The organism is Gilliamella sp. B2824, from assembly GCF_026536245.1.
Lineage (GTDB): Bacteria > Pseudomonadota > Gammaproteobacteria > Enterobacterales > Orbaceae > Gilliamella.
This window is the reverse complement of sequence record NZ_JAFNON010000002.1, coordinates 230,686-288,356: the sequence shown is the minus strand read 5'-3', so window position 1 is coordinate 288,356 and position 57,671 is coordinate 230,686. Positions and strand designations below refer to the sequence as shown.

General features: G+C 32.7%; 50 protein-coding genes (2 of these 50 only partly in view). 33 read left to right on the top strand and 17 right to left on the bottom strand.

The features are described 5' to 3' along the window. From nagZ to msbA (J3U56_RS03220), 8 genes are all read left to right on the top strand, one after another. A protein-coding gene (gene nagZ / locus J3U56_RS03255) for a beta-N-acetylhexosaminidase (protein ID WP_267366699.1) crosses the window boundary here: on the top strand, window positions 1-683 show its 3' portion. 361 nt of this gene lie to the left of the window's left edge; only the last 683 of its 1,044 coding nucleotides appear in the window; its start codon lies off the left edge, out of view; it ends in the stop codon at window positions 681-683. Then, window positions 664-1,905: a sigma 54-interacting transcriptional regulator gene (locus J3U56_RS03250; protein ID WP_267333176.1), complete on the top strand. Its 1,242-nt coding sequence runs from the start codon at window positions 664-666 to the stop codon at window positions 1,903-1,905. Before nagZ ends, J3U56_RS03250 begins: the two co-directional genes overlap by 20 nt. A 291-nt stretch (window positions 1,906-2,196) precedes the next feature. Then, on the top strand, window positions 2,197-3,120 hold the full coding sequence (locus tag J3U56_RS03245) for a glycosyltransferase family 2 protein (RefSeq protein ID WP_267366697.1): 924 nt from the start codon (window positions 2,197-2,199) through the stop codon (window positions 3,118-3,120). An 18-nt stretch (window positions 3,121-3,138) separates the two neighbouring features. Further along, entirely contained in the window at window positions 3,139-3,933 is a 795-nt protein-coding gene (locus J3U56_RS03240) for a glycosyltransferase family 32 protein (RefSeq protein WP_267366695.1), read from the top strand. A gap of 15 nt (window positions 3,934-3,948) precedes the next feature. Further along, a complete protein-coding gene (locus tag J3U56_RS03235) occupies window positions 3,949-6,117 on the top strand; it encodes a glycosyltransferase (protein ID WP_267366693.1) in 2,169 nt (722 codons plus the stop codon). Window positions 6,118-6,377: 260 nt separating this feature from the next. Beyond that, entirely contained in the window at window positions 6,378-7,436 is a 1,059-nt protein-coding gene (locus J3U56_RS03230) for a glycosyltransferase family 2 protein (RefSeq protein WP_267366692.1), read from the top strand. A gap of 107 nt (window positions 7,437-7,543) precedes the next feature. Beyond that, window positions 7,544-9,280: a lipid A export permease/ATP-binding protein MsbA gene (msbA, locus tag J3U56_RS03225; protein ID WP_267366690.1), complete on the top strand. Its 1,737-nt coding sequence runs from the start codon at window positions 7,544-7,546 to the stop codon at window positions 9,278-9,280. Window positions 9,281-9,304: 24 nt separating this feature from the next. Further along, window positions 9,305-11,065, top strand: a complete 1,761-nt coding sequence (gene msbA, locus J3U56_RS03220) for a lipid A ABC transporter ATP-binding protein/permease MsbA (RefSeq protein WP_267366688.1) — start codon at window positions 9,305-9,307, stop codon at window positions 11,063-11,065. Window positions 11,066-11,111: 46 nt separating this feature from the next. On the opposite strand, the gene J3U56_RS03215 is transcribed toward msbA (J3U56_RS03220), so the two are convergent. Then, window positions 11,112-12,176 carry a glycosyltransferase gene (locus J3U56_RS03215; RefSeq protein ID WP_267366687.1) on the bottom strand — a complete coding sequence of 355 codons (1,065 nt, stop codon included), beginning with the start codon at window positions 12,174-12,176 and terminating at the stop codon, window positions 11,112-11,114. A gap of 17 nt (window positions 12,177-12,193) precedes the next feature. After that, complete coding sequence (locus J3U56_RS03210) at window positions 12,194-13,171, bottom strand: glycosyltransferase family 8 protein (protein WP_267343785.1); 978 nt, start codon at window positions 13,169-13,171, stop codon at window positions 12,194-12,196. Window positions 13,172-13,345: 174 nt separating this feature from the next. Here J3U56_RS03210 and J3U56_RS03205 point away from each other — a divergent pair, with 174 nt between their 5' ends. After that, window positions 13,346-14,320, top strand: a complete 975-nt coding sequence (locus tag J3U56_RS03205; protein ID WP_267366686.1) for a glycosyltransferase family 8 protein — start codon at window positions 13,346-13,348, stop codon at window positions 14,318-14,320. A 67-nt stretch (window positions 14,321-14,387) separates the two neighbouring features. Here J3U56_RS03205 and J3U56_RS03200 read toward each other — a convergent pair whose 3' ends face one another. Together J3U56_RS03200 and J3U56_RS03195 are read right to left on the bottom strand one after the other, a co-directional pair. Further along, window positions 14,388-15,053, bottom strand: coding sequence for a sulfatase-like hydrolase/transferase (locus J3U56_RS03200; protein WP_267343787.1), 666 nt, complete (start codon window positions 15,051-15,053; stop codon window positions 14,388-14,390). Window positions 15,054-16,016: 963 nt separating this feature from the next. Further along, window positions 16,017-16,958 carry a glycosyltransferase family 8 protein gene (locus J3U56_RS03195; protein WP_267366684.1) on the bottom strand — a complete coding sequence of 314 codons (942 nt, stop codon included), beginning with the start codon at window positions 16,956-16,958 and terminating at the stop codon, window positions 16,017-16,019. A 132-nt stretch (window positions 16,959-17,090) separates the two neighbouring features. Between J3U56_RS03195 and J3U56_RS03190 the strand changes: the two genes are divergently transcribed. The 4 genes from J3U56_RS03190 (at window position 17,091) to tsaB (ending at window position 21,990) form a co-directional block, all read left to right on the top strand. Next, entirely contained in the window at window positions 17,091-18,068 is a 978-nt protein-coding gene (locus J3U56_RS03190; RefSeq protein ID WP_267343790.1) for a glycosyltransferase family 8 protein, read from the top strand. A gap of 11 nt (window positions 18,069-18,079) precedes the next feature. Next, complete coding sequence (locus J3U56_RS03185; RefSeq protein WP_267333161.1) at window positions 18,080-19,051, top strand: glycosyltransferase family 8 protein; 972 nt, start codon at window positions 18,080-18,082, stop codon at window positions 19,049-19,051. A 332-nt stretch (window positions 19,052-19,383) separates the two neighbouring features. Further along, window positions 19,384-21,294: an ATP-dependent DNA helicase gene (locus J3U56_RS03180; protein ID WP_267366682.1), complete on the top strand. Its 1,911-nt coding sequence runs from the start codon at window positions 19,384-19,386 to the stop codon at window positions 21,292-21,294. A 15-nt stretch (window positions 21,295-21,309) separates the two neighbouring features. After that, window positions 21,310-21,990, top strand: coding sequence for a tRNA (adenosine(37)-N6)-threonylcarbamoyltransferase complex dimerization subunit type 1 TsaB (tsaB, locus tag J3U56_RS03175; protein WP_267343793.1), 681 nt, complete (start codon window positions 21,310-21,312; stop codon window positions 21,988-21,990). Between the two features lie 44 nt (window positions 21,991-22,034). Here the strand turns inward: tsaB and J3U56_RS03170 are convergent, their stop codons facing one another. Further along, the gene (locus J3U56_RS03170; RefSeq protein WP_065634979.1) at window positions 22,035-22,301 is read right to left on the bottom strand and encodes a GrxA family glutaredoxin; all 267 of its coding nucleotides are present in this window, start codon (window positions 22,299-22,301) and stop codon (window positions 22,035-22,037) included. A gap of 485 nt (window positions 22,302-22,786) precedes the next feature. Here J3U56_RS03170 and J3U56_RS03165 point away from each other — a divergent pair, with 485 nt between their 5' ends. The 4 genes from J3U56_RS03165 (at window position 22,787) to J3U56_RS03150 (ending at window position 25,700) form a co-directional block, all read left to right on the top strand. Beyond that, window positions 22,787-23,464 (top strand): DUF2884 family protein, encoded by a 678-nt coding sequence (locus tag J3U56_RS03165; RefSeq protein ID WP_267366680.1) that lies wholly within the window; start codon window positions 22,787-22,789, stop codon window positions 23,462-23,464. 80 nt (window positions 23,465-23,544) lie between these two features. After that, window positions 23,545-24,396 (top strand): bifunctional methylenetetrahydrofolate dehydrogenase/methenyltetrahydrofolate cyclohydrolase FolD, encoded by an 852-nt coding sequence (gene folD / locus J3U56_RS03160; protein WP_267333157.1) that lies wholly within the window; start codon window positions 23,545-23,547, stop codon window positions 24,394-24,396. Window positions 24,397-24,463: 67 nt separating this feature from the next. After that, the gene (gene ppiB / locus J3U56_RS03155; RefSeq protein WP_065634976.1) at window positions 24,464-24,955 is read left to right on the top strand and encodes a peptidylprolyl isomerase B; all 492 of its coding nucleotides are present in this window, start codon (window positions 24,464-24,466) and stop codon (window positions 24,953-24,955) included. Then, a complete protein-coding gene (locus J3U56_RS03150; RefSeq protein WP_267333156.1) occupies window positions 24,948-25,700 on the top strand; it encodes a UDP-2,3-diacylglucosamine diphosphatase in 753 nt (250 codons plus the stop codon). The genes ppiB and J3U56_RS03150 overlap by 8 nt, the downstream gene beginning before the upstream one ends. Here the strand turns inward: J3U56_RS03150 and modC are convergent. Genes modC through modA form a run of 3 tightly spaced genes read right to left on the bottom strand, consistent with a single transcriptional unit; the run spans window position 25,679 to window position 27,819 of the window. Further along, entirely contained in the window at window positions 25,679-26,359 is a 681-nt protein-coding gene (gene modC / locus J3U56_RS03145; protein WP_267343797.1) for a molybdenum ABC transporter ATP-binding protein, read from the bottom strand. The genes J3U56_RS03150 and modC overlap by 22 nt on opposite strands. Before the next feature lie 6 nt (window positions 26,360-26,365). Then, window positions 26,366-27,055: a molybdate ABC transporter permease subunit gene (gene modB / locus J3U56_RS03140; protein ID WP_267343798.1), complete on the bottom strand. Its 690-nt coding sequence runs from the start codon at window positions 27,053-27,055 to the stop codon at window positions 26,366-26,368. Between the two features lie 8 nt (window positions 27,056-27,063). Then, complete coding sequence (gene modA, locus J3U56_RS03135; protein ID WP_416380264.1) at window positions 27,064-27,819, bottom strand: molybdate ABC transporter substrate-binding protein; 756 nt, start codon at window positions 27,817-27,819, stop codon at window positions 27,064-27,066. Between the two features lie 379 nt (window positions 27,820-28,198). Between modA and J3U56_RS03130 the strand changes: the two genes are divergently transcribed. The 9 genes from J3U56_RS03130 (at window position 28,199) to amtB (ending at window position 38,593) form a co-directional block, all read left to right on the top strand. Then, the gene (locus J3U56_RS03130) at window positions 28,199-28,978 is read left to right on the top strand and encodes a TOBE domain-containing protein (RefSeq protein WP_267343799.1); all 780 of its coding nucleotides are present in this window, start codon (window positions 28,199-28,201) and stop codon (window positions 28,976-28,978) included. Window positions 28,979-28,990: 12 nt separating this feature from the next. Next, the gene (gene modF, locus J3U56_RS03125) at window positions 28,991-30,451 is read left to right on the top strand and encodes a molybdate ABC transporter ATP-binding protein ModF (protein WP_267366676.1); all 1,461 of its coding nucleotides are present in this window, start codon (window positions 28,991-28,993) and stop codon (window positions 30,449-30,451) included. 394 nt (window positions 30,452-30,845) lie between these two features. Next, window positions 30,846-32,849 carry an excinuclease ABC subunit UvrB gene (uvrB, locus tag J3U56_RS03120; protein ID WP_267366674.1) on the top strand — a complete coding sequence of 668 codons (2,004 nt, stop codon included), beginning with the start codon at window positions 30,846-30,848 and terminating at the stop codon, window positions 32,847-32,849. A gap of 26 nt (window positions 32,850-32,875) precedes the next feature. After that, entirely contained in the window at window positions 32,876-33,226 is a 351-nt protein-coding gene (locus J3U56_RS03115; RefSeq protein ID WP_267343801.1) for a RidA family protein, read from the top strand. A 214-nt stretch (window positions 33,227-33,440) separates the two neighbouring features. Next, window positions 33,441-33,941 carry a 5-(carboxyamino)imidazole ribonucleotide mutase gene (purE, locus tag J3U56_RS03110; protein ID WP_267333148.1) on the top strand — a complete coding sequence of 167 codons (501 nt, stop codon included), beginning with the start codon at window positions 33,441-33,443 and terminating at the stop codon, window positions 33,939-33,941. A 1-nt stretch (window position 33,942) separates the two neighbouring features. After that, the gene (purK, locus tag J3U56_RS03105) at window positions 33,943-35,019 is read left to right on the top strand and encodes a 5-(carboxyamino)imidazole ribonucleotide synthase (protein ID WP_267366672.1); all 1,077 of its coding nucleotides are present in this window, start codon (window positions 33,943-33,945) and stop codon (window positions 35,017-35,019) included. A gap of 29 nt (window positions 35,020-35,048) precedes the next feature. Next, a complete protein-coding gene (dgt, locus tag J3U56_RS03100; RefSeq protein WP_267333146.1) occupies window positions 35,049-36,536 on the top strand; it encodes a dGTPase in 1,488 nt (495 codons plus the stop codon). A 419-nt stretch (window positions 36,537-36,955) separates the two neighbouring features. Beyond that, the gene (glnK, locus tag J3U56_RS03095; RefSeq protein ID WP_065634965.1) at window positions 36,956-37,294 is read left to right on the top strand and encodes a P-II family nitrogen regulator; all 339 of its coding nucleotides are present in this window, start codon (window positions 36,956-36,958) and stop codon (window positions 37,292-37,294) included. Window positions 37,295-37,312: 18 nt separating this feature from the next. Beyond that, complete coding sequence (amtB, locus tag J3U56_RS03090) at window positions 37,313-38,593, top strand: ammonium transporter AmtB (protein ID WP_065798592.1); 1,281 nt, start codon at window positions 37,313-37,315, stop codon at window positions 38,591-38,593. Between the two features lie 96 nt (window positions 38,594-38,689). Here the strand turns inward: amtB and J3U56_RS03085 are convergent, their stop codons facing one another. From J3U56_RS03085 to dsdX, 3 genes are all read right to left on the bottom strand, one after another. Beyond that, window positions 38,690-39,145 (bottom strand): hypothetical protein, encoded by a 456-nt coding sequence (locus J3U56_RS03085; RefSeq protein ID WP_267366670.1) that lies wholly within the window; start codon window positions 39,143-39,145, stop codon window positions 38,690-38,692. Between the two features lie 136 nt (window positions 39,146-39,281). Further along, complete coding sequence (locus J3U56_RS03080) at window positions 39,282-39,776, bottom strand: hypothetical protein (protein WP_267333144.1); 495 nt, start codon at window positions 39,774-39,776, stop codon at window positions 39,282-39,284. Between the two features lie 763 nt (window positions 39,777-40,539). Further along, window positions 40,540-41,877, bottom strand: coding sequence for a D-serine transporter DsdX (dsdX, locus tag J3U56_RS03075; RefSeq protein ID WP_267343805.1), 1,338 nt, complete (start codon window positions 41,875-41,877; stop codon window positions 40,540-40,542). Between the two features lie 218 nt (window positions 41,878-42,095). Between dsdX and dsdC the strand changes: the two genes are divergently transcribed. After that, window positions 42,096-43,025: a DNA-binding transcriptional regulator DsdC gene (dsdC, locus tag J3U56_RS03070; protein WP_267343806.1), complete on the top strand. Its 930-nt coding sequence runs from the start codon at window positions 42,096-42,098 to the stop codon at window positions 43,023-43,025. Window positions 43,026-43,079: 54 nt separating this feature from the next. Here dsdC and J3U56_RS03065 read toward each other — a convergent pair whose 3' ends face one another. The 4 genes from J3U56_RS03065 to fdhD all read right to left on the bottom strand — a co-directional run bounded on the left by J3U56_RS03065 (window position 43,080) and on the right by fdhD (window position 47,527). Beyond that, a complete protein-coding gene (locus J3U56_RS03065) occupies window positions 43,080-43,988 on the bottom strand; it encodes an EamA family transporter (protein ID WP_267366669.1) in 909 nt (302 codons plus the stop codon). 185 nt (window positions 43,989-44,173) lie between these two features. Then, window positions 44,174-45,415 (bottom strand): nucleoside permease, encoded by a 1,242-nt coding sequence (locus J3U56_RS03060; RefSeq protein WP_267366668.1) that lies wholly within the window; start codon window positions 45,413-45,415, stop codon window positions 44,174-44,176. A 52-nt stretch (window positions 45,416-45,467) separates the two neighbouring features. Continuing rightward, window positions 45,468-46,286 (bottom strand): purine-nucleoside phosphorylase, encoded by an 819-nt coding sequence (locus J3U56_RS03055; RefSeq protein ID WP_065632918.1) that lies wholly within the window; start codon window positions 46,284-46,286, stop codon window positions 45,468-45,470. Between the two features lie 431 nt (window positions 46,287-46,717). Beyond that, window positions 46,718-47,527, bottom strand: coding sequence for a formate dehydrogenase accessory sulfurtransferase FdhD (gene fdhD, locus J3U56_RS03050; protein WP_267366666.1), 810 nt, complete (start codon window positions 47,525-47,527; stop codon window positions 46,718-46,720). A gap of 191 nt (window positions 47,528-47,718) precedes the next feature. Here fdhD and J3U56_RS03045 point away from each other — a divergent pair, with 191 nt between their 5' ends. Then, window positions 47,719-48,249 carry a DedA family protein gene (locus J3U56_RS03045; protein ID WP_267343809.1) on the top strand — a complete coding sequence of 177 codons (531 nt, stop codon included), beginning with the start codon at window positions 47,719-47,721 and terminating at the stop codon, window positions 48,247-48,249. Here the strand turns inward: J3U56_RS03045 and mscM are convergent. Further along, window positions 48,246-50,864, bottom strand: a complete 2,619-nt coding sequence (mscM, locus tag J3U56_RS03040) for a miniconductance mechanosensitive channel MscM (RefSeq protein WP_267366664.1) — start codon at window positions 50,862-50,864, stop codon at window positions 48,246-48,248. The two genes, J3U56_RS03045 and mscM, sit on opposite strands and share 4 nt — an antisense overlap. A gap of 4 nt (window positions 50,865-50,868) precedes the next feature. Continuing rightward, entirely contained in the window at window positions 50,869-51,717 is an 849-nt protein-coding gene (gene asd, locus J3U56_RS03035; protein ID WP_267333136.1) for an archaetidylserine decarboxylase, read from the bottom strand. A gap of 208 nt (window positions 51,718-51,925) precedes the next feature. Here asd and rhaB point away from each other — a divergent pair, with 208 nt between their 5' ends. The 5 genes in view from rhaB to fucO are tightly spaced (at most 55 nt apart) and all read left to right on the top strand, a layout consistent with a single transcriptional unit that may run on beyond the window. Further along, complete coding sequence (gene rhaB / locus J3U56_RS03030; protein ID WP_267366662.1) at window positions 51,926-53,332, top strand: rhamnulokinase; 1,407 nt, start codon at window positions 51,926-51,928, stop codon at window positions 53,330-53,332. Window positions 53,333-53,366: 34 nt separating this feature from the next. Continuing rightward, on the top strand, window positions 53,367-54,617 hold the full coding sequence (locus tag J3U56_RS03025; protein WP_267366660.1) for an L-rhamnose isomerase: 1,251 nt from the start codon (window positions 53,367-53,369) through the stop codon (window positions 54,615-54,617). A 12-nt stretch (window positions 54,618-54,629) separates the two neighbouring features. Continuing rightward, window positions 54,630-55,454, top strand: a complete 825-nt coding sequence (rhaD, locus tag J3U56_RS03020) for a rhamnulose-1-phosphate aldolase (protein WP_267366658.1) — start codon at window positions 54,630-54,632, stop codon at window positions 55,452-55,454. A gap of 55 nt (window positions 55,455-55,509) precedes the next feature. Continuing rightward, the gene (gene rhaT / locus J3U56_RS03015) at window positions 55,510-56,544 is read left to right on the top strand and encodes an L-rhamnose/proton symporter RhaT (protein WP_267333132.1); all 1,035 of its coding nucleotides are present in this window, start codon (window positions 55,510-55,512) and stop codon (window positions 56,542-56,544) included. An 18-nt stretch (window positions 56,545-56,562) separates the two neighbouring features. Next, window positions 56,563-57,671, top strand: the 5' portion of a protein-coding gene (gene fucO / locus J3U56_RS03010) for a lactaldehyde reductase (RefSeq protein ID WP_267366656.1). It continues 43 nt past the right edge of the window; only the first 1,109 of its 1,152 coding nucleotides appear in the window; the start codon lies at window positions 56,563-56,565; its stop codon lies off the right edge, out of view.

Sequence of the window (57,671 nt, the reverse complement as noted above, 5' to 3'; positions counted from 1 at the left end):
TAGATTTAGGTCATGATTGCTTAGCAATTGGAACACGCTCATTTCATGAAGATGTCAATATCGCTTATCAAATTGCTTCTGCAATGATTGATGGAATGCACAGTGCTGGTATGAAAACAACTGGCAAGCACTTTCCGGGGCATGGTCATGTGATTGCTGATTCACACAAAGAAACACCAATTGATCACCGTGACAAATCATCAATAGAGCAAGATATGCAGATTTTTGCCAAACTTATTGCCGATAACAAACTTGATGCAATTATGCCAGCACATGTAATTTATCCAGCTTTTGATGATAAACCTGCCAGTGGTTCTCCTTATTGGCTCAAAACAATCCTTCGCCAGCAACTGCATTTTAATGGTGTGATTTTTTCTGATGATTTATCGATGGAAGGTGCGTCCATCTTGGGTAACCATGCGCAGCGTGCTCAAGCAGCATTATTGGCCGGTTGTGATTTACTTTTAGCCTGTAATAATCGTCAAGGAACATTGTCTATTTTAGAGCAATTAGACGTTTTAAATAAAACACAGCCTTTAACTACAAGTAAAGCCAAACTGTTACTGGCTGACAGCAAAATTACTAATAAAGATTTGAAGACAAGCCATGATTGGCAACGTCGTCATGTAAATTTAATGAGACTAAACGAGAAGTGGGCAGATTATGCAAGCCGCCATCATTGAAATTAATCATAACCAGCAACTCATTGCATATAATGACAAGGCAATAGAGCTATTTGGTTCAACGTCGTTAATATTAAATCAACCATTTGATTATCAGATTATTTTTAATCTTAAACATCTCGATGAATTAGAACAACAAGACGACTTAATTATTGTTTTAAATTCTCAGTACTTTTTATTACAAAAAGTCGTGGAATCATCAAAAATCGTCTTTATTGTTCAGTCTATTGAATACTTAAAAAAACACTTGTCAAAAATTAAAGTAGTTAATCATCATGCGTTTGCTATTTTTGCCACTCAAAGTGTTGTAATGCAAAAACTTATTAAACAAGCAAAAGCTTTTTCAATGCAAAGAGAACCGCTTCTCATTTCTGGTGAAACGGGTACCGGAAAGGACCTGCTTGCCAACGCTTGTCACCAGTATAGTGCACGAGGTGATCAAACTTTTCTTGCATTAAACTGTGCAGCGATGCCCGATGAAGTGGTTGAAAGTGAATTGTATGGTCATGCAGCCGGTGCTTATCCAGGCGCAATTGAAAGTAAAAAAGGTTTTTTTGAGCAAGCGAATGGTGGCTCAGTTTTGCTTGATGGCATAGATGAAATGTCATTTCAAATGCAAACTAAATTACTACGTTTTATCAATGATGGCTATTTTCGTCGTGTAGGTGATGATAATGAAGTTTATGTTGATGTCCGTATTATTTGTGCAACAAAAGTAGATTTAGCCGATTTAGTTGAGCAAGGTAAATTTAGAAAAGATTTGTATTACCGGCTCAATGTCCTTTCATTGCACCTACCTTCATTGCAAGAGCGTAAAGAAGATATCGCTCCTTTAACCAAGATTTTTGTCAATGAATTTGCAGACAAGCAAGGAATCAATCCTCCTGAGATTGATAATGAAGTTTTTGATTATTTATCAAGTTACTCATGGCCTGGAAATGTTCGGCAACTCAAAAATATCTTATATTCTGCATTGTCTCAATTAGCGTGCTCTAAATTAACAATAAAAGATATTGAACTACCAATGCAAACTTCATCAAAATTGTCCAATTTCGATAATATCGAGAATAAGACACTCGATGAAATAACCAAACAATTTGAAAAAGAGATCTTATTGAAATTGTATGATCAATATCCAAGCTCAAGAAAATTGGCCAAACGATTAGGCGTATCACATACTGCGATTGCCAATAAGCTTAGGGATTATGGTATAGGGCGGTAGTTATTATAAAAAACATTAAAGTTAGAGCTCTAAATAAATTTTATTTAATTAACTTTTATTTATGCATTAAATTATAATATCATATTACAGTACAAATATTTTCACATAATCAATAATTGATGTATTAAGATACAAATCTTATAAATCTATTTAATTTTTAAGAATCACTTAGCCATTTAGTATTATAGATAATTGAACAGTAAATTTAAAAAATAATAGTTAATCTTATTATGAATTAATTATTTATTAGTTGTTGTCTTTGAATTGAGATAAATTTTATAGAGATCTATTATGACCTTACTTTCTGTTGTTTTACCTATGTACAACTCTGAGAAATATGCTCAGTCTTGTATTAATAATATTCTTAGTCAGACATTTACTGATTATGAATTAATTATTATTGATGATGGAAGTTCCGATGCGACGAAGGATATTTGCAATAAATTTAAATCAGATCCTAGAGTAAAATATTTTTATCAAACTAATAGCGGATCGCATAAAGCTAGAAATACAGGAATTGGAAAAGCAACAGGTAAACTAATCACATTTGTTGATTCTGATGATTCTATTCCTAATAACTATTTTGAAACATTAATTAGTACTTATGATGAAAGTGTTGATTGTGTTTTTTGTGATATTTATCATCAGAAGTATGAAGGATTAATCAAGAGCTTTTTTTTCAAAAAAGAAAAAGTGATATTGAATTCCGAAAGAAAAATTATATCTATGCTAAGTAATGATGCTTTTCCAGCACCATATGCTAAATTGTATAATTTAGATAGAATAAAGGCACTCGATCATAAATTCCTTGAAGATAAAAATTATTATGGATTTGCCGAGGATTTTTATTTTAATTCAATATATTTAATCAATTCCCTAAAAATAGTTTACACAAAGAAAACTTATTATGTTTATAATAAAATGAATCCTAATTCACAATGTAATGATCCCGATATTAAAATTCAGAGAAGAAATAATATAGATAGGGCTTTTGTGATCTATTCTATATTAAAATATATGTATAAACATAATTTAAATATAAATAAGTATAACCCAATATTTTTCATGATTAGAAGACATCTAGAATGGGGGGGAGATTTAACAAAACAAGTTTTACTAAACTTAATAAAACAGTCAAATTTACCAAACTCTTATACGAAAAAAATATTTTCTTTCTCATTAAGTATTTTCTTGATTAGTTATTTCAAAAAATAATGGAGATTTTTATTTATTATGATCCCTAAAATAATTCACTATTGTTGGTTTGGTAAAAATCCTAAATCAAAAAAGGTTTTGGACAATCTTGTAGATTGGAAAAATAAACTTCCAGATTATGAATTTGTTGAATGGAACGACAGTCATCTTACACTAACTAACAATTTATATGTGGCTGAAGCTTATCAAGTAAAAAAATATGCCTTTGTATCAGATTATTTCAGATTATATGCATTATATCATCACGGTGGAATCTATTTAGATACAGATATTACATTAACTCAAACATTTGATGATTTTTTAAATTTAGATTTTTTCTCATGTTATGAAAATTGGCGGGATATAATTCATCCTATTTCAACAGCAACTTTAGGTGCAGTGAAACATAATCGTTTTATTAAAGAAATTTTAGATTCTTATCAACATGATAAATTTCTTATTAATGGTGAACCGGATCTCACAACAAATGTTGAGCGTGTTACAACTATATTAAAACATAAACGTTTGGTTGATGAGCCATTTAATAAATTTGATACTTTATATGTTTCTGACAATGAGATTATTTTCCCATCTCATTATTTTTGTGAAAAGATAGACGGATATAATAATTATTGTGTTCACCAATTTTATGCATCTTGGAAAGATGAAGTTATAGAAAAAGTTATTCCGATTGAAGTTAAAAAAACATTCAAAAGAAAATGTAGAATATATAAAAGATTATATTTTGTAAGATTAAATCAAGAAAAAATATCAAATAAAATTTTGATGTCCTTTTCTCTAAAAAAAAGGAAATATGCTTTTATCATTATTTAAAAAGGATTATTCATTGTGCAACCTAAACTAACTATAATTGTAGCGGTCTATAATACGGAAAAATATTTAAAAAAATGCTTGGATAGTCTTGTTAATCAAACTTTAAAAAATATAGAAATCCTTTGTGTCAATGATGGCTCTGAAGATAATTCAGATGTTATTTTGAATGAATACACAAAGAAAGATTCTAGAATCAAGATTATTAATAAAAAGAATGGTGGGCTTTCTTCAGCAAGAAATATGGGAATAGAATATGCTCGTGGTGAATTTATAACTTTCCTTGATTCCGATGATTACGTTGATAGTAATGCTTATTTACTAGCTTTATCAAGATTTGTAAATGATAATGTTGACCTTGTGCATTTTTCAACTAATATCGTTATGGAAGATAATGAATGTGAGCGTTATAATGAAGAATATTTTCAACACAAATTTTGTGGATTAGTAAAATTAACTAGTTATGTTATTAATTATTTAGATGTTTGTGCATGGAATAAAATATATAAGCTTTCGATAATTAAAAAATATAATATCAGATTTCCTGAGGGTAAACTTTATGAAGACAACCCTTTTTTTTGGTCATATGCGTTAGTATGTGACTATGCCTATTTTATGCCTGAAAAGTTGCACTATTATTTAAGCAGAAAAAATTCAATCATGAATTTAACAATAAAAAAATATAAATCTAAACCTAATGAATTGTATCATGTTTTAGATCGTTTATTGTGTTTTGAAGAACTATTAGATTTTATATTTAAATGGAATTTATATTATAAAGTAGCTTTGTTGTTAGAAAAATATTTTGATAAAATTTTTTGGGATGAAATAAATCATTCCTCTGCAAAAAATATTCCCAAGGTTTTAGAAAAATCAACTAATATCATTGAAAAATTTTCTTTGACCAAATTGTTTCCATACAATCGCTTTATGAAAATTTTGTCGAAAAGAAAATATTATAAAATAAAATCGATTGAATATATAACTAGAAAACAAAGTTTGTTGGGATTTTATCGTTCTCCTAAACATTCAACTTTATGTCTTCTTGGTATCAAAATTAGAATAAAACTTCCTCAAAGTAAATTAAAAAAGGTTATAAAAGACTTCGACAATCAATTTAATTATTTACATGGTCAATTAACAGAATTAAAACACACTATTGCTTTAAATGTAGTAAATGAAAGAAAAGAAGAATTTTCATCAATAAGCAATCAGTTAATCTTTTATAACCAAATAAATCTAAATGATTTCAAATATTATTTTGAAAATATATCTTTTATTGTTAATTTAACTGATAATTTTGATGAGTCAAATTCAGTATTTGCATTTGAAAATCAAAATGTTGATGAAATATTGAAAATTTCTAAAGAAGAAAATAAATTTTTTTATTATGCTTTCACTGGTTTTATTAGCAATGTTATACCACCTTATGAAGCTGCAATGCCTGCGTTCTGTTCAAGTATCTCTTTCATTTTTGATGGCAAAGGTTACTTTAATGATGGAAATGTTTTAACAGATCTTGAAGATCTTCTAAATAAAATATCGGTTACTACTGAACAATTAACTAGAGCTCGAAATGTTATTGAAAAAATTGTAGCAGAAAAAATATCGAAATATAATAACTATGTAAGCAATCCTATTACTTATAGAGAAAATAATAAAAAAAATATACTAGTTGTACAATCTGATTGGGAAATTTATAAAAAATATTGCAAGGTAAATTATAGTTTTGAAGATATGTTAATTGAAGCTATTTGTAATAATCCAAATAGTAATATAATAATTAAATTTTCTCACAAATGTTCTTACAAAGAATTAAAACGCTATAAAAATATCTTATCAAATTTAGGTATTAATATATCAATAAAATATGTTAATGATATGATTAACCCATTTGACTTGATAAGTCAAATTGACGAAATTTATGTCCATAACGACTTGATTGGATTTGAAGCACTTCTATGTGGAAAAGTTGTAAATGTTTATGGGGTTCCATTTTATGCTGGTTGGGGATTAACATGTGACAAGCTTAGCTTCCATAGAAGGAATAAAAAACTCTCTATAGAGGAATTATTTTATATTTCTTATATTGTTTATTGTAAGTATGTTAATCCTAAAACTAAATCAATCTGCGATATAGAAGAGGCTATTGATTACTTAATTAATATTAAAAATTCGATGCATTAATTCCTTTTTTAATTAATGGAAATTTTAGTATTATGCCTATAACTAAGTTAATGCTTTGATTTATTAAAATTTAAGACTTGATGGTAAATAAACGCTAACCACTTTTTTACTGAAAGTTTATAGTATACAAATAGTAAGTATGATTATATTATTGGCAGAGTAATACACTTGATTTAAATTGAAGATAACATCGTATAAATTTATATCTTTTATTACTTATTTCAAACTATGATACCAAAGATTATTTAATAATATAAAATATGTCAAAACCCATTCTTTCTATTATTATTCCTGTTTATAACACAGAAAAATATTTAAATAAGTGTTTAAATAGTATTTTAAATCAAAACCTTGATAAGGTTGAAGTAATTTGTGTTAACGATGGTTCTACAGATAATTCATTAAATATTTTAAATGAGTGTAGTAAAATTAATCCTAGCATAAAAATTATTAGTAAAAAAAATGGTGGTTTGTCTTCTGCTAGAAATGTAGGTATTGATTATGCTCAAGGCGAGTATATTACTTTTATTGATTCTGATGATTTTATTGAACCAAATACTTATAGAAAAGTGTTACCATATTTTAAGATTTCTGAAGTAGATCTTGTATATTTTTCAACACGACTTGTTATTGAATCTGGAGTTAGTCGGATACAAGATGAAAAATATTTTGAGCATAAATATTCAGGTCTAGTTAAATTAACTCATGACGTAATAACAAAAATGGATGTTTGTGTATGGAATAAAATTTATAAGCTTTCATTGATAAAAAAATATAATATTAGATTTCCTGAAGGCCTCTGGTATGAAGATAATCCGTTTTTTTGGTCTTATGCTTTGATTTGTGATTCAACATATTTCGTAAATACTAAATTTTATAATTACCTAATAAGAACACAATCTATTATGGGTCAGTATAATAAGAAATGTAGAACTTTCCATGAACTAGATTCTTTGTTATGCTTTGAATATTTACTTTGTTTCGTTTTTAAATGGAATTTGATCGAGAAATTTAAACCAATTTTAATAGATCAACTGATGCAAAAATTATACGAATCTCTATATCGTTTACCTAAAAAGGAACGGATATATGCTTTAAATAAAGCTACAGAGATTGTTAATAGTTTTAATTTAACTTTTTATATTCCTAATAATAAATATTTAATTTCAATTGCAAATAAAAAATATCATAATATTCCCAAACTTAATCAATTCTTTTTAAGTAAACGCCTAAGATTATTAGGAATTTGGAATGCAGATAAATATTATATTATTTGTTTTCTAGGTATAAAAATAAAAATAAAAAAACGTTTTAGTTAAATGCGTTTTTGTTATATTTAATTATTTCGACGTACTTTCAATAAAATTAACGGGTAAATAACTATTTGTTGTATAATGAACACAAATTTTTTTTTTAATAATTTATTATGTCTCAACACTTAAATTCGATTTCTACTTTAAAAAAGATTTGGCCATATATAAGACCCTTTAAAAAAGCATTAATTGTAGCCGTATTGGGGCTCTTATTGAATGCAGCAACTGATGCCACATTAATATCACTTACTAAACCATTGCTTGATCATGGTTTAATGGATAAAAATCATTCTCTTTTGATTATCATTGCAATTACAATTATTGGATTGATTTTGCTTAGAGGATTGTCTAATTATATCTCAACATACTGCCTTTCTTGGTTGTCGGGAAAAGTGGTAACTAAATTTCGACAAATGATATTTAATCATTTGATTAAAAGCCCTATCAGTTTCCATGATAAGCAATCAATAGGTGATTTAGTTTCTGTTATTACTTTTAATACACAAATGTTATCGAAAGCCTCTTCTGACGCGTTAATAATACTAATTCGTGAAATAACTTATGCTATAGGCTTATGCATAGTTATGTTATATGGGAGTTGGAAGTTAGCTTCAGTACTTATAATTTTAGTTCCTCTAATTATTTTTATTGCTCAGTTTATTGCTAAAAAATTTAGGCAAACCATTGCTTCAATGCAGCAAGGAATGGGACAAATAGCTATAGCTAGTGATGAAATGTTAAAAGGGCATAAGGAAGTTTTGATTTTTAATGCAAAAGATTATGAAAAACGTAATTTTAATAATATATCTAATAATTTCCGAAAGGGAATGTTAAAATTAGAAATAGTTTCGAGGTTATCAACACCATTAATTCAGCTAATTGCAACAATAGGATTAGGATTCATTCTTTATTTAGTTGCTACTCAAAATTTAGATATTACGCCTGGATCCTTTACGGTTGTTTTTTCTGCAATGGTAGCTGTAATGCGTCCATTACGAGAATTAACAAGTCTACATGTTGAACTTCAAAAAGGTGCTGTTGCATGTGAATCACTATTTTCACTTTTAGATTCTCCCTTAGAGAATGATAATGGAACTATTGTTGCGGATCGAGTAAAAGGAAATATTGAATTTAAAAATGTTACTTATACTTATCCTACACGAAATACGCCAGCACTTAATAACTTCTGTTTAAAAATAGAGGCAGGTGAAACTATAGCTCTTGTTGGTCGTTCGGGAGCAGGTAAATCGACCATTGCAAGCTTACTTCCGCGTTTTTATGATGTATCTATAGGTGAAATTCTAATAGATTCTATAAATATTCAACAATATACATTAAGATCATTACGCAACCAAATTGGTTATGTTTCTCAAAATGTTCATTTATTTAATGGAACGATCGCTGAAAATATTGCTTATGGTGAAAAACACCTTTACAGTAAAGAAGATATAATTAGAGCAGCAAGACTAGCTAATGCAATTGAATTTATTGATAAATTGGATAAGGGAATTGATACCGAGATCGGTGATAACGGTATCTTGTTATCTGGTGGGCAACGACAACGAATTGCAATAGCACGTGTTTTATTACGAAATAATCCAATTTTAATTTTTGATGAAGCAACTTCAGCATTAGATAATGAATCTGAACGATTGGTTCAAGATGCTATAGATATTCTACAAAAAAATAGAACATCAATTATTATTGCTCATCGTTTATCTACTATTGAAAAAGCAGATAGAATCTTAGTTATCGATGATGGTAAGGTTGTAGAAGATGGAAACCATCAATCATTAATGTCCGCAAATGGAATTTATGCTCAAATGCATAAAATGCAATTTAATTCTTAAAATAAACAAAAGATAATATTGAATATGACACAACAAAATATAAATGAAATAGATAAAGATTCATCAACATTAAGAACTTTCTTAAAGTTATGGCCATTTATTGCAGAGCATAAATTTATCTTATTTTTATCCGTTATTTTGCTGATTGCTAGTGCTTTTGCTGATACTTCATTAATTGCATTATTACGACCATTACTTGATCGCGGTTTTTCTATGAATGATCAAGAATTTTTATTAATGGCGCCTTTTTATATTTTTGCTCTAGTTTTGTTGAGAGGGATTGCTAATTATGGTTATTCCATTTTTCTATCATTAGTTTCTGGTAAAATTGTGATGAAAATTCGGCAAAAATTATTTAGCCATTTTGTTGATGCACCAGTTAGTTATTTTGATCAAAATTCAACAGGTAGATTGTTGTCAAGAATTACTTATGATACTGACCAAGTCGCAGCGTCCTCATCAGATGCTTTAATTACAATAATTCGTGAATCAGCCTTTATTTGTGGGTTGTTTTATACAATGTTTTATAATAGTTGGCAGTTATCACTATCTTTGATTATCATTACCCCCATTGTAATTGCTTTAATCACTTATATCTCTGTTAGATTTCGGCGATTAGCCAAAAATATGCAAAATTCGATGGGTAATGTCACTATGTCTGTTGAGCAAATGCTAAAAGGGCATAGAGAAATTATAATATTTGGTGCACAGGACGAAGAATCAAAAAATTTTGAAAAAGTAAGTAATAAGTTTAGGCGTGATGGAATGCGTTTAGTTTCAATATCAGCATTATCAACACCGATTGTGCAGTTAGTAATCTCATTTGCTATTGCATTTGTTTTATTAACTGCGAGTAATCCAGATTTGAATATCACTCCAGGTGAGTTCACCGTCGTTTTTTCCTCATTGGTTGCTTTAATGCAACCAATAAAAAGCTTAACTAGTGTTAATGCAGGATTCCAAAAAGGTATGGCTGCGTGTCAAACGTTGTTTGCAATATTAGAGCAACCTGTAGAAAATGATCGCGGGACTTTAGATGTTGATAGAGTAGAAGGTAATATAGTTTTTGAAAACGTATCATTCGGTTATGAAACAAGAAATGAATTGGCTTTAAATGATATTAGTTTTACTGTCCCTGCTGGTAAAACTGTTGCTTTAGTGGGTCGTTCAGGATCAGGAAAAACTACAATAGCCAGTTTATTAACCCGTTTTTATGATGTATCTCAAGGAAATATTTTAATTGATGATATTAATATACAAAACTACACTCTTTACTCTTTAAGAAATCAGATTGGATTAGTGTCTCAAAACGTTCATTTATTTAACGATACAATTGCTAATAATATTGCTTATGGACGAGTAGGAATATATTCTCAAGAACAAATTAAAGAAGCAGCTAAGAAAGCCTATGCTTATGATTTTATTATGGGCCTTGAAAATGGCTTTGACACAAAGGTTGGTGAAAGTGGTGTTTTATTGTCAGGTGGTCAACGTCAACGTATTGCTATAGCAAGAGCATTATTACGGGATACGCCTATTTTAATTCTTGATGAAGCAACATCGGCTTTAGATTCTGAATCAGAACGTGCGATCCAAAAAGCTTTAGATGAACTGCAAAAAGGAAGAACATCTATTGTAATTGCCCATCGATTATCAACTATTGAAAATGCAGATGAGATATTGGTTATGAATGATGGAAAAATTATTGAAAAAGGTACTCATTCAGAGTTATTGAACCTTAATGGTACATATACAAGGTTGCATAAAAGTAATTTCAACGAGTAATGTACGTCTTTTTTGATCTTATTTTGTTGGTTTGAGCTTGCTTTTATTAAAATTTATCCAATGAACAATATTGTTTGTAGTTGTTTTTAATATCCGAACAGGGATGCTGTTTGGATATAGCACATTTCAATAATGCTATTTTTGTTGATATTGAACAATGGTGCTGTTTTAAAAATTTTGAGATAAAACAAATATTACCGATGATGTTAGACTTGTTGTTGATATAAATGCGTATGAGAAGTTTCAATAAACCTAATTCCTTAATCAAGTTATCTTTTTCGTCTTTGTTAAAAAATTTCTCTGATTTTAATATTGTTTCTAAATAAGTAGCATTCATAACTAATATATAGTTACGTGTAGCAATAGCAGATAAAGGTAATGTAGTAATTTTTTGTATACATTTATGTAAAACGCTTCTGAGAGTATTAGTATAAAGATTGTCTACACCTAGATTTGACAGTGAACAATGACCTATACGATGAAAATATGCCATCTTATTCTTTAGATAATGAGAAATTTTTGCTTTTGTTATAATCGAAAGAGAAAATAAATGATCTTCATGATTTCTTTCTATAAATTTTTCTGTAACTAATTGTCTTTTAAAAATATAACGCCATACAACGCCAGAGTAATTTTTTTTTTCTAAAAGATAATTTAACAAGCTAATACCTGATTCAAATGTTTTTGTTTCTATGCCTGTTATATGTTGTAACTTTAATATATTTTTATCTGTAAAAGCTGAGTAATCAAAATAAAATAACTCCAACTGTGGATTTGTTTTTAGTGATAATTCGAAATATTTCAGTAAATCGGGATTTAGGATGTCATCAGAGTCAATAAATAAGATATATTCACCTGTGGCTAATTCAATCCCTTTATTTCGAGCTGCACTTACCCCTTGATTTGTTTGTTTATAAATTTTGATAAACTCATAGCATGATGCATATTTTTCAAGAATTGAGATTGTATTGTCAGTAGAACCATCATCTATACAGATAACCTCTTTAGATACATAAGATTGGCTAATCAAAGAATCTAAGCAATCTTTAATGTAATTTTCAACATTATAACAAGGTATAATTATAGAAAGACAAATGGTTTTATTAATCATAAGATTCGGTCAGATAATTACTTTTTAAGAAATAATTTATATTTTAAATAGATAATATAATAATAAACAAATTTTGAATAGAATTTCTGTTTAAATAGATATTTAGCATAGTTTCTAATTGATGAACTATCACCACTTAAAGGTAATGGCTCATCTTTCCAGGGAGAGAGAGCTAAATAGTCGTTAAAAATTTCAGAAAGATAGACTTTATACCAAGGTTTATTTTGTGAAATATAGTGTAATATAACAGTATAGGGCCTTATCTCTTTTTCCTGATGGGCATCGATAGAAATTTTTATTTTAGTATTAAACTTTATTGGTAATAATAGTGTCTTATTTTCCAGTAAAATATTTAAAACATCTTGATCGGCAAACTTATAAATATTTCCATCATTTATCATAGTTAGTGCTTTTTCAGAAATATTTTCTTCACACCATTTCTTGGTATTTATTAACAAAACTCCAGCATTAAAGTATTTTGTTGAATCAATATTATACATTTTGCTAATAGTTTGCTGCATATCTTTAGTATCACTAATTACGCCTGCAATATAATTGTCAATATTGTATTCAGTTATTTTATTTAATGATTGTAAACAAATTATGTCACTATCAAGATAAATTAATTGATCCGTTACTGAAACGAGAAGTTTTGGCATAATAAAGCGAATACAAGTTGATACCGTTGGAATATGCAAAACTAATGTTTTGGGATTGATAATAAAATTATTATTTAAGTAATAAAGTGTAATTGATACATTATCAAATATTAACTCTTTAAATTTTAATATATTTGCATCAGAAACATTATCAATAAAAAGGTGAAAATTAAGATTATAATTTGGAGTATTTTTAATTACAGACAATATTGCAACTCCCGCTGGTAGTGCATAATTATTGTCAAAACCTAAGGCAATATGTAAAGTTGGATATTCTGGATTACAATTATTAATAAGTGGTTTTATTTCATCAATGAAGTCATTGGCATCAAGCATGTAATTTAATCTAGTAATAAAATATTTAATAATTATATAGTTAATTTTTCTTAAAATATAGGTATAAATTTTTTTATTAAGTAGTATAAATTTAAATATTGATAATATTAAATAAATTTACACATAGCTACATTTTATTTAAAATAAAACAAATCCTTCTCAAAAAAATAATAAATGTTTAATTCAGAAAAATATATTAGTGAAGTACAAGTTTTTTCGCAAACAAACAAAAAAAATTCAGAAGTCATTAATATTGCATTAGCTTTCGACAATAATTATGCAATGCCTGCGGGAGTAACCATTTCCTCTGTCATTTGTAATAACCCTGATGTTTGTTTATGTTTTCATCTATTTGTAAATACAATATCACCGGATAATATAGAAAGATTCAAGCGACTAGTTAGTGACACTTGTTGTATAAAAATATACTATTTGAATGATAATTTTCAAATTAATTCGGAAACATTGGTTTTAAATTATTTATCCATTATGTCATGTGTTAGATTTATCATTCCTGATATTTTAAAAGAACAAACTAAACAGTTTATCTATATGGATAGTGATATTTTATGTTTAAAATCAATGAATACATTGTTTCATATAGATCTTGCAAACAATATTGCTGGTGTTGTCTCTGATGATAGTGTAATGAAAAATGCGATTAAAGATTTATATTCCATCAACTCTGACAAATATTTTAACGCTGGAGTATTGGTTATTAATACCCAACTGTGGGCAATAAATAATCTTACTGAAAAATGTATGAAAATGATAAATGATGGAAATATCTATCGTTTTGCCGATCAAGATGTTTTAAACATTTTATTAGAAAATAAAACAACCCTCTTACCTATAAAATATAATACGAAAATTCACATAAGTGTTTCTTGTAAAGAAGAGCAATTAATCGCACCCTATACAGTTTTATTACATTATGTTACAGGGTATAAACCTTGGTACCAAACATTTGATTCTAATTTATTCAAAAAGTATTTTAATTTATCTCCATGGCGTGATACAAAACGCCCTTTGGCATTAAAAAGATCATGGCTACGCCATTTTGCTAAATATAATTTTAAGAAGGGTAAAATAGCAACGGCTTTAAAATTTTACTATCTTTATTTGACTAAAAAAAAATTTTTAATCTAATTGACTTACAGAAAGTTGAAAACCAATTACTAATTTTACTATCTAATAAATTCATTATAAAACAATACTAGGGTTGGTATTGTTTTATAATGTCGTTATATTCGTAAGATTTCCCATCTACTGATAATATTAGATCTTTGTTAATAAAGGATGGATCAATATTTACAGAATAACCAAGTAAATTACTTAATAAATAAACAAGATTAGATGTATTTATCGTTTTGTTTTCATTTCGGTAACTTTCGGTTTCCTGACAAGGATAATTATCATAAGATGAATATATCATTAGTGGAATTTCAAATTGGTTACTAAATTCTTTGGATTTTCTCAATAATCCATGTCCCAAGTTAACTATTTCGCCATGATCGGGTGTATAAATTAAAATAAAATCATCTAATTTTTCTTTTAAAATGGTATAAATTTCTTTTATGACTCGATCTGTATGGTGAATTGTTCGATCATAATCATCGCCATCAGGTAAACTTATCTTATCAACTTCATCATACCCAAGTTTGTAAGGTTTATGACTCCCAGCTAAGTGAACGACAATGAAATTTTTTTCATTATTTTGAAAATTGGTTTCAATTAATTGTTTAGGTAACTCTAGATCGTCTTTTAAATCTTCTACAAATATATTACTTAGTTTGGCAATAATTGAATATTTACTACTATGGGGTCCTGATTCACCATTTTTTGATATCCATGATGTTTTATAGCTTTGATTGTTCGCCATTTCTATTATATTTTTTTACTTCTAGTAATGGTTGTTCGTCATTTGGTTTGGCGAATGAGAATAACATAGGGATTGAATCTCAAGTGATAGAAGCAGGAGAATGAACTTCTGGTACTATGCAGCTATTTGATTGAGTAAAAATATTGTGCATTTCTGGTGTTGTATTTTTATTATATCCATAAATGCTATGTCGCCCTTTATAGGCTGATTCACCTAAAATGAAAATAATATTTTTATATTTGTTAAATGTATTTTCATTATGTAAATTTACGATTGAATGATTAAAGTTTTCGTGCTCAATGACGTTTGTATATTTTTCGCTAAAACCCAAATAATCAATGACTAAAATAATCGAATTACCAATTACTACTGGGTATTTTACACGTACAGATTTATTTATTGAAAAAAAAGGATCGACCTGAAATTCAACAACATGTCACTTATCTGATAAATAGTAGTATAGAGTGTTTTTAAACAAGAAAAAGCAACAGACACAAATTATTGATCAATATAATATTCTATTTTTTAAAGATATTTTTATTTTATTAAAAATAAAATAGGTATAAGTGAATGAAAAAATAAAAGCGGGTAGTATGATTGCAAAAATTCATGTTGAATCATTAAGTAACTTTGATTGGTATCATTTTCCAAAGCCGTTTTCAAAAGTGATTCAGTGATATGGCCATATCGAAAATTAAAAAATAGTTCAATGCCTAAAATAAAATTGAATAACCCAAATATCATTAATCTTATTAACTTAACTTTCGGGGAAATAAATAAAAACAGAAAATAAACTAGAAACGTATAACTAAAATTTTTTAATTTATCGACATTTATTATGTAATATGTGGCAAAAATAATTGCAAAGTATATAAAAATAAGAAAATTTTGTTTTGTTAGAATTATGATATTTAGACTCTTTATTTTGGGCATGAAATATAACCTTTTTACATTTTCCTTAATTTAATGACGATTTAATTTTTTATATAAATACATTATGTAACTTTTCACTCCCTTAACTATCGCCCCTTTTCGAAACAATTGTTTGGCATAAACTCTATAATCAACCGCTCTCATTTTATTTTTGTAAGATTTTAAGACATCATTACTCCATGGCGTGAAATGTTTATAGAATTGATATAAATTTTGTGACAAACCTTCATGCTCGATGTACCACATTTTTCTAGGGCCCGTGAAATGAATAAAGTAAGGTAATGTCTCTTTATTATCGAAAAAAGTCTCTTTTTGTTTATCTGTCATCCAAGTAAATAAATAATTCCATTTAGCGTCAATTATTTTTATGTGATCTTGTAACACAATATTTAAGGCATCTTGATCGGCATATTTTAAATCTTTATTTTTATACAATATCTCATTTGTTTTATCTTCGACATTAAATTTCATCCAATTTTCAATGTTAATGTAAAGTACGCCAGCATTAAAATAACTATTAGATTTTATATTTAATCGAATTGCATTAGGATCTTGTTTTTCTTGCATTGAGTCTAAACTTGCGGCACAAATAATATTGTTAATATTAATTTTATTAATAGTAGAGATATTTGAAAAACATAATACATCAGCATCAAGATATAGTAATTTATCGACTTTACCTGACAACAACCTAGGGACCATGAGACGAATGAAAGTTGAATTTGAGATGTGGCTTGTTGAAAATTTATGCTGATATTGATTCATTTCATCTTTTTTTATTTCATAAATAGTAATTAGAGAAGATGTTTTTTTTAGTTTTTCGATATCTTCATTTTTTACATCATATAAAAAAACATGAAATTGAAGTTTTTCAGTTAAATTATTTAAAATAATGGATTTTATTGAAACTGATACATGTTCCAAGTAGTTAGAATCTGTACAATAAGCAATGTTGATAATTTCTTTGTCCATATTGGATTTTACTTTATATAGTTCACTTCATTCAGTTATTAAATTATAAAATTAATTATATATTCATAGTTTAGATTAAGGTATGTTACAATATTTTTAGTTATTTCTCCATAACCTAAAAAACAGTATAAGATGAAAGAAAATCTTTTTGTCAGTAAAATGACAACATTATTCAACAATACCCTCGAATCTTTACCCACTTTGCACATCGCTTTTTGTTTTGATGATAACTATGCTATGCCGGCTGGCATTGCAATGTCATCAGTGATAGTAAATAACCCCGATAAAAATCTAGTTTTCCACTTATTTGGTAATCATGTTTCAAATGAAAAAATTCTAAAATTTAATGAATTAAAAAAAACAAATGTTTCTATCATTTATTACGAAATTAGTGATGATTTTTCAATTAATCCCGACACATTGGTTTTACATGTGTCAGCATCGACTTGTTTGCGCTTTGTTGTTCCTCAAATTTTGAACAAAGTGACTTCTCGAGTGTTATATTTAGATTGTGATGTGCTTTGCACTGATAATCTTAATGAATTAATCAATACAGATTTAAATAATAAATATTCAGCTGTGGTGCCTGATGTAGATAAGACTCAAGAAAAACAGAGCACTGCATGTAATATTACTTATGGCGAATATTTTAATGCGGGTATGATTTATATCAATACAGATATGTGGGTAGAAAACAACTTAACCGATAAAGCATTTACTATGATAAATAGCGGTAAAGTCTATAAGTTTGCTGATCAGGATGTATTGAACATTTTAATGAAAGGTAAAACAGTATTTTTACCTCGACGATTTAATAATATAACTGCACTCACTGTTGGTGGAAAAGAGGATGATTTAGTTGGACAACGTTCTGTTATTATTCATTATGTTACCGGCAATAAACCTTGGTATCGATTGTATCTAACGCCACTTTATCAACAGTATCTGTTATTATCACCTTGGGCAAATGATAAACTATTACTAGCCAATGAGAATGCACCGTCGACAACAAGGCGTTATGCCAAAATGCTTGCTAAGGAGCATAAATATTTTTCAGCTTTCAAATATTATTTATTGTATTTAAAACATAAAGCTTTTAAAAAACACTAAAGGTTTATTTTGTGATTGATGTTGATAAATTTATTACTACAAAAAATGAATTATTATCTAACTTTATTAACAATGAAGATGTATTACATATTCTTTTATGTTTTGATGATAATTATGCCTTACCTGCTGGTGTAAATATTATTTCAGTTATCGAAAATAATAAAAAATATCAGCTTCATTTTCATTTGTTTACACACAGTATTTCAGATGAAAATAGAAAAAAATTTGCTTCAATAAACTCTAATAACGTTAATATAACTGAATATGTTATCAATGATCATTTTCAAGTTGATCATAAAAATACAGAGCAATTTCCAATTTCTGCATGTGTTCGATTAATTGCCCCTATGATTTTGAAACATGTCACTGACAGATTACTTTATATTGATAGTGATACACTTTGTCTTAAGTCTTTGGAATTTATCAATGAAACTAATTTAGATTCGGCAATTATTGCTGCTGTTGCCGATGTCGCTTATATGCAAGAGTCTCAATGCGTTAAATATAATATTGCCTTTGGTTCTTATTTTAATTCAGGTGTTATGTTAATTAATATTCCGTTATGGTGTCAGGAAAATATTACCTCTAAAACATTACAATTATTAAATAGTGGTAAAAAATACCAATTTCCAGACCAAGATGTATTAAATATTGCTATAGGTGAACGAAGAGTGATATTAGAAAATAGATTTAATAATCTATTAGCATTATCAATTAATGGAAATGAAGATGCTATGGTGCCAGACAATACGGTAATAATTCATTACATTACTAAAAATAAACCTTGGCATGAACCTTATCGATCTAAATTATTTGATTATTATTTAGAAAAATCACCATGGAAAAATGCCTCTTTAATCCCCTATAACAATAAAAAGACCTCATCAATTCGGGCATACTCTCGGTTGATGTTCAAGCAAAAAAAATATTTGGCGGGAATTAAACATTATCTTATTTATTTAAAAACAAAATTAAAAAAATAATATGCTGTTTTTTTATTGGTTTTAACGGTAAATCAGGATTACAGTTTTAAAAGTTGATTTTTTTATGGTTATTCGATGAGTGAGTAATAGTTATATATTTTATTATATTAAAATAGCGTATCTATTACCGACCATGGTTAGATATATCTTTTTTCGGTGGTTACTGGTATAGTATACAACTTATTTTAGTCGTTAGTTGTTCAATTCAGTTACAATAAATCCATCATAATTTTGATGATGAAATCATTTTATTCTGACGTTATTCCTGAAATATTTTTCTTAATTTTATTGATGTGTTGAACTTATCTTATTCATTAGTAGGTGCATGTTAAGTGGTTGATGATTTTGCCGAGAATGGTTTACTGGCGAAAGCAATAGATGGTTTTGTGGCAAGAGAGCCGCAGCGCAATATGGCCAATAAAGTCTCGGAATCAATAAAAAAACAACGCTCTCTTGTAGTTGAAGCTGGCACAGGAACCGGTAAAACTTTTGCTTATCTTGTTCCCGCTCTTCGTAGTGATAAAAAAGTTATTCTATCTACTGGATCAAAAAATCTTCAAGAACAGTTATATAGTAAAGATTTGCCAATTATCAAAAAGGCGTTAAATTTTACAGGTAAAATAGCATTGCTTAAAGGTCGAGCTAATTATCTTTGTTTGGAACGTTTATATCATCAATATGCTGCCGCGGGGGACCTTGATAAAACGTTAAGGGTTGACTTAGCCCGTGTTAAAAATTGGTCGATTAAAACTAAAGATGGTGATATTAGCAAATGTACAACTGTAACTGAAGACAATCTGATTTGGCCATTATTAACCAGCACTAATGATAATTGCTTAGGAAGTGATTGTGAACATTATAATGATTGTTATGTTGTTAAAGCCCGTAAACGAGCGTTAAATGCTGATGTAGTTGTAGTTAATCATCATCTCTTTTTGGCTGATGTTGTTGTAAAAGACACGGGATTTGGCGAATTGATTCCTAAAGCCGATGTTATGATTTTTGATGAAGCTCATCAATTGCCGGATCTGGCTTGTCACTATTTTGGCCAACAATTGACTAGTCGTCAACTTTTTGATCTTGCTAAAGAAATTAACCTCACTTATCGCACTGAAGTAAAAGATATGTCGCAACTACAACAATGTGCAGATAAATTACAAAAATGTACTCAAGATTTACGTCTAGCAATTAATCAGCAATCGCCAAAAGGTAATTTGCGTTATTTATTTCATCAAGAAGACGTTAGAAAAGAATTATCTTATCTCATTGATGCGTTAACTTTTTGTCATGAAGTATTGCAATTAGCTGTTGGACGTTCTTCAACATTAGATAACTGTTTTGAAAGAGTCGGTCAATACAGCATGTTATTAAAGCGATTACAGCAAACCGATGTAACAGGATTCAGTTATTGGTATGAAAGTAGTTATAACTATTTTGTTTTTGCTTTAACGCCATTATCGGTGGCGGATAAATTTACAGAACTATTAGCAGAACGTAAAGGCAGTTGGATTTTTACTTCAGCAACGCTTTCTGTCAATAATCAATTAGATTATTTTACTAAACGTTTAGGTTTAACCGATGCCGATTCACTTATTTTAGAAAGTCCTTTTGATTATATACATCAAACGGTTTTATGTGTACCTCGTTATATTCCATCGCCAAATGAACAAGGAAATGCTGAAAAATTAGTTGATATCTTATTGCCAGTCATAGAAGCAAACAAAGGGCGTTGCTTCTTTTTATGCACTTCATATGCAATGATGCATGCTTTAGCTAAACAGTTTCGAGAATTGACAAAACTCCCCGTTTTAGTACAGGGTGAAACCAGTAAAATCAAATTGTTAGATCAATTTATCCACAGTGGTAATGCACTATTAATTGCAACAAGTAGTTTTTGGGAAGGAATTGATGTTAGGGGAGATACTTTGTCTTGTGTTATTATTGACAAACTCCCTTTTACATCACCTGATGATCCGTTAATTAAAGCCCGTATGGAAGATTGTCAAATGCAAGGTGGTGATGCCTTCAACGAAGTGCAGTTACCTGAAGCGGTGATTACTTTAAAACAGGGCGTAGGGCGATTAATTCGTCATCATAATGATCGCGGTGCAATTATAATCTGTGATAATCGTTTAGTTATGCGACCTTATGGTGCAACATTTATTAACAGTTTACCACCATCACCAAGAACACGTGATATAAACAAAGTTAAAGAATTTTTATTAAAAAAAGTTAACGGATAAAAAATTGGAAAAAACATGAGTACTATTTTAGCCATTGATACCTCAACAGAAGCTTGTTCAGTAGCTTTACTCTATTGTAATGAAATTACGCACGATTTTAAAATATCGGCCCGCGATCATACCAAACAAATTTTACCGATGATTGATAATATTCTTAAACAATCTAACTGTTCCCTGTCACAAATTGATGCAATTGCGTTTGGACAAGGGCCGGGTAGTTTTACGGGTGTACGTATTGGTATTGGTGTTGCTCAAGGGTTAGCATTAGGCATTAATAAACCCATGATAGGGGTATCAACGTTAATGACTTTAGCTCAAGGTGCTTATCGAACCAATCATGCAACGCACGTTTTAGCCGCCATTGATGCTAGAATGAGTGAGGTGTATTTAGGGCAATACCGTTATGAGCATAATCAATGGCAAGCTATGATTCCAGAATGCGTAATTGCACCTAAATGCGTTTTTGACAAAGTAGAAAATCTTAGTAGCGATACCTACAGTGCGGGAACCGGCTGGCAAACCTATCCTGATATGATAAACACTATCAAGCAAAGTGATATACTATTACCCCATGCTCAAGATTTGGTTGTTTTAGCTCAACAAAAATGGCAAAACAATGAATGGGTTTCGGTAGAGGATGTTGAACCGACCTATTTGCGCAATGAAGTCACTTGGAAAAAGCTTCCCGGTCGATAAAATAAAAGCCACAAACTGTGGCTTTTATTTTAGTAGATTACTTTTTATTCTTTAAAAAGTCCCAAATGTTCTTTTGCATAAGCTTCAAAATCTGTACAACCACCAATTGGTTTTTCATCAATGAAAATTTGTGGAACGGTTTCGACAGGTTTACCCACGCTTTTAGACAGATCTTCTTTAGTAATGCCTTCTTCGTTTATATCAACATAACGATAAGAAAAATCATCACGTTCTTGTGATAACTTTTCAGCTAATTCTTTAGCTCTTGAACAATATGGACAGCCCTGACGGCCAAAAATTACAGTATACATTTTTCACCTCTAATCATTTATTTAAGTTTATTTCACTATACTGAATTTTGATAGAAAAAAAAGCACTTAAACATAGTTAATTAAATAGATTATATCTATTGATAATAAATTTTGAAAGTAAATAGAACCTCAAATTTAATAATTAACATCAGATTGATTATTTATATGTCAATTTGAGCGTTATTGCGTTTAACGTGAATTTTATACTTTAGATGAAATAAGTTGCACTTAAATAAAACATCAACGCCACAAAATTAAAAATTATTCATGTAGTCGACAGTCATTTTGATTTTAGGCGAGATTTTTTAACATAAAAATAGATTAATATTTGTCTGTTTTGATCGGTTTCATTTTGCGAAAACTATCTATTAAAAATGATATTTCAAGTAGCTTAATATAAAATGGCATCTGGTTTATGCGTTTGTGTTCAATCTGTATCAAACGTAAAGTTTTTATTCAGTAAACTTATTAAATAGTGGGTATATATGTTAAAAAAATTATTGTTAATTCTATTAATATTCCCAGTTATCGCCGTAGCTAAACAAAAACAATGCGCTGTTAAACCCAGCTATGATATTACTATAACTGAAAAAAATGTGCGAATTTTCAATAAAAATAGTGATCTAACTATTTTATCTAATGGAAATGTCGAGCTCAATCAAAGCCCCGTTTTGCTAAATGCACAACAACAAAAACAGGCGTTAATGTTTCAAAAGAATATTAGGCAACAGCTACCACAACTTGAACAGCAGGCTTTAACTATGTTGTCTAGCGTTAAATTTAGTTTTGAAAATGCGATTAAAAATAAGCTTGGCAATGATAGTAAGTTACAAAGTGAATTAAATAAATTATACAAAAGATTAGTAAAATTGTTACACCAGTCGATTATTACGGAAAATGGTAGAACAGAATTTCACTATCAAAATTTTAATAATTTGAAAAAAGATGGCGAAGAGATAGGCCAACGAATTTTTTATAATGTTGTGGGGGGGAGTCTAGTCAATTTTAACTTCTTTCAAAATTATGCCACAATCAATGAAATTTCAAAAAATGAATGGAAAGCACAAAAGCCAAAACTTAAGGCTTTTGATGCCCATATTTGTTCAGTTATTACTGATATAAATAATCAATATCAGCAAATATTAAGCGAACTCGAGCATTGATAAATAAGTCAATAGACATTGATACAAACTTTTGCGAAAATAGCCTATCTTAAACGATAGAATGAAAGACATAGAGATTTATGACAGCACGTATAATTGATGGCAAACAGTTAGCTCAGCAAATTAGAAATGACATTGCAAATAAAGTAAAAGAACGCGTCGCTAAAGGATTATCTATTCCTGGACTTGCTGTTATCCAAGTTGGTTCGGATCCGGCTTCAAAAATTTATGTGCAAAATAAACAAAAAGCATGTGATGAAGTTGGTTTTGCATCATTTGCTTATGATTTTCCTCAATCAACGACCGAAGCTTTGTTAACACTGATTGACGAGCTCAATGAGCGTAAAGATGTTCATGGTATCTTAGTGCAACTTCCGTTACCTGATAATATCGATAAAACTAAAGTCCTTGAACGGATCCATCCAAGTAAAGATGTTGACGGTTTTCACCCATATAATATCGGACATTTACTACAAAGAGACCCAATTTTACGTCCTTGTACGCCTTATGGCGTCGTGAAAATGTTACAATCAACAGGCGTCAATTTATCTGGACTGAATGCTACGGTTGTAGGCGCGTCGAGTATTGTTGGGCGGCCAATGGCATTAGAACTGTTATTATTAGGTTGTACAACGACTATTACCCATAGCCGTACTATAGATTTAGCTAAACATGTAAGCAATGCTGATATTGTTGTTGCCGGTGTTGGAATAGCTAATTATGTAAAAGGTGAGTGGATAAAACCAGGTGCAATAGTGATTGATGTTGGTATTAATCGATTACCAAATGGTAAGCTTGCTGGTGATGTAGAGTTTGAAACTGCCGTTGAGCGAGCTGGATGGATAACGCCAGTTCCAGGCGGTGTTGGCCCTATGACTGTCGCTATGCTTATGAGTAACACCCTTGAAGCATGTGAAAAATTTAGTCATTGATTTGATAGATTCGATGAATTTTGGATTGGTAGATGTACATTAAAAAAATGGAAATAAGGAACATTTTATGATTATATTTCACACTTCTTTAGGTGATATTAAAATTAAAACCTTCGATAATGAAGCGCCAGAAACGGTTAAAAATTTTGTTGAATATTGCAAAGAGGGTTTTTACAACAACACTGTATTTCATCGTGTGATTAATAATTTTATGATTCAAGGTGGTGGTTTTGAACCTGGTATGAAACAGAAAAAAACCAAAGCACCTATTAAAAATGAAGCTGATAATGGTCTGAAAAATGATCGGGGTACTTTAGCGATGGCTCGCACCTCTGATCCTCATTCAGCGACTGCACAGTTTTTTATTAATGTAGTGGATAATGATTATTTGAATTATCGATCACCTGATGTAAATGGTTATGGTTATTGTGTATTTGCGCAGGTTGTTGATGGTATGGATGTGGTAGATAAAATTAAAGCAGTCAAAACAGGTCGAAGTGGCATGCATTCCGATGTACCTGTTGAAGATGTGATTATCAAGAGTGTAACGGTTGAATAATCCTACTCGTTATTTTATTGCAGATATTCATCTTACTGATAATGAACCTGCTCACGATCATTTTGATATAACAGCAGGTTTTTTATCTTTCTTAGACAGTTTACCCGATCACTGTGAACTTTATATTTTAGGTGATCTTTTTGACTATTGGATTGGAGACGATGTCAATTCAATCTTACATAGTAAAATTGCCGATGCGCTAAATGAACTTTCTAACCGACATATAAAAAAATATTTTGTACATGGTAATCGTGATTTTTTATTAGGTAAAAAATATGCTAATGCCTGTGATATGACAATATTGCCAGAGATTAATTGTTTACCTAATCAAGATAGCAATATTGTATTTTTGCATGGTGATGTGTTATGTCTTGATGATCCACAATATCAAAAATTCCGTAAAGTAATGCATAAAAAATGGTTACAAACCCTTTTTTTATTATTGCCACTTCGTATTCGTTTAAAAATAGCAGGTAAACTACGTCAAGAAAGCAGTGCACATAATCAAATCAAGTCAGAAAATATTATGGATGTTAATCAAGATGCCGTTGAAAATATGATGAGCAATTATAATGCTAACATAATGGTACATGGTCATACGCATAAACCGGCAACTCATCATTTTTTTATTAACAATCAGCCAGTAACTCGTCTGGTCCTTGGGGCTTGGCATGACGGTATATCTTTTATTAAGCAAGAAGCGAACAGTAATATTTTAAAACTTTATAACCACTCTTTTAAATAATCAGTTTGTAAAATGCTATCTTTTTCGCCAAAATCTCTTAATTTGCCTTGTTCTAAGATTAATACATAGTTGGCGATACGCTTAACTTCATTTATGTTATGGGTGACGTAAATGACGGGTATTTTTATTTCATTAATTAACTGGTCGATATAACTTAACAGCTCTTTTTTTCTCGGCATATCCAGGGCTGATAATGGTTCATCCATTAATAATAATTGTGGGTTAGTTAATAACGCTCGTCCAATAGCAACACGTTGTTTTTCTCCGCCAGATAGCATGGCAGGATAACGATTTAATAAATGACCAATATTAAGTACTTCAATCATTTCATCTAATTTTTGCGAACTAAGTTTTTTTATACCATAAGTTAAGTTTTTCAACACCTTATAGTGAGGAAACAACAAAGCATCTTGAAAGACGGTCGCAATGTTTCGTTTTTCAGGCGGAATAAAAATATTTTGAGTGGTGGCAACCAACGTCACTTGGTTAAGCGAGATATTGCCATGATCAGGTTTAATCAATCCATTAATAAGATTTATTAAAGTTGATTTTCCCGAGCCTGATACGCCTAAAATTGCTGTCACTCCTTGGCAAGGTATTGAGTGTTTAAATTCAAATGCAAAGGAAGATAGTTGTTTTTTTACATCTATTTCTAACATAACTCATTATCCAAATAATTTCTTCTTGTGCCAACGATTGAGCATTTCGGATAAAAATAGTGCCGCCAAAGACAACACAATGGATATTATACATAACCTCAATGCAGCATGTTCGCCATTAGGCATTTGTAACAGCGTATACATAGCAAGCGGTAGTGTTCGCGTTTCACCTTGGATATTAGAAACAAAAGTAATAGTTGCACCAAATTCACCTAAACATCTTGCAAAACCTAATACAATCCCCATTAAAATGCCAGGAAATGCTAATGGTAGCGTAATTGTTATAAATACTTTTAATGGATTTGCACCTAATGTTCGAGCAACACATTCTAAACGTAAATCGATGGATTCAATTGCTAGACGAATGGAGCGAACCATCAATGGAAATGCCACAACTGCCGATGCTAATGCGGCACCTTGCCAATTAAAACTAAAGCTTATCTGTAAATAATAACTTAACCACTCCCCTATAAAGCCATGTCGTCCCATGGTTATTAGCAGCAAATAACCTAAAACGACAGGGGGTAAAACTAGAGGCAAATGCACAATACTATCAAAAAGTGATTTACCTAAAAATTGGCATCTAGCTAAAATCCATGCAGTCAAAATACCAATTGGTAAACTGAATAAAATTGCAGCCCCCGCGATTTTTAAGCTCAGTAGCAATGTTTGCCATTCATATTCGGTCAATATCATGATTTTTATTATTTTGTTACAAAACCATATTTTTCAAATATGCGTTTAGCTTCAGGTGATTTTAAATATTGATAAAACTCTTTCGCTTCGGGTTTTAACAATGCTATTGGGTACTCAATAGGATCAAATGAGTTAGCAGGAAAAACACCAATGATTTTGACTTTATCACTAATTTTTGCATCTGTGCTATATACAATGCCTAATGCAGCTTCGTTACGTTCAACCAGCATTAACGCATCACGTACATTACTTGCTGGTGCAAATTGTGGAGCTAATTTATCAAATACACCTAAATAAGTTAAGGATTCTTTGGCATACAATCCAGCCGGAACATGATCAGGATCGCCAATCGCTAATCTTTCTGTTTTAGGTAAAATTGCATTCCAGTCAGTGCTACTATTAATATCGATTTTTTTTAATTTTGACTGTTGTGGTGCGATTAATACTAAAGAATTTTTAAGTAAATCTTCTTTGTTTTTAACTAAATTATGTTCTATTAAATAAGTCATCCATTTTTGATCTGCTGACATAAAAATATCAGCGGGCGCACCTTGTTCGATCTGTTTGGCTAATACCGATGACGAAGCGAACGAAAATATAATTTCCTGATTTTTGTGATTTGTTTTATATTCAGCTGCAATATCTTGCATCGCATTGGTTAATGATGCCGCTGCAAATAGGGTTACTTTTTCAATAGCTAAAGTGGAAAATGTGGTTAATAAGGTTGTTATCATTAAAAAAATGTTAATACGTGTTTTCATCATATCCCTCACGCTAAAAATAACTTATGTAATTTTGTAAATTGATGATGATGCGTAAAGCGGTAACTGAGATTTAACATAAAAATCGATAATTAAAACCGCTATTATATCGCTCACTCATCAGATGCATCATATTATAATAAACTTTCCGTTATATAAAATAAAATATATCGATAAATTGATAAACCTTTTCCAGATTTAATCATAAGTTAATGATTGTAAATTGGATTGTTCACAATAACTTAATTATATAATTGATCTAAGAGATCGTTGAAAAGAACATAATTCACTTGACGTAAGTTTTTTGAAGGTCGTTGAAAAAACGTCTACAATAATTGAAATTATCTGAATAAGATGTTTTTCAGTTTATCAAGGTGGTGTCATGAGCTTTTCTCCAGAAATTTTATTAACTATAAATTCAAATCAGCAATTATTTACTGATCCAAGGCGTATAGCATTACTTAAAGCCATTGACCAAACCGGTTCTTTAAGCCAAGCCGCCAAATCAATTGGCATAAGCTACAAAACAGCTTGGGATGCAATAAGCGAAATTAATCGTTTAGCGCCTACGCCATTTTTGATAACGATAACTGGAGGTAAAAATGGTGGGGGAACCAAACTCAGTGCTTATGCCGTCAGATTTATTCAACTTTATGATCTTTTGACTCACATACAGCATAACGCGTTTAATATTTTAAGTGATGATAACGTTCCCCTGGATGATATTTTAAAAGCTACGGCAAAATTATCATTACAAACCAGTGCACGTAATCAATTATATGGCAGTGTTAAACGGATTGAGACCAATAACATTGCCGGTTTTATTACGGTTTTGCTTGGCGATAATCAAACGGAATTAAAAGCTTATATAACTCACAAAAGTCTCGAAAGGTTAAAGTTAACTATGGACAAGACTGTGCTACTGTTAATTAAAGCTCCCTTGATTGAATTAAATGATTCGCTTGAAAATTGTTTATCAGTAACAGTTGAGAAAGTCACAACAGATGGTGAGTGGACTGAAATTGCCTTTTGTTTAGCATCAGGTATGATGCTTTATGCAAGTAAATTAACGAATACAGTTAAAGATTATGCATTAGTTGCAGGCAAAAAGCTGACAATATCAATTGATCCTCAGCATATTATTGTTGCTACATTAGTTTAATTTGAGGTATTTATGTTACATATTGAACACGCACACTATAAAATTAATGATCATAAAGTTTTTGTTATCGAATCATTAACCATCAATCAGGGGCATAGTGTTGCTTTTGTTGGACGTAATGGCAGCGGTAAATCAGTTCTAGCTAAAGCATTAGCCGGTGAACAACCGTTGCTATCGGGTAATGTGATTAATGAGTTTGAATCAATAGCGTATATTTCTTTTGAACAATTACAAAAGTTGGTCGATGAAGAATGGAAGCGCAATAATACTGATATGCTCAGTGAAGGCGAAAATGATACAGGATTAACGACATCGCAAATCATACAGGAATTTAAAACAGATGAAGAGCGATGCTTACAGTTGGCTAAACAGTTTGATATTAGTCAGCTGCTGACTAGAAAATTTAAATACTTGTCAACAGGTGAAACACGAAAAACGCTAATTTGCAAAGCGTTAATGTCAAATCCCGATTTATTAATTTTAGATGAACCTTTTGATGGTTTAGATGTTTTATCGCGTGAAAATTTAGCCGATAAGCTTGGTGAATTGTCTAAACAGGGGGTAACAATCGTATTAGTATTAAATCGTTTTAATGAAATTCCCATTTTTATTGAAGATATTGGTCTGCTTGTTGACTGTCAGCTCTTGAAATTTGGTAGCAAAGCAACAATATTAAATGACGAAACAGTTAAACAGCTAGCTGATCTAGAAAGCTTACCCAATGTACCTTTACCTGATGCAGATGTGCCTCCCGCTGCATTATCCAACGAAATCGATCGTGTGGTTTTAAATAATGGCTATGTCCATTACGATGATAAAGCTATTATCGATGGGTTAACTTGGCGGGTAAAAGCGGGTGAAAACTGGCAAATAGTTGGGCCTAATGGTGCAGGTAAATCAACGCTATTAAGTTTAATTACCGGTGATCATCCTCAAGGATACAGTAATGATCTAACATTATTTGGTCGTAAACGAGGTTCTGGTGAAACTATTTGGGACATTAAAAAGCATATTGGCTATGTTAGTAGTAGTTTACACCTTGATTATCGTGTCAGTTCCAGCGTTAAAACAGTACTCGTTTCGGGTTTTTTTGACTCAATTGGTGTCTATCAAGCCACAAGCGATAAACAAGCAAAGCTAGCCGATGAATGGCTTAAATTGTTAGGATTATACACACAAGCTGATAAGCCTTTTCAATCTCTATCGTGGGGGCAGCAACGATTAGTGCTAATAGCTCGTGCTTTAGTTAAACATCCAACCTTGCTGATTTTAGATGAACCATTGCAAGGATTAGATCATCTTAACCGAGAATTAGTCAAAGGTTGGATAGATCGATTAATCAAGGAAGGAAACACGCAATTATTGTTTGTGTCGCATCATGCCGAAGATGCGCCAAAATGTATCACTCATCGTTTAACTTTTGTTCCTAATTTCGATCTCAGCTATCAATACCAAATTGAGACACTTAAGTAATCATTAGTTAATAGCTATTAAAATCAGTATTAAAAATAGAAATAATCAATAAAAAAAACGTATTTTAATCATGAAATTTTTACTTGATTATTGAAAAAAGTTTATAACGGTTATACTTAGAGAGTTATCCCCGATGCCTGTGGATAACTCTGTGAATAGTTTATTGAAAAACGCTCAAACTTCAATAACCATCAGGTTTTAGCTTGGTTTGGTTACAAGTTAAGCATGAATTTGTATTTTATTATTAATCAATTAGTTATCTTAAATCAAGTTATCTTTTTAAGGTGTGTTTGGTGAGTTTTTAAGTTAACTGAACAAAAAATATAAGATTTTAAAAGGTCAAGTCTTTTTGGGGATAATTTTTATTAATAGGTAAAATATTAGGTCACAAGTAATGAAAAAATTTAAATTATGTTCTGAATTTAAACCTGCTGGCGATCAACCTGAAGCCATTAGACGAATAAGTCAAAATCTTGATGACGGTATTGCCCATCAAACATTATTAGGTGTAACGGGGTCGGGTAAAACCTTTACTATGGCAAATGTTATTGCTCAGCATAATCGTCCAACAATTATTTTGGCGCCAAATAAAACGTTAGCCGCCCAATTATATGGTGAAATGAAAGCGTTTTTTCCTGAAAACGCGGTTGAGTATTTTGTCTCTTATTATGATTATTATCAGCCTGAATCTTATGTGCCATCAACCGATACTTTTATCGAGAAGGATGCGTCGATCAATGAACATATTGAACAGATGCGCCTTTCGGCCACTAAATCACTATTGGAGCGTCGCGATGTTGTGATTGTTGCATCGGTATCAGCAATTTATGGTTTGGGAGCGCCCGAGACCTATATGGCGATGATTTTGCACCTGACTAAAGGCACCATTACCGATCAACGCTCAATCTTAACCAGATTGGCTGAACTACAATATACTCGCAATGAAATGGGTTTTAGTCGTGGTACGTTTAGAGTAAGAGGTGATGTGATTGATATTTTTCCTGCCGATTCAGACGAGTTAGCTGTACGAGTTGAACTGTTTGATGATGAAGTAGAACGCATTACTATGTTTGATCCTTTAACAGGCAGTAGTATTAATGATGTCTCGCGGATTACTATTTATCCAAAAACCCATTATGTTACACCAAGAAACATTATGGAAAACGCTATTGCTGAAATTAAGCAAGAACTTAAAGAACGGCAAAAAGTATTGTTAGAGAATAATCGCCTGTTAGAAGAGCAGCGCTTAACTCAGCGAACACTATTTGATATTGAAATGATGACTGAACTTGGGTACTGTTCAGGTATCGAAAACTATTCCCGCTTTTTATCTCAGCGTAAACCCGGTGATCCGCCTGCAACCTTATTCGATTACTTACCTGCTGATGGTTTACTGTTTATTGATGAATCACACGTTGCAATACCACAAATTGGTGCAATGTATAATGGCGACCGTTCACGTAAATTAAATTTAGTTGAGTATGGATTTCGTTTACCGTCAGCACTGGATAACCGTCCATTGAAATTCACGGAATTTGAAAACATTATGCCACAAACTATTTATGTTTCGGCAACGCCAGCTAAATACGAGATTGAAAAATCAGGTGGTGAAATTATTGAACAAGTAGTGAGACCGACTGGTTTATTAGATCCGATTATTGAAGTTCGCCCTGTCGCGACTCAAGTTGATGATCTTTTATCCGAAATTAAAATTCGAATGGAAAACGAAGAGCGGGTATTAGTAACAACACTAACCAAACGTATGGCTGAAAACTTAACAGATTATTTATCCGAGCATAATGTGAATGTGAAATATTTACATTCCGATATCAATACGGTTGAACGGATGGAAATTATTCGTGATTTACGCTTAGGTAAAGTTGATGTATTGGTTGGTATAAACTTATTACGTGAAGGATTAGATATTCCTGAGGTGTCGTTAATTGCTATTTTGGATGCGGACCGAGAAGGCTTTTTGCGTTCAGAAAGTTCACTCATTCAGACAGTTGGACGTGCAGCCCGAAATGTAAATGGTAAAGCCATATTGTATGCTGATAAAATCACGCCAGCTATGCAAAAAACCATTGATGAAACAGCCCGTCGTCGTAAAAAACAGGAAGATTTCAATCAAGCTCATGGTATAACACCAAAATCAGTACGCAAAGAGATTAAAGATATTTTAGATGCAGGATTAAGTACTAAAAAATCAACGGCTAAAGTACAAGCATTTGAACCGGGTAAACCTTATCATTATGTTTCTATAAAAGAAGTTCAAGCAAGGGTGAAAGAACTTGAAGCCATGATGTACGAAGCTGCTCAAAATCTTGAGTTTGAAAAAGCCGGTGTATTACGTGATGAAATAAAAAAATTACGTGCTGATTTTATTAAAGTCTCTTAAAAAACTCATCAAAAAAGGAAAACATGATGACAATTATTCGACTCGATCCACAAGACCGTTGGTCTGAAGCGGTTATTCACAATAATGTAATTTATTACACGAGTGTGCCAAGCAATTTAGTTAATAATGCCTATGAACAAACCAAAAGTGCTTTGGCTGAAATAGACAAAATTTTAGCTAGAGCAAACAGTGATAAAACCCGTATTTTAGATGCAACTCTATTTTTGGTAAACAAAAGCGATTTTGCTGCTATGAATAAAGCGTGGGACGAATGGGTTGCTCACGGCGATGCTCCCGTGCGCTGCACAGTCCATACCGGATTAATGAAAAGTGAGTATTTAGTCGAAATAAAAATCGTTGCAGCAGTGAAGGTTTAATGTTGTAAAATAAACAACTCAATAATAGTTGGTGAATAATTACTTGATTATTCTAGATAGACTAAAATGGTAATATTATTAGCTTATTTTAGTAATAATATTATCACTACTAGTTAGTTTTTCTTGTCATCTTACATATTGATTATTATCCCATTTGCTAAATTTTAGTGTATACTTTGAAAACTTTAAATTTCATCTATTGATATAATTTGCTATGCATACTCAAGCTAAAATTGCCATTGTAATGGGATCGAAAAGTGATTGGAGCACAATGCAACATGCTGCCGATATACTCGATACACTTACAGTTAGTTATCATGTTGAAATAGTTTCAGCCCATCGAACGCCTGATAAATTGTTTCAATTTGCTCAAGATGCTAAACGTCGAGGTTTTGATGTCATCATTGCTGGTGCTGGTGGTGCTGCTCATTTACCCGGTATGCTAGCGGCGAAAACACTGGTACCCGTATTAGGCGTACCCGTACAAAGTGCCACACTAAATGGTATTGACAGCTTATATTCCATTGTACAAATGCCTAAAGGTATTCCGGTTGGTACCTTAGCGATTGGTAAGGCTGGGGCTGCTAATGCTGCATTATTAGCTGTGCAAATTCTGGCTTTACATGATAAAGACATCTATCAACGATTATCAACTTGGCGTTTAAGTCAAACTGATGAAGTTTTAAATAACCCCGATCCAAGAGTCGATGCATAATATGATAACTAAATCAGTTTGTGTTTTAGGTAATGGTCAATTAGGCCGAATGTTAAAGCAAGCTGGCGAGCCATTAGGTATCCATGTTTTTCCTGTTGGTTTAGATGTCGATCCAGCAACGATTCCTTATCAAAATTCAGTCATTACTGCTGAAATTGAACGTTGGCCCGATACGCCTTTTACTCATATTTTAGCTCAGCATGGGCATTTTATTAATCGGGATGTGTTTCCGATTATTGCCGATCGTTTGAGTCAAAAACAACTATTAGATGAACTTAATTTACCCACAGCTAAATGGTTTTTGTTAAAAAATAGACAAGATTGGCCAACGCTCTTTCAACAGTTAGGTCAATTGTTAATTGTTAAACGTCGTACTGGTGGTTATGATGGTCGAGGTCAATGGCGTATAGCGATTGATGACGATATTGACGTACCTGAAGATATCTATGAACAAGCGATTGTAGAACAGGCAATTGCATTCGATAACGAATTATCATTGATTGGTGCTCGCAATGCGAAAGGTGAAACCGTTTTTTACCCATTGACGCATAATTTACATCAAGATGGTATTTTAAGAATGAGTATTGCTTTACCCGATAAAATGTCTGTATTACAAGCCAAAGCTGAAAAAATGTTATCTGCTATCATGCAAAAGCTCAATTATGTCGGTGTAATGGCAATGGAGTGTTTTGTTGTCGGTGAAAATCTATTAATCAATGAATTAGCACCAAGAGTCCATAACAGTGGTCACTGGACCCAAAATGGCGCTTCAATAAGCCAATTTGAGCTTCATTTACGGGCAATCTTGGGATTACCAATACCAAAGCCGAATGTTTTTGCGCCTTCTATCATGGTTAATCTGATTGGAACTGAGTTAAATTATGATTGGTTATCAATTGATTTAGTCCATTTACATTGGTACGAAAAAGAAGTGAGAACTGGTCGTAAAGTGGGTCACTTAAATTTAACTCACCCTCAAATATCAACATTGATCGATTCATTAGATAAATTGTTACCTATGTTGCCTGTTGAATATTATCCAGCTATTTGTTGGGCAAAACAGCAATTTGAGTCGTGATAGCTTCGTTGAACGAAAAGGGTAGCGCCATGGTCAACTTTAGCAAAAAAATCAATTACCAACGTTATGCTCATAAACAATATGACAGTTTAACAGATGAATATTCAGTTTTACGCTGTTTTGAAAGTGATCGTGGACGAATTATCAATTCTGCAGCTATAAGGCGCTTACAGCAAAAGACTCAAGTGTTCCCCCTTGAACGTAATTCAGTTGTCAGAAGCCGTTTGACGCATTCAATGGAAGTTCAACAAGTTGGGCGCTATATTGTTAAAGAAATTGTTAATCGTTTAATAAAAGCAGGACAATTAAAGGCGTTTGGTCTGGATAAATCGATTATGTCGATTGAAAGTTTAGTTGAAATGGCGTGCTTAATGCATGATATAGGTAATCCCCCTTTTGGTCATTTTGGTGAATCGGCAATTAATCAGTGGTTTACTTTGCGACTAGGTCTTGATAAACCTTGCAGCTACAGTATTCTTGAAATAAACAAACAAGATGATGAGTTACTTGCTGAATTAAAACAAAAAATCCGCCAAGATTTGTCCAATTTTGAAGGGAATGCGCAAGCTATTCGTTTAGTTCATACGATTTTACGTCTTAATTTAACTTATTCTCAAATTGCCTCAATTGTTAAATATTCAAAACCCGCTTATTGGAATCATGCTGTACCGACTGAATTTGCTTATTTAATGAAAAAACCCGGTTTTTACTTATCGGAAGAGCCCTTTATCAATGAATTATATCAACAACTTGATATAAAACCTTTTCATCGTTACCCGCTAACCTACATTATGGAAGCGGCTGATGATATCTCATATTGCATAGCCGATCTTGAAGATGCCGTTGAAAAGAAAATCTTTACTGTACAACAACTTTATCAATATTTAAAACAAGCGTGGGGACCAGTTAAAACAGGTGATTTATTTGATGAAGTGATCAATCGGCCTTTTGATAATTTTAAGCAAATTGAGTCTACCGCTATTGGTATCGATGAGTTTTTTATGTATTTGCGAGTCAATACTATCAATAAACTTGTTCCCCATGCCGCAGAACGTTTTATTGAAAATATTGAAGCCATTTATCATGGCTCATTTAATCATGCATTGCTTGAAGATCACGACGCTGAATACAAACTCCTCAATATTTTTAAAACTGTTGGTTTTGAACATGTCTTCAATCATGAATCAGTTGAAAATCTTGAACTACAAGGTCATCGAATTATTACCGGTTTGCTCGATATTTATAGCCCATTACTTGCGATGCCGGTTGAGGATTTTATTAAATTATCGACGACAGGCAATCACAAAAAATACCCAATAGAAACCCGACTATATCATAAACTATCCCATAAACATTGTGATGCTTACCAACAAGTTATTAGCAAACTTGATAAAAATAAGCCGGCTTTTGATTGTTGGGAATTTTATTACCGTTGTCGTTTAATTCAAGATTACATTAGTGGCATGACAGATCATTTCGCTTACGATGAATATCGTAAATTGATGGTCACATTCTAATTTAGTTAATTGATCAAAGTATTAGCACCAAAAAAAAGCATAAGCACTACAATAGTGCATTAATTTTCAAACGCTATCGATAATCACAGTATTAGTATCAACATATCCAAACACCTCTAATTATATTGCTCACCCTCTTTAATAAACAAAATGGTTGAAATGAGAGTAGGTGTCGTTAATGTTTTGGCCAAAGAGTGAGTATTGATGACACTTTATTATTTGATTTTGCTCATTGAGTTAACTTGTTTTCGGTTTGATTTCAACATTTTTATTCCTATCAATTGACATTAACACTATGAATTAAATCGTTATTCTTATTAATAAATATAGTCAAAAACTACAAATTGAAATTTCTGGCATAAGCTTTGCATAAGTTTTGCATAAGTTCGGTTATCCACCCTATTAATGAGGAGCAATTGATGAAATTAGTGACTGTTGTTATTAAACCTTTCAAATTAGAAGAAGTGAGAGAATCATTATCCAATATTGGCATTACGGGATTAACCGTAACTGAAGTTAAAGGATTCGGGCGTCAAAAAGGGCATGCCGAACTTTATCGTGGTGCTGAATATAATGTTAACTTCTTACCTAAAGTAAAAATTGATTTAGCAATCAGTGACGAACAGCTTGATGAAGTGATTAATACTATTACTAAAGCGGCTTATACCGGCAAAATAGGCGATGGCAAAATCTTTGTGACGCCACTTGAACATGTGGTTCGGATTCGTACCGGTGAAACGGATGAGTCAGCATTATAATCATAAAAGGATATCATTATGTTGAAAAAATTTATTTTACCTTTGGGCTTAGCGCTTTCAAGCTCAGCAATTGCTCAAGAAGCAACCGTCGCCGATAATGCTGATAACGGTTTTATGATGATTTGTACAGCCCTAGTTCTTTTTATGTCGGTGCCTGGCATTGCTTTGTTCTATGGTGGATTATTACGTGCTAAAAATGTCTTATCAATGTTATCGCAGATATTAGTCACCTTTTCACTTATTGCGGTATTATGGATAATTTATGGTTATACACTGGCATTTGGTGAAGGAAACTGGTTTTTTGGTAACTTTGAACACTTTTTATTAATTGGTATTAATATTACAGATGTATCAGGATCGATTTATGAATTGATTTGGGTTGCGTTTCAGGGATCTTTTGCCTGTATTACTTGTTGTTTAATTCCAGGTGCATTTGCTGAACGTACGCGTTTTTCAGCGGTATTAATTTTTATGGTGTTATGGTTTACCTTCTCTTATATTCCAATGGCCCATATGGTATGGGGTGGAGGCATCTTAGGTGATGAAGGTGCGTTAGATTTTGCCGGAGGAACTGTTGTTCACATCAATGCAGCCGTTGCAGGTTTAATGGGGGCGTATTTACTAAAAAATCGGATAGGCTTTAATCGTGAACCGTTAAAACCTTTCAATCTGCCTTATGTTTATATCGGTGCTGCTATTTTATATATTGGGTGGTTTGGCTTTAATGCTGGGTCTTCAACTCACGCTGACCAAATTGCTGGGCTTGCTTTTATTAATACCGTGGCAGCAACGGCAGCAGCAGTTTTAGCATGGTCTATTGCTGAGTGGGTTTTACGAGGTAAACCATCATGTTTAGGTGCCGCATCAGGCATCATCGCGGGATTAGTTGGAATAACACCGGCAGCGGGTTTTGTTGGTGTTGGTGGTGCTCTGTTGATTGGTTTGATTTGTGGCTTTGCAGGGGTTTGGGGCGTATCTTCGCTAAAAAGAATTCTTAAAATAGACGATACTTGTGATGTATTTGGTGTACATGGTGTTTGTGGTATTGTTGGTTGTCTATTGACTGGTATTTTTGCGTCAGAATCACTCGGTGGCATTGGTTATACAGAAGGTACCAGCATGGCAAGCCAGATTGGTATACAGTTAATGAGTGTAATAACCTGCATTATTTGGACGGCTGTTGTTGCCTTTATTTCGTATAAAATTGCAGATATTTGTGTTGGCTTACGTGTGTCAGAAGAACATGAACGTGAAGGTCTAGATATTAATAGCCACGGTGAAAGCGCATTTAACAATTAATTCTTAAACAAATATAACTAATTTAATTATAAAAAAAATCTACAGTGAAATTAACACTGTAGATTTTTTGCTTATATTAATTATGATAAATGTCTTTTAGTCATCCCAAAGCATAATTGCATTATCTTGCGTAAGGATTAACGGTGGTGAAAACAGATATTCTTTAATGGTATCTGGTAATGCATTTAAGTCATTCAAATCAAGCTTAAGATCAGGATTTGATTGGCTAAGTTCTGCTATTCTGCTTGATAATATTTGATTGATCCTCTCACATTCTAAATCTTGTTGATTTTTTAACGTTTCTAAATCAGGTTCATTGAATGCTTCACGATAAATAAACTGGAAAGCATCGATATCCTTAAAAACATCTTCTAAAACATACTTTTGATATTTTGAATGACGTTGTTTCAATGCTTCAAAACGTAACGCAATAATTTCATCTTTTTGATCCGGATAATCTAAAACTGAATCTTTACTTGTTAATTGCTTTTTTTCAGGAATTGACTCATTAAAAGATGCTAAAGTAAATAACGGTTTTTTATTCGATGTCATTTATTAATTCACAACCTATATTCTTGAATAATAAAAAATTATTGTTTTTATTCTAAAAATAGTTTTGCTCAATGTCATCAATTTTTTAGCAAAAATTGATGACATATTTCTATTATTGATTCATTTATCAATACTTTTAATCAGAGTAATTCCCATCTTCCCAAAGCATAATTGCATTATCTTGTGTTAAGATTAACGGTGGCGCGAATAGGTATTTTTTAATTTTATTAGGCATAACAGTAATATCATTTAAATCCAATTGCACGTGTGGATAAATTTTTGCCATTTGTTTTAACCGCATGCTTAATAATTCTTTAACTTTATTCGATTCTTTAGCAAAGGCTAATTCCTCTTTCAAAAGGCTTATTTGTCTTTTATGATGCTCTGATTCGAACATCTCAGGAAATATAAAACGCATTTCTCGATTATTCTCGATCTTAGCTTTACTATTGTATTCATTATCTTTATATTCGCCATGGTGTAACTTAAGCTCCTTAACATGTAATGCAATAATTTTATTTATGTTTTCAGGATAATTTAATTTAGAATCTAAATCACTTAAGGTATTTTTTTGAGGTAATAATTTATCACTTTGTACTAAGGTAAATAATGGTTTTTTATGTGTCTTCATTTCTATAACTTCCTTTTTTTAGGACAATAAGATAACGATCTGTAGAACATTAAAAAACGACTGTTACTCTATCGTAAAAAAACTTGAGGTAAACATAACGTTTTAGTATAAAAAACAACTAAAAGCGCTGATTATTACTTTTATCTCCTTTTAATGTTTCATGTTTTATGCTTTTTGATATTTCGATTTAGACTAAAATTTTGTTTTCTCTTTTTATTCTCACTAGTAAATTAATGTTGTATAGAATGTAAAATAGTATTCTTTTACAGAATGTTAATTTAATGTGGTTGTTCCATTTTTCTATATCAAGTAGAACTATGAATAAATACCAATTGAATTGAGATAGCATGATAAGATCAAAAAAATTCATTTTATAATCGTCATCAAGCAAGAGAAAATTACATTCTGTAAATTTAACAAGTTGTTTTTTAAATAAACTATTTATGATGTTAGATTGGTGTTGATTACTATATAAATCTTTGACTTTATGTTTTTCAACAAATTTGGGGTAAATATTAAGCTTAACTTTAATAGTAATTCTTAATACATTAATTAAGAGATGGTTAATTAATCCTTTATATTTAATAAGTCGATTCCTAATCGAAGTTTCACTATTATAACTTAAAATTTGTTTTATGCTAGTAATATTTTTCTGAAACCACTTTTTTACTTGGAATTTTACAATTTTAATCAGTAAAAAAATGTATTGCAATGTATTTGTGAGACTTTTAGCAATCATAAATCCAATCCATGTTGTTGTATATTAAACAATATACGATAATAAAAATGTACATCCTAAAGCGACTAATGAAGCAATAAAAGAGCTGGATGTATAATATTTGAACATTTCAGTTAATGTAGCGCCACAATATTGCTTTACAAGCCAAAAAAGTGAATCTGTTACAATTGTACAACCAATAGCGCCCGAACCGATCGCTAACGTTATGATTTCAGGACTAATATCAGGATAAAGTGGCAACATAGGTGATACAATGGCTGTTGCTCCCATCATGGCAACCGTTGCAGAGCCCACTGCAGCATGTAATATAATGGCAACTAACCACGCTAATAAAATAGGGTGCATATTTAGCTGTGATAAAATACCCGCTAATCCATCACTCAAACCACTACTTTTTAACACGCCATTAAATGCGCCACCCGCACCAATAATCAACAAGATATTAGCGATTGAAGAAAAGCCACATTCTGTTTTTATTAATAAATCTGACATTCGCATTTTTTGGCGTATACCTAAGACATAATAGGCGACAAAAATACCTATAAGCATAGCTGTAATTGGGGTGCCAATAAATTCGAACACAGCATAAAAAATTGAATTTTTATCGATTGTTAATTCTGTGGCTGTTTTTATTAACATTAAAATGATAGGTAACAAAATAATAGTCAAAGTGGGCAATAATGACGGTAATTCATTTTCATTCTTATTGTTTGGTTGGGAAAATGTTTCAGGTACAGGCTTAAATGGAATATTATTTTTAATGATTTTTAAAAAAAGAGGCCCACTAACTAGTGATGCTAATAGAGCAACTACTAAACCATAAAAAATTATACTGCCAATATCTGCACCAAGCGCATTGGTCACAAACAATGCTGCCGGATGAGGGGGAACAATACAATGAACGGCCATTAATGCAGAGCATAGTGGTATAACGATTGTTAAAAGTGATGAATTTGTTTTTTTAGCAATGGAAAAGGCAAATGGAATGAATAATACTACACCGACTTCAACAAATAAGGTAATGCCACAAATTAGTCCAATTAACACTATCATTATTTGTGGTGGAAGTAACCGGCATTTGTGTAACATCAACCCTATAGTTTCAGATGCACCAGAAATTTCCATCATTTTACCTAAAATGGATCCTAATCCAATTACTATAGCTAAAAAACCTAAGGTACTACCCATTCCAGCTTCAATTGCACTAAGTATTTCAAGTGGAGGCATAGCCATTAATACCCCTACATAAAAACTTGCAAGTAACAAGGCTAAAAATGGATGTAGTTTAACTTTTACAATTGATATCACAATGACAATTAAACTACTCATTAATACTGCCATAACCCAAAGCTGTGAGTTCATGTTTTGATTTTTAAGTTAGTTAAAATTTAACCTATTAAATGTTTTTATTAGGTATTTGACAAATGATAAAAAAACAACTTAACATGAATTAAATTCATTCAAAAATGTGATTTAAATCGAAGTTTAACATTAAAGTTAGTTTTGCTATAAAGCTGCAAAGTTTGATTTTATAAAATAGATATTTACGTTGTTTAAAACAAGGTGAAGGAGAATCGCTGATGTATGATAATTTTCTAACAAAAAATCGCTTGATTAATCGTTATCAGTTAGCGAAATTATATACTTTTGAATCGGCTGCTCGTCATCTTTCCTTTTCTTTATCTGCTGAAGAGCTGTGTATCAGTCCAAGCGCGGTGAGTCATCAAATTCAAAAATTAGAGCAAGAACTTGGTTTTAAGCTATTTAAACGGTTTCACCGAAGAATTGAACTTACTCATGATGGTAAACATTTATTTGATGTGGTTCGAAAATCACTAAGAAATTTGAACCAAGAAATTTTAGAAATTTCAAATCAAGAAATTTCTGGAATATTGACAATTTATGCTAGACCGTCATTTGCACAAGGTTGGCTAGTACCAAAATTACCTGACTTTGCACGTCACTATCCCTATATTACTTTAAATATTTTATCTGGAAATGAAGTTACAAATTTTAGTCGTCATCGAATCGATCTTGCTATTTATTATGATGCATTACTGTACGAAGAGCTCAATTACGATTTTTTAATGTCCGAAACAATCATTCCTGTTTGTAGTGACTTTTATGCAAAAAAACATAACTTATATAATAACGTTGAAAGACTATCTAACTGTACAATATTGCACGATAGTCAAGCATGGGAATATGATTCTAATTGTGATGAATGGATGGGGTGGGCTAATCATTATTCTTTACCCTTTGATTTTAATGATATACCCAAAATCGATTTTGATCGTTCTGATCTTGCAACTACTGCCGCTATTTATCATGGTGGTGTTGCTATGGGGCGAAGACGATTAATCGGCAAGTTACTTGAATCGGGTGAGCTTATTACACCTTTTCCTGAAATGGAAATGTTATGTAAACAGCGCTATTACATCTTACGAGCGCAAGCCAAATATAACCCCAAAGCAGATATCTTTATAAAATGGCTAAAAAGCCTAGTTTAATAAAGTAATGCTAGGCTAAAGGTCAGCGTTTAGGCTTCCCTTTAGTCTAGTATATTATTTATTTCGTTTTAAATGTTTCAAATTGGATAGTGCGATGGATAGTAGAATAATAATGACCCCAATCCATTGATTAAAATAGACCGATTCTTTTAAATAAAAATATGAACAGGTGACAGCAACAGGTAGTTCAGCTGCGGATAAGATTGCACTTAATGAAATACCAATTTTGGGAATGCCAACAGAAAACAAAAACGGAGGTAATACGGTGCCCAGTAGTGCTAATAAAAATCCTAATTGATAGAGTTGATCATTCAAATTTAATTTAAAGAAGAATAAAGGTGGAAATATAAGAAAAGTTATTATGCACGCTCCGGTTATCATCAAGGCACTTTTTTCAAGTTTTGGTAATGCATTACCAACATTACTGCTTGTACTAATAAATAGTGAATACATTAAGGCCGCTAAAAAACCAAAAAAACAGCCCGTTAAATTCAAACGAATATCTTGATTAAATAGTCCAGCGGCTAGGTAGCTACCGGCTATGATGGTAATCACCGTTAAAATTTGAGTCGTAGTCGGTCTATTTTTGAAAATAACATAATCGATAATAATACTAATCCACAAATACTGCATTAATAGTATGATAGCAATTGATGCGGGAACGAGTTGAACACATTGATAATAGCAAATACCAACTAACCCAGGGAAGATACCCACAGCACATACCTTCCATTTGTTCGTTTTGGGATTATGCGTTGTCGTTGCTGTACTTTTGGGTTTTATGAATGTTTTAACTATCAAGTGAATAATCCATAATATTAGCATACCCAAAAAACATTGTACGCCCGTAACTTCACCAAGGGAGTAGCCAGCTTTATAAGCGGTTTTCACAATAGAGGAGAGCACGCCAAAGCTGCACGCTCCTAAAAAAACTAATAAACCACCTAAAAATTTTTCTTTCATAGTTAAATCTCATAATTTATATAAATTAATTTTGTAGCTAACAATAAAGCAAACACAATAAGAGACCACAGGGTGAAGACCCTGTGTCACTCTTCATTTTTTAACATATTAGAATAACGAATACTAAGTGAATCAGAACAGAATGTAAGCTTGTGATTTTAGCCCATTAGTTTGATTGTGGTAAGTTATTGCTTAACTGTTTCGCTTCTATTATGGTCATAGTTAAAGGTAAAGTAAAAAATAATTCCCAACACCAGTGCATAAGATGCAAATATTAACCATATTGTTTGCCAATCTCGACCAGTTGTGTAAGTAAATTTATCAACCACCATACCACTTAAGATTGAACCCAAATATGCACCAATTCCATTTACCATTGTCATAAAGAGCCCTTGTGCACTTGCTCGAATATTGGCATTAACTTCTTTTTCTATAAAAATTGATCCCGAAATATTAAAGAAATCAAAAGCACAACCATAAACTATCATGGATAACAACAGTAAGACAAAACCAAATGGTGTTGGATCACCAAACGCAAATAAACCAAATCGGAGCGTCCAAGCTATTAGGCTTATCATGATCACTTTTTTTATTCCAAACTTTTTAAGAAAAAACGGAATAGTTAAAATAAATGCCACTTCTGCCATTTGTGATACGGATAATAAAATTGCTGGATGCTGTACAATTAAACTGTCAGAAAATTCGGGAATTTTACCAAAGTCTTTTAAAAATGCCCCGCCGAAAGTATTGGTGATTTGTAATATTGCGCCAAGTAACATCGCAAATAAAAAGAATACTGCCATGACGGGTTTTTTAAATAACACAAATGCATCAAGCCCTAAACGAGAAGCCCAAGATTGTTGTTGGTTTTGTTTGATTTCAATATTTGGTAACGTTGCGCTGTAGATCACTAATACGACCGAAGCCACACATGCCACATAAAGTTGTCCATTACTGGAATCTAACTTCAGTAGACTTATCATCCACATAGCAATAATAAAACCTACTGTACCAAACACCCGTATTTTAGGGAACACTTCGACAGTATTTAAGTTATTTTTATCTAAACACGCGTAACTAATTGAGTTAGATAAAGCAATAGTTGGCATGAAAGCCATTGCATTAGCAAACATCAACCAAAATAGTAAACTTGATGTTGTCACTGATGCAGCATAAAAAAGCGCAACAGCACAAATCGAGTGGCACAGCATGTACAAATATTTTGCTTGTATAAATTTGTCAGCAATAATCCCTATAATACAGGGCATAATTAATGCGGCTAAGCCTTTAGTACTAAAGATCATACCTATCTCGGCACCAGAAAATTTTAGTGTATTAAAAAGATAAATACCTAAAGTCGTTAGCCAGCTTCCCCAAATAAAATATTGGAAAAACATCATTATTTTTAATCTATTTTTTATGTTCATTATTTAAATCCTAAATAAATTGAACTGCTTATATAAAATTAAAAACTATGAACTAAAAACGTGCAATGGTTTTAGTAATAAGTTGTAAAAAAGTGGATTTTACACGTTCAGCGGTTTCAATCACTTCTTCATGACCGAGTGGTTGATCTAAAATGCCACAAGCCATATTAGTTAAACATGAAATGCCGATAGTTTTAATGCCAGAGTGATGAGCAATAATTGCTTCAGGAACGGTAGACATACCCACTGCATCAGCACCTAATGTACGGATCATTCTAATCTCTGCTGGAGTTTCGTAGGTTGGTCCTGTCCACCAAGCATAAACACCTTGTTGTAAAGTGATATTCAGCTCTTTAGCTACTTCGCTAACTGTTGCTCTTAATTGCTTGTTATACACTTCGCTTACATCCAAAAAGCGAACCCCTAATTCAGGATTATTTGGCCCCATTAATGGATTGTTAGCAGTTAAGTTAATGTGGTCAGTAATTATCATTAAATCACCAGGTTTAAAGCTAGTGTTGACTGCACCACAGGCATTGGTAATGATCAGTTTTTCAACGCCTAGCATTTTCATTACACGCACAGGGAAGGTAACTTGATCTAATGAAAAACCTTCATAATAATGAAAACGACCTTTCATCGCGACAACAGTCTTATCACCACATTTACCAATCACTAATTCATTCGCATGCCCCACAGCTGCTGATTTAGCAAAGTGAGGAATAGTGTCATAAGGAATATGAACGGCATCTTCAAGAGTATCGGCAAAAGGACCTAAACCCGATCCAAGTATAATTCCGATTGTTGGTTTTTTGTCGGTTTGCTGTTGAATATAATTAACTGCTTGTTGAATATCTGCTGTTTGATGCATGAGTGTATCCTTTCAAATTGAAGTAGTTTTTTGATAAATAAAACGCAGTGATATTAAATAATCACTTAAAACATGTTTATATTTTTATCATGAATAAAAATACGTATCGCAATTGTTCACATCGATCTAGTATGTCATAGAAAAGGATGTGAATAATTGACTTTTTCTCAAAACGAGAAAACGATCACATAAAAAGAATATATAATAAAAACAACGTAGTTGTCATTTTTCAGGGTATATTATGATGATGTTCTGACAATAATGAAAGGGACTTTTTAGGTTTGGTTTAGTTTTAAAAATTAAATTGCTATATTTAACTTTATTAATCAATTAATTATCTTAAAAATTAATTTAAAAAATTAAAATATAAACATTATTTATGATACATTAAGCTTCAATTTGACAACCGTGTTTATCTTATAAAATTATTATTACTCAATGATCCGATTGCTATCGGTATAAATTACCCCTTTATCACCTCTAAAAAATCCAATCAAAGTCAAGTTATTTGTTCTGGCTTGCTCAACTGCCATTGATGTAGCTGCTGAAACCGCACAGAGAATTTCGATGCCACAGATAGCTGCTTTTTGTACCATTTCATAACTAGCTCGACTTGAGACGAGTATTATGCCTGGTATATTTTTTTTATTTTGTGCGAGGTATTTCGCGCGATAACCTAACAGTTTATCTAACGCTACATGTCTGCCGATATCCTCAAAACCTGCAATAAAATTACCATGTAAATCAAGCCAAACTGCTGCATGGGTGCAGCCTGTTTGCGCTCCAACTTGTTGTACTTGGTTTAGATAGGCCAGTGAATGCACAAAATCTGCTAACTGAATTTTGTCATTGGATGGTAAAGTAGGAATAATTGAGCATACCTGATCAAGTTGCTCTGTTCCACAGATACCACAACCAGTGCGGCCGGTTAAATTGCGACGTTTTTCTTTTAATTGATTGAAGCGTCTGGAAGATAATTCAATATGAACTTCTACTCCTTTTAATGAGTCGATTATATCAATACCATAAATGTCATTAACCGATTCAATAATATTTTCAGTTAATGAAAAACCAATCGCAAAATACTCAAGATCTTTCGGCGTCGTCATCATAACCACATGAGAAATACCGTTATAAATTAATGCAATAGGTTTTTCTATGGCAATTGTATCAAATTGAGGATTATTTAGCGTGCTATTACTAAATTTTGTTACTAATACTGTGTTAATACCGCTAGTCATGGCTGGTCTCGGGCTGTTTATTTTTAAGCATTGAACGTTGTTTTAGTTTTACATTGCTAATGTGAATAATCAGTAAAGCAATTGAGTTACGTAATAAGATTATGCCAATACTTGGTTAACACAATCTTAAACTTATATTATTATGGTAAAATGCTTGAGTCTAATCAATTAATAATTTACCTAATTCAACTATGTCAATACATGAATTTACCTTTGCAATAATGCAGTTTATTCAAGCTCATCAAATATGGGCATTGCCAATTATTTTTTTATTGGCATTTGGCGAATCTTTAGCCATTATTTCATTGATTGTGCCAGCAACAGCAATTTTATTGGGTGCAGGCGCTTTAATTGGTACTGGCGTTATCTCATTTATTCCGGTATTAATTGCTGCATCGCTAGGCGCTGTGATTGGTGATTGGCTCTCTTATTGGTTAGGTAAGCATTATCACAAACAAGTAATCGCTTCTTGGCCATTAAGTAAGTATCCAAAATTGGTTTATCGTTCTGAACAATTTTTTCAACGCTATGGCGCTTTAGGGGTTTTTGTTGGTCGATTTTTTGGACCATTTCGAGCAATAGTGCCGTTGATTGCTGGCACAATGCATATGCCAGCAACTAAGTTTAATTTAGCCAATATCTCTTCTGCGCCAATTTGGGCATTTGTGTTATTAGCGCCAGGTGCATTTGGTGTACCTTGGTTAGAAACGCTTTTCGGTTAAAGCGTGCCAACGGTATAACTACGGCGTCCACTTTTACGACCAAGCGCTTCCAAATTGGTTTGTAATGGTGGAAATGGTAATTTTAAATCATGCTGACGATAAGCTTCTAAGATTAATTTATGAATTGCTGTTCGTAAAAGCATTCGATGCCCCATTTCGGCTGCAAACACTCGCAGTTCAAATAATTGTATTCCTTCTTGAATATCGACTAAAAAGACTTGTGGTTCGGGATCGTTTAACACATATTCACATTCGATACAGGCTTGTTGTAATAGGTTTATTACCAAATCACTATCAGCATCAATAGTTGCAGGGATAGTTAACACAATACGGGTAATTGAGTCTGATAACGACCAGTTAACTAATTGTTCAGTGATAAAAGCTTTATTCGGCATGACGATTTCTTTGCGGTCCCAGTCAACAATAGTAATTGCGCGCGTGTTAATTTTAGTGATATTACCGGTTAAATCACGAATAGTGACGGTATCCCCAATTCTGACTGGCTTTTCAAACAAAATGATTAAGCCAGAAATAAAGTTAGCAAAAATTTCTTGTAGACCAAAACCTAAACCAACACCTAATGCAGCAATAAGCCATTGTATTTTTGACCAATCAATCCCAATAAATGAAAATGCAATCATACAACCGATCATTAGAATTATATATTTAGAAATTGTTGAGATAGCATAACCGGTGCCCGGTGCTAAATCTAAATGTTGTAAAATGCCTAATTCGAGTAATGCTGGTAGGTTTTTAACGGCTTGCACGGTAATTGTCATGACTAAAATGGCAATACATACCGCGCCAAGGGTAATATATTGTTCGATTTCAACGCCATTGACAATGGTGCTTGTACCCCAAAGTTTAATATTATTCATGAAGGCAAATGCCGAATGTAGTTCAGACCAGAGCAGTATCATACTAATTAAAGCAATCAGCATAATAATCGATCTAACTAATTGTAACGATTGTGCACTAATGACATCTAAGTTGATAACTGGCTCATCGACACCTTCATTCACCGATGTTAACTCTTCTTCGTGTCCTTTCGCGCGTTGCATGCGCTCCAATCGGCGTTGTTTGTCTCGTTCAAATTCAATACGACGTTTTTGGATCCACATCCAACGTCGAATCATAAAATAGATAACTAATAAACCAAACCAGATAATAACCGATGCTTCAAGTCGACCTAATAAAACTTGCGCTGTAGATAAATAACCTAAGCAAGCCGCAATAATAGCTAACCAAGGCGCACTTAATAAAATAAACCAAAGAATGTGACTTAATAAGTTATCGCCCGATCCCTTTTTATCAATATAAAGAGGCACGCCCGCTCGATGAATTGAGTTAGTCATAAATACTAAAGCAAAGCAGAGAATAATGAAAGCTGTTCGTCCTATAGTGGCGGCAAATTGGCGGTTGTTAAACTGATCAAAACTCATGACAATCATAACAAGTGGAATCACTACCCAAACCGAAAGTTGATAGTATTTCATTGCTTCTCGAACACTTGATTTGGACCAGCCAAAGTGGGTAATAAATAGACCATTTTGTTCTGCAAAATGTGCAGTAATAATAAAGACCCATAAAATAGGCGCAGCAGCATTTACCCCATAACCCAGCGCTACTGCGACAGGGTAATCCCAGTTAATTTGCAGTGCATAACCAAAAACAGCCCATAAAATAGGTACAGGCAGCGCCATAATTAGCGAATAAATAATCACTTTTAATGTTAAAGAATAACTATCTTGCGTTACTTTACCCACGCGTGAGGCGGATTTGTTTAAAAATGCATAATATTTTGTGCGCATTTTAAAATGAGTAACCACAAATAGCATTGCTAAAATCAATAAAAATAATGGTTTAGGTGTTGTTAATACTTCACAACTGGCATTATATAGCTGAGTTAAGGTATCGATTGAAAAAATGACATAAACAACATCTTTGGCCAAATTAACTGGGAATTTAAGTGAAATAGGATTAACATCAGCCACCCAGAAGAAATAGCGGTGTGCCGCGTCATTGACTTCGTCAATTGCATTGGTTAATTGTTTATTTGAAATTTTTAATTTCGTTAACTCTAAAATAGTGGTATCAGTACCCGAAATTAATGTTTTAAGTAATTCGCTTTGTTCGCGTAACAAGCGTCGGTACTGTGTAGCGAGTTTTACACTATTAAGTGGGCTACTTAAAGTTGGATAGTTGTCTAATGCGGTTAACGTATTGGAGTAATTAAGCTGTTGGACTTTTGCTTCGGCGATTTCAGCATCAAGCGGTTGAGACTTGGGTTTTTCGGGTAAACGCAGTAGCTGTTGGCGAAGGGTTTCGCCAAGCGCGGTTGAAAAACTTAACCATTCACCTTGTTCAGCCAGTGTCGTTAACGTATTTTGTACATGTGAAATTTGCGTGGTAATGTTATTTTGTTCATTAATGATGCTGGTTAAATGCGATTTTTGAAACTCCATATTTTGACGAAGTTCATCGTTTTTATCACTTAATTGATTCACAACTTGTGATAGCTCTTCTTCATTATCAATAGTTAAAATTGCTTGTTCAGCAGACGTTAAAGAAGATAACAACAATAATACAAAACAGCAAAAACCACGCATCCACATAATGTTAGATCCTTTCCGCTAGCTTTTGACCAACACGCGTTATGTCACCAACTTTAAGATGACTGTCAAATGCAATAGCATTAGATGCAAACAAGGTAATGACAGTCGAGCCTAATTTAAAACAGCCCATATCTTGTCCTTTAGTTAATTTCACTTCGCCAGCATAGGTCCAACGTTTCATAATGCCTTCGCGAGGAGGCGTGATACAGCCTTCCCATTCCACTTCAATACTACCAACAATCGTTGCACCAATTAAAATTTGCGCCATCGGTCCAAATTCGGTTTCAAATAGACAAATAACGCGCTCATTACGTGCAAAAATATTCGGTATACTTTCGGTTGTTGCTTTGCTGACCGAAAACAACGAACCTGGTACATAAATCATTTCACGTAAAATGCCATCACAAGGCATGTGAAAGCGATGGTAATTTTGAGGTGATAAGTAAGTTGTAGCATAAGCGCCATCTTTAAAAAACTTGATCATATCTGGATGACAAGCCAATAATGATTCTAAAGAATAAAAATGCCCTTTAGCTTGTAATAATAAATTATCTTGAATGACACCAAATTGGCTTATCACACCATCGGCAGGCATGACAATAGAATTCGCCGCTGAATCGATAGGGCGGGCCTCGTCTTTTAGCTCACGAGCAAAAAAATCATTAAAAGTTTTATATTCTTTTACATCACTAATTTTGGCTTCACTTAAATCAACTTTATACAGTTTACTAAAGCCTAAAATCATCCATGTTGTCACTTTTCCTAAATGCTTATTAGCAAGCCAACCAAATATTAGGGTCAATAGCTGTTTAGGTAGTAAATATTGAATAATTGCTTTTAACTGATTAAACATAGGTTACTCTCAAATTATGTTATAAATGCGCCATTATACCAATAATTATTAAGAATGTATAAAACCAGCATAAATCGATAATTGTGCGGTAGATCACACTGAGTTTAAGAATTTTGCCAACACTAATAAAACAGTGGCAATCAATTGAAAGAATTTATGTTATACGTTATTTACACTGTGCCCATTAGCAATAATGGGGATAGTGATAATGGCTGATAGATATATTGCCGCAATAGATTTAGGTGCTTCAAGTGGACGGGTCATGTTGTCTTGTTATCAAGCGAACAATCAACATTTAACCCTTCAAGAAGTGCATCGATTCAAGAATGATTTTAAATCACTGGATGCCAATTTTTGTTGGGATCTTAATTATATAGAGCATGAAATCATTACCGGTTTGAACAAAATTATTCAACAAGGTATTAAGCTTGATAGTATCGGCATTGATACTTGGGGCGTGGATTATGTCTTGCTTGATAAACATGGACAAGTTGTTGGCCCGACTTATGCTTACCGTGATCATCGCACCGATAATGTTATGTCACAAGTTCAATCAGAGCTTGGAATTGAGAACATCTACCAAAAAACCGGTATTCAATTTTTAACTTTCAATACCCTTTATCAGCTTAAAGCGATGATGAAGGATAATCCAACTTGGTTATCACAAGTCACGGATTGGGTGATGATACCCGATTATTTAATTTTTCGTTTAACTGGCAAGTTAAACCGAGAATATACCAATGCAACGACGACGCAACTGGTTAATGTGATAACGCGTGATTGGGATCAGCAATTACTTGATTACTTAGGCGTGCCGCGTAAATGGTTTGGTGATATTACCATGCCCGGTAATAAAGTCGGTTATTGGCAAAGTCCAAATGGCGATAAAATTCCGGTTATTGCTATAGCCAGTCATGATACGGCAAGTGCCGTGATTGCCGCTCCCATAACGGATAAACAAAGCGCTTATTTGTGTTCGGGGACTTGGTCTTTAATGGGCATCGAGTCAAATCATTCATACACTGATGCCCAAGCTTTAAACGCTAACATCACCAATGAAGGTGGAGTTGATGGGCATTATCGCGTCTTAAAAAACATTATGGGTTTGTGGCTATTTCAGCGTGTTTGCCTAGAACATAACATTAATAACATTAGTCACATTATTGAATCAGCAAAGCAAGAACAACCCTTTACCTATGTGATTAATCCTAATGATGATAGGTTTTTAAATCCCGCGTCCATGACCGAAACACTAAAACAGGTCTGCCTCGAAAAATATGCGCACGCGCCTGAACGTTTATCACAATTAGTGCGCTGCATATTTGATAGTTTAGCTACGTTATATTGTGATGTGATTGCTGAATTATCCACCCTTATTCAGCAACCAATTAATACCTTACATATTGTTGGTGGTGGTTGCCAAAATACTTTTCTCAATCAGTTATGTGCCGATCTTTGTCATATCAATGTGACCGCAGGTCCTATTGAATCGTCAGCTTTAGGTAATGTCGGATACCAATTAATTTCGTTAGGGGCTATCGATGATGTTAAGACGTTAAGACAGATTATCTCGCACAATTTTGATACCCAATATTATTATCCACAAAATAGTTAATTTAAAATTTACGTAATTTATTAAGGAGTTACTAATGAGTACAGTTGAAAATGCCTATCAAAGTGCTAAAGCAAGATTTGCCGAAATAGGGGTAGATACCGATGCCGCTTTAGCTAAAATGGCTAAATTACCAATTTCAATACATTGCTGGCAAGGTGATGATGTTACCGGGTTTGAAAAACAAGAAGGTGAGTTAACGGGCGGTATCCAAGCGACAGGTAATTATCCGGGCAAAGCACGTAATGCAAGTGAACTTAGAGCCGATTTAGATAAAGCCTTTAGCTTAATTCCGGGACCAAAACGATTAAATCTACATGCGTCATATTTAGAAGCCGATCACAAAGTCGATCGCAATGAAGTAAAACCGGAACACTTTGCAAATTGGGTGAACTGGGCTAAAAAGCAGCACATTGGTTTAGATTTCAACCCAACTTATTTTTCTCATCCATTAAGCAATGAAGGCACGTTAACACATGTTGATGCAAAAATTCGCCAATTTTGGATTGAACATGGTAAAGCGTGTCGTAAAGTTTCTGAATATTTTGGTAAAGAGCTTGGTACGCCATCGGTCATGAACATTTGGTTACCGGATGGCATGAAAGATATTACCGTCGATAAATTTGCGCCAAGACAACGTTTATTAGAATCGTTAGATGAAATTATCAGTGAAAAAATCGATCCCAAATATCATATTGATGCAGTAGAAAGCAAATTATTTGGTATTGGACTTGAATCTTATACTGCTGGTTCAAATGAATTTTATCTCGCTTATGCTACATCACGTAAAACTGCACTCTGTTTAGATGCGGGGCATTTTCATCCAACAGAAGTCATTTCAGACAAAATTTCTGCCGTTATGCCATTTGTTGAACACCTATTACTGCACGTTAGCCGCCCTGTACGTTGGGATAGTGATCACGTCGTACTTTTCGATGATGAAACCCAAAATATTGCCAGTGAAATCATTCGTAATAATTTATTTGATCGAGTTCATATCGGCTTGGACTTTTTTGATGCATCAATCAACCGTATCGCCGCTTGGGTAATTGGTACTCGCAATATGAAAAAATGCCTATTAAAAGCGTTATTAGAACCTACAGCGCAACTCAAACAATTTGAACGTGAACGAGACTTTACTTCCCGACTAGCATTACTCGAAGAACAAAAATCCTTACCTTGGCAAGCAGTTTGGGACAAATATTGCCAACAAAACGGCGTACCAGTTGGACGTGCTTGGCTTGATGAAGTTCGTCAATATGAGCAACAAGTATTAACTCAACGATAAAAGGTGAAAACAATGCAACAGATTCTATCTTCTTGGTTTGTGCAAGGCATGATCAAAGCAACGTACGACATGTGGTTAAAAGGTTGGGATGAACGTAATGGTGGTAACGTAAGCTTACGATTGTTAGACACCGATGTTGTTTCATTTCAAGGTGACTTTTATGCTAATCCAAGGCACGTATCATTAACACAAGATGTGGCTAAGTTAGCCAATCAATACTTTATTGTGACAGGTTCTGGAAAATTTTTCCGAAATGTCATTTTAGATCCCGCTGATACTTTAGCTATTGTCAAAATCGATGAACAGGGCAAGGGTTACTATATTATGTGGGGGTTGATTAATGGTGGTTTACCCACTTCTGAGCTAGCTGCTCACTTACAGTCTCACATTGTTCGCATGGAAAAAAGCCAAGGTAAAGATCGCGTGATCATGCATTGTCATGCAACCAATTTAATTGCATTAACCTATGTTTTAGAGCTCGATACCGCAGTTATTACCCGTTTACTATGGGAAATGAGCACTGAATGCTTGGTTGTCTTTCCTGATGGTGTCGGTGTTGTGCCTTGGATGGTGCCAGGAAAAGATGAAATTGGTTATGCAACAGCACAACAAATGGCAAAACATACATTGGTTTTATGGGCTTTTCATGGTGTTTTCGGTACTGGTCCTACATTGGATGAAGCCTTTGGCCTTATTGATACAGCAGAAAAATCAGCTGAAGTATTAGTAAAAGTGTTATCGATGGGCGGTAAACGACAAACTATTACAACCGAGCAATTTAGACTGTTGGCACAGCGCTTTGATGTCAATCCAATTGAGGAAGCATTAAAACCTTAGTTAGGTTTAGCTCAGAATATATTAAATTATATTCTAAACATATAAGGACACATATATGGGTAGTTCAATTATTTTAGGTATATTTTGGCACTTTGTCGGTGCTACATCGGCAGCTTGTTTTTATGCGCCATTGAAAAAAGTTAAAAATTGGTCATGGGAAACAATGTGGTCAATCGCGGGTATTTTTTCATGGATTATTTTACCTTGGTCTATAAGTTACTGTTTATTGCCTGATTTTTGGGAATATTACGGTAGTTTCAGTTCAGATGTATTAATTCCTGTTTTTCTATTTGGTGCAATGTGGGGAATTGGTAATGTCGGCTATGGACTGACCATGCGCTATTTGGGTATGTCCATGGGGATAGGTATTGCAATTGGCATTACCTTAATTGTTGGTACGTTAATGACGCCGATATTACAAGGTAAATTTGGTGAACTTATCGCTTCAACCGGCGGCAAAATGACACTGCTAGGCGTAGTTGTCGCTGTTATTGGGGTAGCCATTGTTACTTATGCGGGACTTTTAAAAGAAAAAACATTAGGCGTACAGGTAGCGGATTTTAATCTACGCAAAGGCTTATTATTAGCGGTAATGTGTGGGATTTTTTCTGCCGGTATGTCTTTTGCTATGAGCGCCGCGGTACCTATGCATACTAAGGCTGCTCAATTAGGTGTTTCCCATCTGTATGTTGCGTTACCTAGTTATGTAGTCATCATGGGTGGTGGCGCGATAGTTAATCTCGGTTTTTGTATTTCCCGCCTCTGTTTTAAAAAAGAGTTGTCATTCAAACAAGATATCTCGGTTGCTAAATCGTTACTCATTAGCAATGCATTGTTTGCCATTTTGGGGGGTGCAATGTGGTATTTTCAATTCTTCTTTTATGCATGGGGCCATGCCAATATTCCAGCAGAATATGGCTTTATGAGTTGGATGTTACATATGAGCTTTTATGTGCTTTGTGGTGGTATTGTTGGTTTAGTTTTAAAAGAGTGGTTTGGCACAGGAAAGAAACCAGTAAAAGTATTATGTATAGGTTGCTTAGTTATTATTTTTGCTGCCAATATCGTTGGCTTAGGCATGGCAAATTAATTGAAAGGAAAACAGATTATGGCTTATAGAATGATTTTAAATGAAACCTCTTATTTTGGTGCAGGTTCAATCCAACATATCGTTGATGAGATTAAAAAACGGGGTTTTAAAAAAGCATTGGTGGTTACTGACAAAGATCTAATCAAATTCAAAGTAGCAACAAAAGTAACAAAATTATTAGATGACAATGGTTTTGCTTATCAAATCTTTGATCAAGTTATGCCTAACCCAACAATTGGAATTGTTAAAAAAGGGGTAGACATTTTTAAACAGTCAGGTGCTGATTATTTAATAGCGATCGGTGGTGGATCTCCGCAAGATACGGCAAAAGCCATTGGTATCATTATTAATAATCCTGAATTTGCTGATGTGCGAAGCTTAGAAGGCGTTGCACCAACTAAAAAACCTGCGGTTCCAACGATAGCCATACCAACAACAGCCGGTACCGCTGCTGAAGTGACTATTAACTACGTCATTACCGATGAAGAGAAAAAACGTAAATTTGTTTGCGTTGACCCTCATGATATTCCGGCTGTTGCAATCATAGATTCAGATATGATGACAAGCATGCCAGCAAGTTTAAAAGCAGCGACTGGGGTAGATGCACTCACCCATGCCATTGAAGGTTATATTACTAAAGGGGCTTGGGAACTTTCTGATATGTTTCATTTAAAAGCCATTGAGGTAATAGCACGCTCATTACGTGACTCAGTAAAAGGGATTGCAAAAGGTTCAGAAGATATGGCATTAGGTCAATATATTGCTGGTATGGGTTTTTCAAATGTGGGATTAGGTTTAGTCCATGGAATGGCACACCCGCTTGGTGCTTTTTATAGTACACCGCATGGCGTTGCTAATGCCGTATTGCTACCGCATATCATGGCTTACAATGCCGAATTTACTGGCGATAAATATCGTGATATTGCTAAAGCCATGGGGGTGGCAGACACTGAAAAAATGACAATAGCGCAGGCCAGGCAGGCTGCTGTTGATGCAGTAAAACAGCTTAACAAAGATGTCGGTATTCCAGAAACATTGAAAGATATTGGCGTTAAACTCGAAGACATTCCAGCACTAGCACAAGCTGCCTTTGATGATGTGTGTACCGGTGGTAATCCACGTGAAAC

What these genes read in the sequence shown, in the direction of transcription:
- J3U56_RS03250 (WP_267333176.1), top strand. Translation starts at nt 664, where the DNA reads ATGCAAGCCGCCATCATTGAAATTAATCATAACCAGCAACTCATTGCA.
- J3U56_RS03245 (WP_267366697.1), top strand. Translation starts at nt 2,197, where the DNA reads ATGACCTTACTTTCTGTTGTTTTACCTATGTACAACTCTGAGAAATAT.
- J3U56_RS03240 (WP_267366695.1), top strand. Translation starts at nt 3,139, where the DNA reads ATGATCCCTAAAATAATTCACTATTGTTGGTTTGGTAAAAATCCTAAA.
- J3U56_RS03230 (WP_267366692.1), top strand. Translation starts at nt 6,378, where the DNA reads ATGTCAAAACCCATTCTTTCTATTATTATTCCTGTTTATAACACAGAA.
- msbA (WP_267366690.1), top strand. Translation starts at nt 7,544, where the DNA reads ATGTCTCAACACTTAAATTCGATTTCTACTTTAAAAAAGATTTGGCCA.
- msbA (WP_267366688.1), top strand. Translation starts at nt 9,305, where the DNA reads ATGACACAACAAAATATAAATGAAATAGATAAAGATTCATCAACATTA.
- J3U56_RS03215 (WP_267366687.1), bottom strand. Translation starts at nt 12,176, where the DNA reads ATGATTAATAAAACCATTTGTCTTTCTATAATTATACCTTGTTATAAT.
- J3U56_RS03210 (WP_267343785.1), bottom strand. Translation starts at nt 13,171, where the DNA reads ATGCTTGATGCCAATGACTTCATTGATGAAATAAAACCACTTATTAAT.
- J3U56_RS03205 (WP_267366686.1), top strand. Translation starts at nt 13,346, where the DNA reads ATGTTTAATTCAGAAAAATATATTAGTGAAGTACAAGTTTTTTCGCAA.
- J3U56_RS03200 (WP_267343787.1), bottom strand. Translation starts at nt 15,053, where the DNA reads ATGGCGAACAATCAAAGCTATAAAACATCATGGATATCAAAAAATGGT.
- J3U56_RS03195 (WP_267366684.1), bottom strand. Translation starts at nt 16,958, where the DNA reads ATGGACAAAGAAATTATCAACATTGCTTATTGTACAGATTCTAACTAC.
- J3U56_RS03190 (WP_267343790.1), top strand. Translation starts at nt 17,091, where the DNA reads ATGAAAGAAAATCTTTTTGTCAGTAAAATGACAACATTATTCAACAAT.
- tsaB (WP_267343793.1), top strand. Translation starts at nt 21,310, where the DNA reads ATGAGTACTATTTTAGCCATTGATACCTCAACAGAAGCTTGTTCAGTA.
- J3U56_RS03170 (WP_065634979.1), bottom strand. Translation starts at nt 22,301, where the DNA reads ATGTATACTGTAATTTTTGGCCGTCAGGGCTGTCCATATTGTTCAAGA.
- J3U56_RS03165 (WP_267366680.1), top strand. Translation starts at nt 22,787, where the DNA reads ATGTTAAAAAAATTATTGTTAATTCTATTAATATTCCCAGTTATCGCC.
- folD (WP_267333157.1), top strand. Translation starts at nt 23,545, where the DNA reads ATGACAGCACGTATAATTGATGGCAAACAGTTAGCTCAGCAAATTAGA.
- ppiB (WP_065634976.1), top strand. Translation starts at nt 24,464, where the DNA reads ATGATTATATTTCACACTTCTTTAGGTGATATTAAAATTAAAACCTTC.
- modC (WP_267343797.1), bottom strand. Translation starts at nt 26,359, where the DNA reads ATGTTAGAAATAGATGTAAAAAAACAACTATCTTCCTTTGCATTTGAA.
- modB (WP_267343798.1), bottom strand. Translation starts at nt 27,055, where the DNA reads ATGATATTGACCGAATATGAATGGCAAACATTGCTACTGAGCTTAAAA.
- modA (WP_416380264.1), bottom strand. Translation starts at nt 27,819, where the DNA reads ATGATGAAAACACGTATTAACATTTTTTTAATGATAACAACCTTATTA.
- J3U56_RS03130 (WP_267343799.1), top strand. Translation starts at nt 28,199, where the DNA reads ATGAGCTTTTCTCCAGAAATTTTATTAACTATAAATTCAAATCAGCAA.
- modF (WP_267366676.1), top strand. Translation starts at nt 28,991, where the DNA reads ATGTTACATATTGAACACGCACACTATAAAATTAATGATCATAAAGTT.
- uvrB (WP_267366674.1), top strand. Translation starts at nt 30,846, where the DNA reads ATGAAAAAATTTAAATTATGTTCTGAATTTAAACCTGCTGGCGATCAA.
- J3U56_RS03115 (WP_267343801.1), top strand. Translation starts at nt 32,876, where the DNA reads ATGACAATTATTCGACTCGATCCACAAGACCGTTGGTCTGAAGCGGTT.
- purE (WP_267333148.1), top strand. Translation starts at nt 33,441, where the DNA reads ATGCATACTCAAGCTAAAATTGCCATTGTAATGGGATCGAAAAGTGAT.
- purK (WP_267366672.1), top strand. Translation starts at nt 33,943, where the DNA reads ATGATAACTAAATCAGTTTGTGTTTTAGGTAATGGTCAATTAGGCCGA.
- dgt (WP_267333146.1), top strand. Translation starts at nt 35,049, where the DNA reads ATGGTCAACTTTAGCAAAAAAATCAATTACCAACGTTATGCTCATAAA.
- glnK (WP_065634965.1), top strand. Translation starts at nt 36,956, where the DNA reads ATGAAATTAGTGACTGTTGTTATTAAACCTTTCAAATTAGAAGAAGTG.
- amtB (WP_065798592.1), top strand. Translation starts at nt 37,313, where the DNA reads ATGTTGAAAAAATTTATTTTACCTTTGGGCTTAGCGCTTTCAAGCTCA.
- J3U56_RS03085 (WP_267366670.1), bottom strand. Translation starts at nt 39,145, where the DNA reads ATGACATCGAATAAAAAACCGTTATTTACTTTAGCATCTTTTAATGAG.
- J3U56_RS03080 (WP_267333144.1), bottom strand. Translation starts at nt 39,776, where the DNA reads ATGAAGACACATAAAAAACCATTATTTACCTTAGTACAAAGTGATAAA.
- dsdX (WP_267343805.1), bottom strand. Translation starts at nt 41,877, where the DNA reads ATGAACTCACAGCTTTGGGTTATGGCAGTATTAATGAGTAGTTTAATT.
- dsdC (WP_267343806.1), top strand. Translation starts at nt 42,096, where the DNA reads ATGTATGATAATTTTCTAACAAAAAATCGCTTGATTAATCGTTATCAG.
- J3U56_RS03065 (WP_267366669.1), bottom strand. Translation starts at nt 43,988, where the DNA reads ATGAAAGAAAAATTTTTAGGTGGTTTATTAGTTTTTTTAGGAGCGTGC.
- J3U56_RS03060 (WP_267366668.1), bottom strand. Translation starts at nt 45,415, where the DNA reads ATGAACATAAAAAATAGATTAAAAATAATGATGTTTTTCCAATATTTT.
- J3U56_RS03055 (WP_065632918.1), bottom strand. Translation starts at nt 46,286, where the DNA reads ATGCATCAAACAGCAGATATTCAACAAGCAGTTAATTATATTCAACAG.
- fdhD (WP_267366666.1), bottom strand. Translation starts at nt 47,527, where the DNA reads ATGACTAGCGGTATTAACACAGTATTAGTAACAAAATTTAGTAATAGC.
- J3U56_RS03045 (WP_267343809.1), top strand. Translation starts at nt 47,719, where the DNA reads ATGTCAATACATGAATTTACCTTTGCAATAATGCAGTTTATTCAAGCT.
- mscM (WP_267366664.1), bottom strand. Translation starts at nt 50,864, where the DNA reads ATGTGGATGCGTGGTTTTTGCTGTTTTGTATTATTGTTGTTATCTTCT.
- asd (WP_267333136.1), bottom strand. Translation starts at nt 51,717, where the DNA reads ATGTTTAATCAGTTAAAAGCAATTATTCAATATTTACTACCTAAACAG.
- rhaB (WP_267366662.1), top strand. Translation starts at nt 51,926, where the DNA reads ATGGCTGATAGATATATTGCCGCAATAGATTTAGGTGCTTCAAGTGGA.
- J3U56_RS03025 (WP_267366660.1), top strand. Translation starts at nt 53,367, where the DNA reads ATGAGTACAGTTGAAAATGCCTATCAAAGTGCTAAAGCAAGATTTGCC.
- rhaD (WP_267366658.1), top strand. Translation starts at nt 54,630, where the DNA reads ATGCAACAGATTCTATCTTCTTGGTTTGTGCAAGGCATGATCAAAGCA.
- rhaT (WP_267333132.1), top strand. Translation starts at nt 55,510, where the DNA reads ATGGGTAGTTCAATTATTTTAGGTATATTTTGGCACTTTGTCGGTGCT.